The 56030-nt window shown below is 69.3% G+C and carries 55 protein-coding genes (2 of these 55 running past the window's edge); 13 read left to right on the top strand and 42 right to left on the bottom strand.

The window, feature by feature from the left end:
• From WS57_RS06080 to WS57_RS06055, 6 genes are all read left to right on the top strand, one after another.
• Positions 1-249, top strand: the final stretch of a protein-coding gene (locus WS57_RS06080; protein WP_009693015.1) for a DUF1302 domain-containing protein. It extends 1317 nt beyond the left edge of the window; the window shows 249 of its 1566 coding nt (coding positions 1318-1566); its start codon lies off the left edge, out of view; it ends in the stop codon at positions 247-249.
• A 40-nt stretch (positions 250-289) separates the two neighbouring features.
• Entirely contained in the window at positions 290-1672 is a 1383-nt protein-coding gene (locus WS57_RS06075) for a DUF1329 domain-containing protein (protein ID WP_069243887.1), read from the top strand.
• Between the two features lie 85 nt (positions 1673-1757).
• A complete protein-coding gene (gene dmpE, locus WS57_RS06070) occupies positions 1758-2540 on the top strand; it encodes a 2-oxopent-4-enoate hydratase (RefSeq protein ID WP_059517500.1) in 783 nt (260 codons plus the stop codon).
• A 16-nt stretch (positions 2541-2556) separates the two neighbouring features.
• Positions 2557-3456 (top strand): acetaldehyde dehydrogenase (acetylating), encoded by a 900-nt coding sequence (locus WS57_RS06065; protein ID WP_069243886.1) that lies wholly within the window; start codon positions 2557-2559, stop codon positions 3454-3456.
• A gap of 16 nt (positions 3457-3472) precedes the next feature.
• Positions 3473-4504 carry a 4-hydroxy-2-oxovalerate aldolase gene (gene dmpG, locus WS57_RS06060; protein ID WP_069243885.1) on the top strand — a complete coding sequence of 344 codons (1032 nt, stop codon included), beginning with the start codon at positions 3473-3475 and terminating at the stop codon, positions 4502-4504.
• Between the two features lie 205 nt (positions 4505-4709).
• Positions 4710-6101, top strand: coding sequence for an MFS transporter (locus tag WS57_RS06055; RefSeq protein WP_069243884.1), 1392 nt, complete (start codon positions 4710-4712; stop codon positions 6099-6101).
• A gap of 36 nt (positions 6102-6137) precedes the next feature.
• Here WS57_RS06055 and WS57_RS06050 read toward each other — a convergent pair whose 3' ends face one another.
• The gene (locus WS57_RS06050) at positions 6138-6380 is read right to left on the bottom strand and encodes a hypothetical protein (protein ID WP_069243883.1); all 243 of its coding nucleotides are present in this window, start codon (positions 6378-6380) and stop codon (positions 6138-6140) included.
• On the bottom strand, positions 6377-7624 hold the full coding sequence (locus WS57_RS06045; RefSeq protein ID WP_059517203.1) for an alkaline phosphatase family protein: 1248 nt from the start codon (positions 7622-7624) through the stop codon (positions 6377-6379). Before WS57_RS06045 ends, WS57_RS06050 begins: the two co-directional genes overlap by 4 nt.
• A 237-nt stretch (positions 7625-7861) precedes the next feature.
• Here WS57_RS06045 and WS57_RS06040 point away from each other — a divergent pair, with 237 nt between their 5' ends.
• Positions 7862-9886: a hypothetical protein gene (locus WS57_RS06040; RefSeq protein WP_069243882.1), complete on the top strand. Its 2025-nt coding sequence runs from the start codon at positions 7862-7864 to the stop codon at positions 9884-9886.
• A 152-nt stretch (positions 9887-10038) separates the two neighbouring features.
• Here WS57_RS06040 and WS57_RS06035 read toward each other — a convergent pair whose 3' ends face one another.
• Complete coding sequence (locus WS57_RS06035) at positions 10039-10938, bottom strand: AraC family transcriptional regulator (RefSeq protein ID WP_009688276.1); 900 nt, start codon at positions 10936-10938, stop codon at positions 10039-10041.
• Positions 10939-11105: 167 nt separating this feature from the next.
• Here WS57_RS06035 and WS57_RS06030 point away from each other — a divergent pair, with 167 nt between their 5' ends.
• Positions 11106-11885, top strand: coding sequence for an SDR family NAD(P)-dependent oxidoreductase (locus WS57_RS06030; RefSeq protein ID WP_069243881.1), 780 nt, complete (start codon positions 11106-11108; stop codon positions 11883-11885).
• Between the two features lie 53 nt (positions 11886-11938).
• Here the strand turns inward: WS57_RS06030 and WS57_RS06025 are convergent, their stop codons facing one another.
• The 20 genes from WS57_RS06025 to WS57_RS05930 form a co-directional block, all read right to left on the bottom strand.
• Entirely contained in the window at positions 11939-13015 is a 1077-nt protein-coding gene (locus WS57_RS06025) for a Rieske 2Fe-2S domain-containing protein (RefSeq protein WP_040131716.1), read from the bottom strand.
• Between the two features lie 70 nt (positions 13016-13085).
• On the bottom strand, positions 13086-15548 hold the full coding sequence (locus WS57_RS06020) for an efflux RND transporter permease subunit (protein WP_069243880.1): 2463 nt from the start codon (positions 15546-15548) through the stop codon (positions 13086-13088).
• Positions 15549-15609: 61 nt separating this feature from the next.
• Positions 15610-16569 carry a WD40/YVTN/BNR-like repeat-containing protein gene (locus WS57_RS06015; protein WP_069243879.1) on the bottom strand — a complete coding sequence of 320 codons (960 nt, stop codon included), beginning with the start codon at positions 16567-16569 and terminating at the stop codon, positions 15610-15612.
• A 160-nt stretch (positions 16570-16729) separates the two neighbouring features.
• Complete coding sequence (locus tag WS57_RS06010; RefSeq protein ID WP_069243878.1) at positions 16730-17935, bottom strand: acetyl-CoA C-acyltransferase; 1206 nt, start codon at positions 17933-17935, stop codon at positions 16730-16732.
• A gap of 13 nt (positions 17936-17948) precedes the next feature.
• On the bottom strand, positions 17949-18434 hold the full coding sequence (locus tag WS57_RS06005; RefSeq protein WP_040131712.1) for a MaoC family dehydratase: 486 nt from the start codon (positions 18432-18434) through the stop codon (positions 17949-17951).
• Complete coding sequence (locus WS57_RS06000) at positions 18434-19234, bottom strand: SDR family oxidoreductase (protein ID WP_069243877.1); 801 nt, start codon at positions 19232-19234, stop codon at positions 18434-18436. Before WS57_RS06000 ends, WS57_RS06005 begins: the two co-directional genes overlap by 1 nt.
• Entirely contained in the window at positions 19231-20424 is a 1194-nt protein-coding gene (locus WS57_RS05995; RefSeq protein ID WP_009694843.1) for an acyl-CoA dehydrogenase family protein, read from the bottom strand. The genes WS57_RS06000 and WS57_RS05995 overlap by 4 nt, the downstream gene beginning before the upstream one ends.
• Entirely contained in the window at positions 20421-21677 is a 1257-nt protein-coding gene (locus WS57_RS05990; RefSeq protein WP_069243876.1) for an acyl-CoA dehydrogenase family protein, read from the bottom strand. The genes WS57_RS05995 and WS57_RS05990 overlap by 4 nt, the downstream gene beginning before the upstream one ends.
• 3 nt (positions 21678-21680) lie before the next feature.
• Positions 21681-22571: an SDR family oxidoreductase gene (locus WS57_RS05985; RefSeq protein ID WP_059517219.1), complete on the bottom strand. Its 891-nt coding sequence runs from the start codon at positions 22569-22571 to the stop codon at positions 21681-21683.
• 34 nt (positions 22572-22605) lie between these two features.
• Complete coding sequence (locus tag WS57_RS05980; protein ID WP_069243875.1) at positions 22606-23757, bottom strand: acetyl-CoA C-acetyltransferase; 1152 nt, start codon at positions 23755-23757, stop codon at positions 22606-22608.
• Positions 23754-24824 carry an acyl-CoA dehydrogenase family protein gene (locus WS57_RS05975; protein WP_069243874.1) on the bottom strand — a complete coding sequence of 357 codons (1071 nt, stop codon included), beginning with the start codon at positions 24822-24824 and terminating at the stop codon, positions 23754-23756. Before WS57_RS05975 ends, WS57_RS05980 begins: the two co-directional genes overlap by 4 nt.
• Positions 24825-24858: 34 nt before the next feature.
• Positions 24859-26028 (bottom strand): acyl-CoA dehydrogenase family protein, encoded by a 1170-nt coding sequence (locus tag WS57_RS05970; protein WP_040131705.1) that lies wholly within the window; start codon positions 26026-26028, stop codon positions 24859-24861.
• The gene (locus WS57_RS05965) at positions 26025-26843 is read right to left on the bottom strand and encodes an enoyl-CoA hydratase family protein (RefSeq protein WP_069243873.1); all 819 of its coding nucleotides are present in this window, start codon (positions 26841-26843) and stop codon (positions 26025-26027) included. Before WS57_RS05965 ends, WS57_RS05970 begins: the two co-directional genes overlap by 4 nt.
• A 25-nt stretch (positions 26844-26868) precedes the next feature.
• Positions 26869-27957 (bottom strand): NAD(P)H-dependent flavin oxidoreductase, encoded by a 1089-nt coding sequence (locus WS57_RS05960; protein WP_009695646.1) that lies wholly within the window; start codon positions 27955-27957, stop codon positions 26869-26871.
• Positions 27954-28892 carry an enoyl-CoA hydratase gene (locus WS57_RS05955; RefSeq protein WP_060296220.1) on the bottom strand — a complete coding sequence of 313 codons (939 nt, stop codon included), beginning with the start codon at positions 28890-28892 and terminating at the stop codon, positions 27954-27956. The genes WS57_RS05960 and WS57_RS05955 overlap by 4 nt, the downstream gene beginning before the upstream one ends.
• 8 nt (positions 28893-28900) lie before the next feature.
• Positions 28901-29698: a CoA-transferase subunit beta gene (locus WS57_RS05950; RefSeq protein ID WP_069243872.1), complete on the bottom strand. Its 798-nt coding sequence runs from the start codon at positions 29696-29698 to the stop codon at positions 28901-28903.
• A 10-nt stretch (positions 29699-29708) separates the two neighbouring features.
• Positions 29709-30602 (bottom strand): CoA transferase subunit A, encoded by an 894-nt coding sequence (locus WS57_RS05945; protein WP_059480270.1) that lies wholly within the window; start codon positions 30600-30602, stop codon positions 29709-29711.
• Between the two features lie 9 nt (positions 30603-30611).
• Positions 30612-31508 (bottom strand): VOC family protein, encoded by an 897-nt coding sequence (locus tag WS57_RS05940; RefSeq protein ID WP_040131700.1) that lies wholly within the window; start codon positions 31506-31508, stop codon positions 30612-30614.
• A 210-nt stretch (positions 31509-31718) separates the two neighbouring features.
• The gene (locus WS57_RS05935; protein ID WP_059517234.1) at positions 31719-32135 is read right to left on the bottom strand and encodes a type II toxin-antitoxin system VapC family toxin; all 417 of its coding nucleotides are present in this window, start codon (positions 32133-32135) and stop codon (positions 31719-31721) included.
• Positions 32122-32358 carry a FitA-like ribbon-helix-helix domain-containing protein gene (locus WS57_RS05930; protein WP_059517236.1) on the bottom strand — a complete coding sequence of 79 codons (237 nt, stop codon included), beginning with the start codon at positions 32356-32358 and terminating at the stop codon, positions 32122-32124. Before WS57_RS05930 ends, WS57_RS05935 begins: the two co-directional genes overlap by 14 nt.
• Positions 32359-32685: 327 nt before the next feature.
• On the opposite strand from WS57_RS05930, the gene WS57_RS35470 reads away from it, so the two are divergent.
• Positions 32686-33672 (top strand): hypothetical protein, encoded by a 987-nt coding sequence (locus WS57_RS35470; RefSeq protein ID WP_059517238.1) that lies wholly within the window; start codon positions 32686-32688, stop codon positions 33670-33672.
• Positions 33673-33829: 157 nt separating this feature from the next.
• On the opposite strand, the gene WS57_RS05920 is transcribed toward WS57_RS35470, so the two are convergent.
• The 12 genes from WS57_RS05920 to WS57_RS05865 form a co-directional block, all read right to left on the bottom strand.
• Positions 33830-34477, bottom strand: coding sequence for a hypothetical protein (locus tag WS57_RS05920; protein ID WP_236871907.1), 648 nt, complete (start codon positions 34475-34477; stop codon positions 33830-33832).
• Positions 34478-35321: 844 nt separating this feature from the next.
• Complete coding sequence (locus tag WS57_RS05915) at positions 35322-35645, bottom strand: DUF1634 domain-containing protein (protein WP_059517240.1); 324 nt, start codon at positions 35643-35645, stop codon at positions 35322-35324.
• Complete coding sequence (locus WS57_RS05910) at positions 35642-36493, bottom strand: sulfite exporter TauE/SafE family protein (RefSeq protein WP_009695637.1); 852 nt, start codon at positions 36491-36493, stop codon at positions 35642-35644. Before WS57_RS05910 ends, WS57_RS05915 begins: the two co-directional genes overlap by 4 nt.
• A 13-nt stretch (positions 36494-36506) precedes the next feature.
• A complete protein-coding gene (locus tag WS57_RS05905) occupies positions 36507-37250 on the bottom strand; it encodes a GntR family transcriptional regulator (protein ID WP_009695636.1) in 744 nt (247 codons plus the stop codon).
• A 42-nt stretch (positions 37251-37292) separates the two neighbouring features.
• A complete protein-coding gene (locus tag WS57_RS05900; protein ID WP_009695635.1) occupies positions 37293-38066 on the bottom strand; it encodes an SDR family NAD(P)-dependent oxidoreductase in 774 nt (257 codons plus the stop codon).
• 31 nt (positions 38067-38097) lie between these two features.
• Positions 38098-39678, bottom strand: a complete 1581-nt coding sequence (locus WS57_RS05895) for a FadD3 family acyl-CoA ligase (RefSeq protein WP_059517242.1) — start codon at positions 39676-39678, stop codon at positions 38098-38100.
• A gap of 55 nt (positions 39679-39733) precedes the next feature.
• Positions 39734-40762 (bottom strand): ferredoxin--NADP reductase, encoded by a 1029-nt coding sequence (locus WS57_RS05890; protein ID WP_069243870.1) that lies wholly within the window; start codon positions 40760-40762, stop codon positions 39734-39736.
• Positions 40763-40772: 10 nt separating this feature from the next.
• Positions 40773-40937: a hypothetical protein gene (locus tag WS57_RS37550; RefSeq protein WP_167361717.1), complete on the bottom strand. Its 165-nt coding sequence runs from the start codon at positions 40935-40937 to the stop codon at positions 40773-40775.
• Positions 40938-41065: 128 nt separating this feature from the next.
• Positions 41066-41584 (bottom strand): flavin reductase family protein, encoded by a 519-nt coding sequence (locus WS57_RS05880; RefSeq protein ID WP_080293158.1) that lies wholly within the window; start codon positions 41582-41584, stop codon positions 41066-41068.
• Positions 41584-43341, bottom strand: a complete 1758-nt coding sequence (locus WS57_RS05875) for an FAD-dependent oxidoreductase (protein ID WP_069243869.1) — start codon at positions 43339-43341, stop codon at positions 41584-41586. Before WS57_RS05875 ends, WS57_RS05880 begins: the two co-directional genes overlap by 1 nt.
• Before the next feature lie 10 nt (positions 43342-43351).
• The gene (locus tag WS57_RS05870) at positions 43352-44545 is read right to left on the bottom strand and encodes an acyl-CoA dehydrogenase family protein (RefSeq protein ID WP_059517250.1); all 1194 of its coding nucleotides are present in this window, start codon (positions 44543-44545) and stop codon (positions 43352-43354) included.
• Between the two features lie 231 nt (positions 44546-44776).
• On the bottom strand, positions 44777-45916 hold the full coding sequence (locus WS57_RS05865) for an LLM class flavin-dependent oxidoreductase (protein WP_009688436.1): 1140 nt from the start codon (positions 45914-45916) through the stop codon (positions 44777-44779).
• Positions 45917-46175: 259 nt separating this feature from the next.
• Between WS57_RS05865 and WS57_RS05860 the strand changes: the two genes are divergently transcribed.
• Entirely contained in the window at positions 46176-46526 is a 351-nt protein-coding gene (locus WS57_RS05860; protein ID WP_009688435.1) for a VOC family protein, read from the top strand.
• 31 nt (positions 46527-46557) lie between these two features.
• Here WS57_RS05860 and WS57_RS05855 read toward each other — a convergent pair whose 3' ends face one another.
• Entirely contained in the window at positions 46558-47421 is an 864-nt protein-coding gene (locus WS57_RS05855; RefSeq protein ID WP_059480252.1) for a LysR family transcriptional regulator, read from the bottom strand.
• Between the two features lie 151 nt (positions 47422-47572).
• Between WS57_RS05855 and WS57_RS05850 the strand changes: the two genes are divergently transcribed.
• Positions 47573-48961 carry a DHA2 family efflux MFS transporter permease subunit gene (locus WS57_RS05850; RefSeq protein ID WP_059517503.1) on the top strand — a complete coding sequence of 463 codons (1389 nt, stop codon included), beginning with the start codon at positions 47573-47575 and terminating at the stop codon, positions 48959-48961.
• 13 nt (positions 48962-48974) lie between these two features.
• Here the strand turns inward: WS57_RS05850 and WS57_RS05845 are convergent, their stop codons facing one another.
• Positions 48975-49355, bottom strand: a complete 381-nt coding sequence (locus WS57_RS05845) for a DUF4377 domain-containing protein (protein WP_059517252.1) — start codon at positions 49353-49355, stop codon at positions 48975-48977.
• Positions 49356-49591: 236 nt separating this feature from the next.
• Here WS57_RS05845 and WS57_RS05840 point away from each other — a divergent pair, with 236 nt between their 5' ends.
• Together WS57_RS05840 and WS57_RS05835 are read left to right on the top strand one after the other, a co-directional pair.
• A complete protein-coding gene (locus WS57_RS05840; RefSeq protein ID WP_069243868.1) occupies positions 49592-50755 on the top strand; it encodes a helix-turn-helix transcriptional regulator in 1164 nt (387 codons plus the stop codon).
• Between the two features lie 220 nt (positions 50756-50975).
• Entirely contained in the window at positions 50976-52169 is a 1194-nt protein-coding gene (locus WS57_RS05835; protein ID WP_069243867.1) for a tyrosine-type recombinase/integrase, read from the top strand.
• 211 nt (positions 52170-52380) lie between these two features.
• Here WS57_RS05835 and WS57_RS05830 read toward each other — a convergent pair whose 3' ends face one another.
• From WS57_RS05830 to WS57_RS05810, 5 genes are all read right to left on the bottom strand, one after another.
• Positions 52381-52599, bottom strand: a complete 219-nt coding sequence (locus WS57_RS05830; RefSeq protein WP_069244344.1) for a YXWGXW repeat-containing protein — start codon at positions 52597-52599, stop codon at positions 52381-52383.
• A gap of 44 nt (positions 52600-52643) precedes the next feature.
• Complete coding sequence (locus tag WS57_RS05825) at positions 52644-53801, bottom strand: DUF1501 domain-containing protein (protein ID WP_069243866.1); 1158 nt, start codon at positions 53799-53801, stop codon at positions 52644-52646.
• Positions 53802-53803: 2 nt separating this feature from the next.
• A complete protein-coding gene (locus WS57_RS05820; protein ID WP_059517257.1) occupies positions 53804-55198 on the bottom strand; it encodes a DUF1800 domain-containing protein in 1395 nt (464 codons plus the stop codon).
• Between the two features lie 301 nt (positions 55199-55499).
• Entirely contained in the window at positions 55500-56003 is a 504-nt protein-coding gene (locus WS57_RS05815) for a periplasmic heavy metal sensor (RefSeq protein WP_059605619.1), read from the bottom strand.
• Positions 56000-56030, bottom strand: partial view of a hypothetical protein gene (locus tag WS57_RS05810; protein ID WP_040131680.1) — the 3' portion only. It continues 386 nt past the right edge of the window; 31 of the gene's 417 nt are visible here — the last part of the coding sequence; its start codon lies off the right edge, out of view; the stop codon is at positions 56000-56002. The genes WS57_RS05815 and WS57_RS05810 overlap by 4 nt, the downstream gene beginning before the upstream one ends.

Raw genomic sequence — 56030 nt, 5'->3', positions numbered from 1 at the left:
AACGGCTGGGATCTCGACGTGCCGCTGACCTACACGCACGACCTGACGGGCACGTCGCCGCTGGCCGGCGCGCTCGGCTCGCTGACGGGCCAGGGCGACCACCGCGTGACCGCGGGCCTGACCTTCACGCGCCTGAGCAACCTGCAGCTGTCGCTCGTCTACGCGAAGTTCCTCGGCTCGCCGAACCCGGCCACGCGCCCGCTCGCGGATCGCGACTACGTGCTCGCCACGGCGACCTACCACTTCTGAGCGGCGCGGCCGCTCGTTACCCAGCCAGAAGAGGATTGTCATGAAACGCATTGGTCTCCCCCTCCTGCGCGCGTCGGTGATGGCTGCCTGCGCGCTCGCCGCGACGGCGTCGTTCCCGAAGGTCACGCCGGACGAGCTGAAGGCGCTCGACGGCCCGCTCACGCCGATGGGCGCGGTGCGCGCCGCCAGCAAGGACAGCGGCGTGCCCGAGTGGTCCGGCAAGTGGCTCGGCACGCCGCCCGACGTGCAGTACAAGCGCGGCGGCCGCTATCCCGACCCGTTCGCGAACGAGAAGCCGATCGCCACGATCACCGCCGAGAACATGGCGCAGTATGCAGAGCACCTGACCGACGGCCAGAAGGCGATGTTCAAGCGCTACCCGACGACCTTCAGGCTGATCGTCTATCCGAGCCATCGCGACTTCCGCTATTCGGATGCCGTCTACAAGGACATCCGCACCTACGCGCCCGATTCGACGATGACGCCCGACGCGAACGGCCTGACGAACGCGCCGCCGCAGGTGCCGTATCCGATTCCGAAAACCGCCGCCGAGCTGCTGTGGAACCAGCGCTTCTCGTCGGCGATCGGCACCGAGCAGGCGACCTACGACCAGGCGGTGGTCTACTCCGACGGCAACATCGCGTGGGGCAAGGTGCGCTACGACATCTACTCGCCGCGCAACGTCGGCAAGTACGACGTGAAGAACGACCTCAACAATCGCACCTTCTATCGCAACGCGACGGAACTGCCGCTGTCCGACCGCGGCTCGCTGATCGTCGGCTTCACGAACTGGGACAAGGCCGGCGCGGACAACTCGTCGCGCACGTGGATGTACAACCCGGGCACGCGCCGCGTGCGGCAAGCGCCCGAATACGGCTACGACCAGCCGCAGGGCCCGGGCGGCTTCCGCACCGTCGACGACGACCGCCTGTACAACGGCCCCGGCGACCGCTACGACTGGAAGATCGTCGGCAAGCGCGAGATCTACGTGCCGTACGACAACTACAAGGTGATGGACAGCGCGGTCAAGTACAGCGACCTGCTGACCAAGGGCCACGAGAATCCGGCGTACGTGCGCTACGAACTGCATCGCGTATGGGTACTGCAGGCGACGCTGAAGAATGGTTATCGCCACCAGTACGCGAAGCGCATGCTGTATATCGACGAGGATTCGTGGATGACGCTGCTCGCCGACAACTACGATGCGCGCGGCCAGCTGTGGCGCACCAACGTCGCGACGACGCTCTACGCGTACGACGCGAAGACGTTCTACCCGAGCGCGGTGTTCTATCACGACCTGATCTCGGGCGCGTATCTGGCCGACCGCCTGACGAACGAAGGCCCGATGCCGAAGCTCGACAACAGCCCGCAGTTCTCCGAAGCATACTTCTCGCCGGACGCGATCCGCAGCTCGGGCAACTGACGCGCACCTGCGACCCGCGCGCCGGGGCAGCGCTCCGGCGCACCATGCCGCCGATCCGGCGGCCTTTTCCATCGAGGGCCCTTTGATGTCTTCCCGCTTGCATACGACGCTCGGCGACGAGCTGTACGACGCGTGGCACGCCCGCGCGCCGGTCACGCCGCTGTCGGGCCGCCCGCGCCGGCTGTCGCTCGACGATGCGTACCGGATCCAGCAGCGCTTCATCGAACGTCGCGTCGCGCACGGCGAATCGGTCGTCGGCAAGAAGATCGGCGTGACGAGCCAGGCCGTGCAGGACATGCTGAACGTGCGCCAGCCCGACTTCGGCATCCTGCTGTCCGGCATGCACCATGCATCCGGCGAGGCGATCGCCACCGACGCGCTGATCGCGCCGCGCGCGGAGGGCGAGATCGCCTTCATTCTCGCCCACGACCTGCGCGGCCCCGGCATCGACCGCACCGACGTGATCGCCGCGACCGCCGCCGTCGCGCCCTGCTTCGAGATCGTCGATTCGCGCATCCGCGACTGGGCGATCCGCATCGAGGACACCGTCGCCGACAACGCGTCGTGCGGCGTCTACGTGCTAGGCGACGCACGCGTCGATCCGCGCACGCTCGATCTCGCCGCCTGCGAGATGGCGATCGACAAGAACGGCGAACGCGTCGCGCAGGGCCGCGGCGACGCGGCGCTCGGCCATCCTGCCGACGCGGTCGCGTGGCTCGCGAACACGCTCGCCGCCTACGACGTGCCGCTGCTCGCCGGCGAGATCGTGCTGTCCGGCTCGCTTGCCAAGCTGATTCCGGTCACGGCCGGCGATGCGCTGTCGATGCATATCGCCGGCATCGGCGGCTGCGAGGTTCGTTTTACCTGAAGAAAAAGGAATCCTGATGAAGAAGATCCCCTGCGCATTGATCGGGCCCGGCAATATCGGCACCGACCTGCTGTACAAGCTGCGCCGCTCGCCGGTGCTCGAACCGGTGTGGATGGTCGGCGTCGATCCGGCGTCCGATGGCCTCGCGCGTGCGCGCGCGTTCGGCCTGAAGACCACCGACCAGGGCGTCGACGGCCTGCTGCCGCACGTCGAGGCCGACGGCATCCGCATCGCGTTCGACGCGACCTCGGCCTACGTGCATCGCGAGAACGCCGACAAGCTCACCGCGCTCGGCGTGAAGATGATCGACCTGACGCCCGCCGCGATCGGGCCGTACTGCGTGCCGCCGGTCAACCTCGACGCGCATCTCGACAGCGCGCAGAACAACGTCAACATGGTGACCTGCGGCGGCCAGGCGACGATCCCGATGGTCTATGCGGTGTCGCGCGTGCAGCCGGTCGCGTACGGCGAGATCGTCGCGACGGTGTCGTCGAAATCGGTCGGCCCCGGCACGCGCAAGAACATCGACGAATTCACGCGCACGACGGCCGGCGCGATCGAGCAGGTCGGCGGCGCGCGCAAGGGCAAGGCGATCATCGTGATCAACCCGGCCGAGCCGCCGCTGATCATGCGCGACACGATCCACTGCCTGACCGACGGGCCGCCCGACGTCGACGCGATCACCGCGTCCGTGCATGCGATGGTCAAGGAGGTGCAGCGCTATGTGCCCGGCTATACGCTGAAGAACGGCCCGGTGTTCGACGGCAATCGCGTGTCCGTGTTCATGGAGGTCGAGGGCCTCGGCGACTACCTGCCGAAGTACGCGGGCAACCTCGACATCATGACCGCCGCCGCGGCCGCCACGGCCGAGCGTTTCGCCGAACAGATGCTGGCCGCGACGGCCGCCACCGCTTGAGCCGAGGAGTCACACGATGTCACTTGCAGGCAAGAAAATCACCGTCCACGACATGTCGCTGCGCGACGGGATGCACCCGAAGCGCCATCAGATCACGCTCGACCAGATGCGCGACATCGCGCGCGGGCTCGACGCGGCCGGCGTGCCGTTGATCGAGGTCACGCACGGCGACGGGCTCGGCGGCGCGTCGGTCAACTACGGCTTTCCCGCGCACACCGACGAGGCCTACCTGAGCGCCGTGATTCCGGAGCTGAAGCAGGCGAAGGTGTCGGCGCTGCTGCTGCCCGGCATCGGCACCGTCGAGCACCTGCGGATGGCGCACGAACTCGGCGTCGGCACGATCCGCGTCGCGACGCACTGCACCGAGGCCGACGTGTCGGAACAGCATATCGGCCTTGCACGCAAGCTCGGCCTCGATACGGTCGGGTTCCTGATGATGGCGCACATGTCGTCACCCGCGCAGCTCGTCGTGCAGGCGAAGCTGATGGAATCGTACGGCGCGAACTGCATCTACATCACCGATTCGGCCGGCCACATGCTGCCCGACGACGTGACCGCGCGCATCGGCCAGGTGCGCGCCGCGCTGAAGCCGGAGACCGAACTCGGCTTCCACGGCCATCACAATCTCGCGATGGGCGTCGCGAACTCGGTGGCGGCGGTCGCCGCCGGCGCGAACCGGATCGATGCGGCCGCCGCCGGCCTCGGCGCGGGCGCGGGCAACACGCCGATGGAAGTGTTCGTCGCCGTATGCGACCGGATGGGCATCGAGACCGGCGTCGACGTGTTCGCGATCTCGGACGTCGCCGAAGATCTCGTCGTGCCGATCATGGACGCGCCGATCCGCATCGACCGCGATGCGCTGACGCTCGGCTATGCGGGCGTCTACTCGTCGTTCCTGCTGTTTGCGAAGCGCGCGGAAGCCAAGTACGGGATTCCGGCGCGCGACATTCTCGTCGAGCTGGGCCGTCAGCGGCTCGTCGGCGGGCAGGAGGACATGATCGAGGATGCGGCGCTGACGATGTCGCGCGCGCGGGCGGTCGCGGCCTGACGCAATATCGGCAAGAAATCTGACAGCAACGGGAAACGGGGCGCAAGCCTCGTTTTTCGTTTCGGGCAGCGCGCATGCGGGTCGCGCCGGGCCCGGCGAGCCTGCGGGCATGCCGTTTGCGCGCCTGCTGCCCTCGCCTGCTGACACCACGCTGGCAGCAGGCCGCGTCTACGCTCGAACGATCGCCTGTCGAGGAATGCCGCCCATGACGCATGCCGGAGAACCCGCTGCCCCCGTACGCCGCCCCGCCAGACGGCGCGGCGTGACGCTGCTGACGCTGTGCCTCGCCGTGCTCGTCGCGCAGGTCGATACCGCCGTCGTCAATCTCGCGACGCGCGCGATCGGCGCGTATTTTCATGCGGGCGTCGGCGCGCTGCAATGGGTCGTCGACAGCTACAACCTGGCCTACGCGGTATTGCTGCTGAGCGGCGGGCTGCTCGCCGACCTTTACGGCCGCCGCCGCGTGTTCCTGGCCGGCACCGCCGTGTTTACCGTCGCCTCGCTGCTGTGCGCGCTCGCGCCGTCGGTGCCGGTGCTGATCGGCGCACGCGCGCTGGCCGGCGTCGGCGCGGCGCTGCTGCTGCCGGCGTCGCTGGCGATCGTGCGCGTCGTGTGGCGCGATCCGGTCGAGCGCGGCCGGGCGCTCGGCATCTGGGCCGCGTGCAACGGCGTCGCGATGGCGATCGGGCCGACCGTCGGCGGCGTGCTGATCCGGCACTTCGGATGGCGCAGCATTTTCTTCGTGGTCGTGCCGCTCAGCGTCGCGGCGATGCTGCTCGCGATGCCGGCCGTGCCGGAATCGTCCGATCCGCGCGGCCGTCATTTCGATGCCGGCGCGCAGGTCGCCGGCGCGCTTGCGCTCGGCACGCTCGCGTATGCGGCAATCGTGTTCCGCGACTCGACGCTCGCGAGCGCGATCGCGGGCTGTGTCGCCGTGGCGTCGTTCGCCGCCTTCGTCGCGATCGAGCGCCGCCACGGCGATGCCGCGCTCGTGCCGCTCGACCTGTTCGGCATCCGCGCGTTTCGCGGCGCGATCGCCGCGACCGCCGGCATGACCTTCGGCATGTACGGCGTGCTGTTCCTGTTGCCGCTGACGTGGCAAAGCATCGGCCGGCTCGACTCGACCGGCGCGGGCCTCGCGTTGCTGCCCATGGCGCTCGTGTTCGTCGTCGTGTCGCCGTGCTCGGGGCCTTTGTCGGAGCGCGTCGGCACGCGGACGACGACGGCCGGTGGCGTCGCGTTGATCGCGAGCGGGCTCGCGGTGATCGGCGCGTCGGCGGCCTCGCGCGGCCTGTTGGGCGCCGAGATCGGGCTCGCGCTGACCGGACTCGGGATGGGAATCGCGACGGGGCCGCTGATGACCGTCGCCGTCGGCGCGGTCGACAGTGCGCGCTCGGGCACCGCGAGTGCGCTCGTCAACGTCGCGCGGATGACCGGCGCGACGCTCGGGATCGCGGTGCTCGGCACGCTGTTCGCTGCCGCGCACGGCGGCGTCGCGGGCCTGCGCGCGGCGATGTTCGCCGGCGCGGCGGTTCAGCTGACCGGCGCGGCCGTGTCCGCCGCGACGGTGCGGCGCGTGCGCGCGTCCGGGTCGTAGCCGACGAAGGGCCTGCCGCCATCGGCCCGACAGCGCTCAGTGATGGTGCTTCGCACGCCGGCGTCGGCGATGTGCATCGCGCGCCTGCAGCAACGTCGGCATCAGTTCCTCGATGTACTGGCGCGCCTGCCCGCGCGTGACGATCTCGCTGAAGCGCCGATGAGCCGTATCGTGCCCGACCAGCGCGGCATGTGCCTTCTTCAGAATGTGCAGGAACGCGACCAGGCTCGTGCCGTCGCGCACGGGCAGCGCATCGCGCGGATCCGGGTTCGTAGTCATGTTCCGATCCTTTGCGGGCAGTCGGTGCGGCAGGTGGCGGTGACGAGCGGCAACAGGTCGTTCGCGGCGCGGTCGCGATCGGTCAGCGGCGCCAGGCCGAACAGCCGCTCCAGCGTCGCGGGCACCGACGCGTGGTCGTACGGCGTGTGATCGACCTGCCCGGCGGCGACCCACGGCGAAATCACGAGCGCCGGCACGCGCACGCCGTACACGTCGAATCCGAAGCCGCTTGCGTTCAGCGTCGCGGGCGCGCCGTCGTTCGGCGGCGGCGCCGCACCGGGCCGGACCGAATCGTAGAAGCCGCCGTGCTCGTCGTAGACGATCACGAACAGGCTGCTGTCCCACACCGGCGAATTGCGGATCGCGTTGTACACCGTTGCGGCGAGCCGGTCGCCGCCGGCGAGGCCGTCCATCGGATGATGCGAACTGCCGTTTTGATAGGTGCCGTGCACGATGTCGCCGTAGCCGGGCTCGATGAACGTGTAGCGCGCCGTGTAGCCGGCGGCGAGATCGGCCTCGAAATGCGCGAGATCGTCGATGTCGAAGAAGCTGACGCCCTTCAGCGACGCCACTTGCGGCACGTGGCCGAGCGGATCGCCCGACTGGTCCTGGTAGATGCGCCAGTTGTCGTCGCCGAGCGCGGCGAAGATCGATCCGTTCGGATAGTGAAAACCGTCGAACGACTCCCAGCCGGCCATTTCCTCGCGGGTGGGCGAATGGTCGAGCCCCGCCGACGACGCGCCGTGCAGGAAGAACCGGTTCGGCCAGGTCGGCCCCGGCATCGACGCATGCCAGCCGTCGCAAACGACAAAGGCGCTCGCGAGCGCATACAGTGACGGCGCCTGCGTGCGGAGATCCGCGCCCTGCATGATCTTGCCGACGTCGGCCGCCGGCGGCGGCGTGCCTTCCGAATGCGAGGTCGCGTAGTTCGACACGAAGCCGGAATTGTCGACGGGCGGATAAGGCTGGCCTTTGACGAATGGCACGCCCGCGCCGCAAAGCTGCTCGAGCACGTCGGTGAATTCGTGGCACGGATCGGTCGGCATCCGGTCGGGCGCGCCGCCGCCGAACGGATAGGTCGTGCCGTCGTGGACGTTGCCGTTCGCGGCCGACGCGGCCACGATGCCGGGCAGGCCCGACAGCGCGAACAGATGATCGAACGAGCGGTTCTCGAGCATCAGCACGAACACGTGCCGGATGCGGTCCTGGACGGACGGGACTGCGGGGGCTGCGTCTGCACTCATGGCGCCTCCTGGCGTCGCGCGACGAAGTGTGCCGCGGCCGGCCGGCGCACTGAAAGCGATGTAAGCTGCGCAGGCCGCGGATCGTCGACGAGTTTACTGGGGCGTGCGGGCCTGCGTAAAGTCACCTGTCGCTGTATTCCGCGCAATGGAACCCGGATCGCTCAGGCCGATCACAAACACACGCATGCCGACATCGCCGTTCCGGACTCGACCAATCAGAAAACATATTGGGCCAACATGAACGACAATTTGCGCAACCTGATCCCGGACGCGCTCAAGAACGTCAAGCTGTCGCGCGTCAGCCCGCCGCCGACACGCGACACGAAGCAACTTCCGTACGGAAGCCTCGACGCCGGTCAATTCGAACTTTTCTGCTGCGAATTATTGAGCAGGACCATCGATCGGGACGGGATGAGATTCAGGATCATCCGGATCGAACCGCTTGCCGGCGATGGGAAAAAACAATACGGCGCCGACATTTTCGTCGAAAGAGCCAATTCGGAGGAATCGTGGGTCGAGCTATTCGAGGTCAAGCGCGTTGAAAGATTCGACCGCTCCGTATTCAGGACGGCGGTCGACAGATTTGCGGACAACCGCGAAAAATGGGGTTACGACATTCGGAAATTCGTCGTGATTTCGTCGGAACGACTTGACGCCGACCTGATCATCGACATGAAGTCCCACATGGATCGGCATCCCGTCCCCGGCGTGGTGATCGATATCTGGTCGGCCACGAAGCTCGATCAAATGCTGAGCGGATGCGAGTCGCTGGTTTTCAAGTATTTTCATCCGGCCTGGACCGAGATCCTGTTTGGCGAGAAAGCGCGCGAGCACTACGAGAAATACGGTATCTACGAGTTCGACGAGTCCGCGAGTTGGGTGAATTACGACGGCCCGAGCGAGGTCGAGATCGGCGACGCCGTGACGATCCAGAACGATCACGTGAAAATTCACGGGTTCCTGCCCACGCTGAGGAGTGTCAGCGCCAGTTGTCTCGTGGAATTGCGGAACGGCCGCTTCAGTCATGTTCTGATGACCTTGAATCATCGTGACCTGGTCGGACGGTATTTCGTGAACCCCGGCGCACCGCTCGACAACGACCTGCGGGATTTTCTCCTGCCGTACTACGGCGAGCCGTCGATGTGGTTCTGCGACATCGGGAACTGCCGTCTCAAGATCAGCGAAGCGGAGGCGCGCGACCTGTGCAACGCATTCGACCGCTTTGCCGCACGCTACATGAAGCGCCTCCAGGCTCATGAGGCGAGCTGGCGAAGCGAGGAATTCTCCGTATACGAAGGAATCGGCTACTCGGTCCCGCTGATGACGGTCAAACGCGGATTGTGGCGCCTTCTCCTGGCATTTGCCGACGCGCACGACGTATTTGAAACAGATACCGAATGGAGCATGTTCGAATCCAGCGGCACCGCTTATCTGAAGGTGATGACCCGGCAACAAAGCGAACGGTTCGATCCCGGATTTCACGTATTCATTCGCCCCACGAAAGCCAACCCTCTTTACCAATCGTTTGACTATCCGGATACCGACGTCCTGCTCGCCTGGTGTCCGCCACAGGATCTCGGGCTCGATCAATTCGAAGGGAAAGTCGGCCCGCGCTATTACTGGGACGTCGCGACGACATACGAATGGATGGTCGACGAACTCATCCCGGCCGCGTTGAAGTGGGATCAATCGAGGCAGCATCAGCCGGTACGCTGGCAAATTTTCAAACCCAGACGATCCAAATCACGGAATCGCCCCGAAACCTTCGATATCGACAACTACATCCGATCCTGTCGACACGGAAAGATCGAGAACACCGGTGAAATCGACACCGTGGAAAAACTGCTCGCCGCGGCGCGCCGCCTGCAATCGTTCTTCAGTTCAAGGAGGAGGACTGTCTACGTTTCCAAAGAAAACTACAAGCTTGCCTTTTCGGCACTCGGAACCATCATGAAACATTCGTCATGTGATGACTTCGGCTACCTTCACGGCAATCTCGGTTATCTGAGAGACGTCCACGACATGCCGTCCCTGACACAGGCCGTGGTCGAACATGCCGCGACCTGGAACGACTATTGCGCGAATAATTTCAAGATGGACTGCCTGTTCCGTTGCTTCAACGCGGTACTCGATTCGGGGACATGCCGCCTCAACGCCGTCGAGATCCAGGACGTTGCGAAGCAACTGGATCGGCTCCTTCAACTGATGCGGCAGGTCAAGCTACTCGATCGCCAGCAGAAACGCCTCGCGGCTCCGCACTGAGCGGCGCTACCGCACGGCAGCATCGTAGAATCGTCCGCCGTGCCCGGTCACCTGCATGCGATGTAAGCTGCGCAGGCCGCGGATCGTCGACGAGTTTACTGGGGCGTGCGGGCCTGCGTAAAGCAGCAAGATGCCCGCATCCGCGCGCCCATTCAGCCCTCAGCCGGCACGCCTTTCAACGTGACGACATCGCGTCTTGGCGGCGCACCGAACATCCGCGCATATTCGCGACTGAATTGCGACGGGCTTTCATAACCGACACGGTACGCCGCCGTTTCGGCATTCGCCGCGCCCGTCACCATCAGGTGCCGCGCTTCGAGCAGCCGCAACTGCTTCTGGTACTGCAGCGGCGTCATCGACGTCAGCGCCTTGAACTGACGGTGAAACGCGGACGGGCTCATCTGTGCGACCGCGGCCAGCTCGTCGATTCGCACGGCTTCGGCGAACTGGTCGCGCAACGCATGGATCGCCGCGACGACCCGCTGCGCGTGGCCGTTCGCGAGCACGACGCGCGAGACCTCGCCGCCATGCGGGCCCGCAAGCAGCCAGTAGCAGATCTCGCGCATCACGAGCGGCGCGACGACCGGAATCGCCGCCGGCGTCTCCAGCAGCCGCATCAAGCGCAGCACGCAGTCGGCAAGCGGGCCGTCGAAGTCGGTCACGCACACGCCATGACCGATCGGCCCGGCCGCGCGCTGCGGCGGCGCGTCGAGACGCTCCAGCACGTCGCGCATCACGGCGAGGTCGAACTCGATGACGATGCCGAGAAACGGTTCGGTCTCGCTCGCCTTCACGACCCGGCTCGTCGCCGGCATCTCGACGCTGACGACCAGCGCGCGGCCGGGCCCGTAGTCGTAGCGCCGGCCGCCGAACGTCGTCCATTTCGCGCCCTGCGCGACGACGCACAGCGCGGGATTCATGATCAGCGGCGCGGGCAGTTTTTCGCGGCTGGAACGCAGCAGGATCACGCCGTCGATCGGCGTCGCGAACGGCCCGTCGCCGCCCTGTTCGCCCGTTGCGCGGGCGACACGCTCGATCAGTTCGTTCGACATCTGGCGGCTCTCCTGGTCCCGATTCCCGGATGGTACACGCGACCACGGCCGGCTCGCGATCAACGAGCAGGATCAGGCAAGAATGCGGCCGGTTCCGGCATTCAGCCGGCCGTGCGCCGGCCGTACGCTTGCGCCTGTTCGTTACCGACTACGTTCAGGAGCCTCTGATGACAGCAGCAACACTCGACCGTTCGACCCCGAAAATCGCGATCGTCACCGGCGGCAGCCGCGGGCTTGGCCGCAATACGGTCCTTCATCTCGCCGCGCGCGGCGTGCGCTCGATCTTCACCTATCGCGCGAATCGCGCCGAGGCCGAACAGGTGCTCGCGCATACCGCCGAAGCCGGCCAACCGGCGATTGCGTTGCAGCTCGATACGGGCGACATCGAAGCCTTCGGCCCGTTCGCGGAACAGGTCCGCGAAGCGCTCGGCGCATGGGGCGTCGACCGGTTCGACTTCCTCGTCAACAACGCAGGCACGTCGCATCACGTGCCGATCGCGGAAACGACCGAAGCCGATTTCGACGCGCTGTATCGCGTGCATTTCAAGGGCGTGTTCTTTCTGACGCAGACCCTGCTGCCGCTGATCCGCGACGGCGGACGCATCGTCAACGTCTCGTCCGGGCTCACGCGCATCGCCATGCCCGGCAGCGCGGCGTACGCGTCGATGAAGGGCGCGGTCGAGGTGCTGACGCGCTATCTGGCCAAGGAACTCGGCCCGCGCCGGATCGCGGCGAACGTCGTCGCGCCGGGCGCGATCGCGACCGACTTCAGCGGCGGCATGGTGCGCGACAACCCCGAGCTCAACCGGCGCGTCGCGGAATGGACGGCGCTCGGCCGCGCCGGCGAACCCGACGACATCGGACCGATGATCGCGTCGCTGCTGTCGGACGACAATCGCTGGGTCAATGCGCAGCGCATCGAGGTGTCGGGCGGCATGGCGATCTGATCCGGGCGCACGGCGCGGCGCCGGCCGCGCCATCGCGCGACCGGCGGCCCGCCCTAGCGCTCGAACACGTGATGCAGCGGCGGCGCTTCCGCGCCGTCCCGGATCCGCATCTCGAAGGTCTTGCGCGCGACGCTCGACGGCCGCACGTCGGCGACGTCCAGATAGAACTGTCCGTACCAGTCGCGCATCTGGTACAGCGGCCCGTCGCCTTCGCACAGCAGCGGATTGTCGATCCGCGTCTTGCTGTGCCAGATATCGACGTCCTCGTAGAACGCGCGCTGCGCTTCCTTCACATACGCGTTGGCGATCTCGAGGTTCTGCTCGTCGGACAGCCCCGGCACCTTCTTTACGATCACGCCGTAACGGAGCTCGAAGCTGTTCATGTCGATCGGCACATGACAGTTCAGCAGCACCGAATGAATCGGCTGGCCGCCGCTCTGGCCGGTCATCTGCGTGATGTGCACGGCCGGCCCGAAATAGGTCGACAGCGCGGTCAGGCTGTCGCCGCCGAGCTTCTCGCTGCGGCCCACCATCAGTTGCGTCGCCTTGTGATCCTCGAACAGGTTCGCGAAATAGTCGATCGGCGCGCGGTGCACGGTCGCGAAATGCGCGACGTCGGAGATGTTGTCGACCAGCTCGCGGCAATTGGCCTGGATCACCATCCTGTCGACGACCCAGTCCGACCATTCGTCGGAAAAACACACGTCGAGGCGCGGAATCGCGACCTCCGGCGGCGGTGCATGCCCTTCCGGATCGTTCCACACGAACAGCAGCTTGTTTTCCTCGCAGGTCGGCCATGCGCCGATGCGCGCTTTCGGCGGAATCCGCTTGCAGTACGGAATCGACGCGCATTGGCCGTCGCCGTTCCAGGCCCAGCCGTGGAACGGACACACGAGATGGTCGCCTTCGACTTTGCCGAGGCTCAGGTCCGCGCCCATGTGCGGACAGTACGCATCGACGACATGGATTTTTCCGGAAGAATCGGCGAATGCGGCCAGCTTGCGGCCGAACACGTTCAGCGTGTGCGGCTTGCCGTCCTGGTAGTCGCGGGCGAGCCCGAGGCAGTGCCAGCCGCGCGCATAGCGCTGCGCGAGCGGCTGGGCTTCGATCTTGTAAGGGCGTGCGGACATGCGGGTTGACTCCTCATTTTCAGCGCGCGCGGCGGCCCGCCGCGCGCTCGGGTGATCGGGACGCGCGGCTTCAGCGCACCGGATTGCCGGGTTCGAGCGCGCGCGCCGGCTTCAGCGACGGCGCGGCCGTCTGCGCCGTCTGCTGCGGCTGCGGCGCGCGCCGTTCGGCACGCTCGACGCCGAGCCACGCGGCCAGCGCGGGCAGCAGGAACACCGCGCCGAACAGGTTCACGAGGAACATGAACGCGAGCAGCACGCCCATGTCGACCTGGAACTTCAGCGCGGAGAACGCCCAGGTGCCGACGCCGATGAACATCGTGACGGCCGTGAACAGCGCCGCGGTGCCGCGCTGGCGCATCGCGTCGGCGAATGCGTCCGGCAGCGTCGCGCCGTGACGGATGTCGTGCTGCAGCCGCTCGTACAGGTAGATCCCGTAGTCGACGCCGACCCCGACGCCAAGCGTGATCACCGGCAGCGTCGCGACCTTCAGCCCGATGCCGAGCCGCGCCATCACCGCGTTGCAGAGGATCGACACGAGCGTCAGCGGCACGATGATGCACAGCACCGCGCGCCACGAGCGGAACGTGACCGCGCACAGCAGCGCGATCGCACCGAAGATCGACAGCAGCATCGCGACTTCCGCGTCGCCGACCGCCTCGTTGGTCGCGGCCATCACGCCGACGTTGCCGCCCGCGAGCCGGAACGCGACGTTCGGCGTCGGGTTCTCGGCCGCGAAGCGCTTGATCTCGTCGACGATGTGCGCGATGGTCGTGCCTTCATGGTTCTGCGTGTAGATCAGCACCTGGATCGCCTTGCAGTTCGCGGTGTTCATCCCGTTGTCCGGGTCGAACGCGTTGGCCCCCTGCGTGAGCCCGTCGCTCGACTGCGGCAGCGCGGCCCAGCGCGGATTGCCCTCGTTGAACGCGGCGATGAACACCTTGCCCTGCGACGACACGCTCGTCACCGACTGCACGCCCGACACGCCGCGCATGAACATCTCGAACTTCTCGATCGCGCCCATCACCGGGTAATGCAGGCACGCGTCGTCGAAGCCGCTCGTCTCGACGATCACCGACAGCACGTCCACGCCGATGTTGTACTGGTGCGTGATCGCCGCGTTGTCGATGTTGTAGCGCGAGTTCGCGCGCAGTTCGGGCGCGCCGGCGCCGATGTCGCCGATCTCCAGCTTGCGCGATTCGAGCGTGCCGTACGCGAGCAGCCCGATCGCGATCGCGAACACGCCAAGCGCCGGCGCCGGCCGCGCGAACGTCGCGAAGCCCGACCACAGCCGGCTGCCGCCCGCGGCCGCCGTGCGCTGAGCGCGGGCCAGCGTGCCGCGTTCGAGGCGCGTATACGACAGCAGGATCGGCAGGAACACCTTGTTCGTGACGATCATCAGCAGCACGCCGAGGCACGCAGTAATGCCGAGTTCGCGCACGATGTCGATCCTGATCCGCATGATCACCATGAAGCCGAGCGCGTTGGTCAGCAGCGCGACGGTGCCCGGCACGAACAGCTTGCGGAACGCGTCGCGCGCGGCATCGACCGACGACGCGCCGCGCACCAGCGCCTGCTTCCACGCATTGGTCATCTGCACCGCGTGAGATACGCCGATCGAGAAGATCAGGAACGGCACGAGGATCGACATCGGATCGATGCCGAGCCCGAGCAGCGGCAGCGCGCCGAGCAGCCACACGACCGGCAGCAGCGCGACCAGCAGCGCGAGCGCGGTGGTCTTCAGCGAACGCGTATAGATGAACAGCAGCGCGGCCGTGACGAGGAACGCCAGTGCGAAAAACGCCATCACGCCGGCGATGCCCGACTCGACGTCGCCGACCAGCTTCGCGAAGCCGATGATGTTCACGTCGATGCCCTGCTTCGCGTATCGCGCGCGAATCTCCTCGAGCTGGCGCGCGACCGCGCCGTAGTCGAGCCGCTTGCCGGTCGCGGGATCGGTCTCGCGCAGCTCCGCGCGGATCAGCGCCGACTTCAGGTCGTTGCCGACCAGCCGTCCGATCTGCCCGGAACGCGCGACGTTGCGGCGCACCTTGGCGAGATCGTCGGGATTCGCGCTGGAGAACTGGCCCGGCACGACCACGTCGCCGCGAAAGCCGGCCTCGGTCACCTCGGTGTAATGGACGTTCGGCGTAAACAGCGAGAACACGCGCGAGCGGTTCACGCCGGGGATGAAGAACACGTCGTCGGTCGCATGGCGCAGCGCGTCCATGAAGGCCTGGTTGTAGATGTCGCCGTCGCCTTTCCAGCGCAGGCTCACGAGGATCGTGTTCGCGCCGGGAAACGCACCCGCGTAGCGCTCGAGCACCTGCATGTACGGGTGCTGCATCGGGATCATCTTGTTGAAGCCCGGATCGAGCTTCAGGCGCGTCGCGGACAGGCCGAGCGCGAGCGTGACGGCGATGCAGAACACCATCAGCGGCCGGCGCCGGCGGATGATCGTGTCGGCGCAGCGCTCGACGAACGCGGCGAGGCGCGACGCGGGAACGGCTTCGGTGGGGCGTGACAGGTCGTTCATGGATTTCTCGGTCGATACGGACGGGCGAAGCGAAGCGAACGGAAACGGCTGCGGGCGCGCGTCAGGACGGCGACGCCGCGAGCGGCGCAATGCCGGCCTCGCCGCCGAGCAGCAGCGTGCCGTGCCCCATGTCGAGCACGGCCGCGAGGCTCTGCACGCCGCCGAGCTTGCGCACGTCGAAGCTCAGGCCGCCGTCGCGCGACGCGACGATCGCGCCGCCCTGGCCGACCAGCACGAGCTCGCCGTCGCTGAGCTGGGTCGCACCGAAATACGACACGGGCACGTGGCTGTCGACATGCGTCCAGGTCGTGCCGCGATCGGTGCTGCGCAGCACGTTGCCACGCATCCCGTACGCGACCCAGTCGCCGTTCGCGAGCATCAGCGCGCCGAACAGCGAGCCTTCGTACGGCGACGGCAGCTTGTCCCAGCTGACGCCGTTGTCGGTCGAGCGCAGCAGCGTGCCGCTTTCGCCGACGATCAGCAGCGTGCCGCGGCCGTCGCCGACGATCGCGTTCAGGTGACGGTCGCCGGCCGGCGTCCCGATCTTCTGCCAGGTGAGGCCTGCGTCGTCCGAGCGCAGCAGCTGGCCGAAGCTGCCGGCCGCGAACAGCGGGCCGCCGGCCGTGCCCCAGATCGACAGCAGCGGATCGGAATGCTCGCGATCGACATGCACCTCCCTCCAGTGCAGGCCCGCATCGTCGCTGCGCACGATCCGGCCGTCGTGACCGACCGCGATCCCGAGCGTCGGCGTGACGAAGCGCACCTGCGTGAGCGTCGATGCCTGCTCGGGCGTGACCGAGGCCGGCCGCCAGCGGCGTCCCGCGTCGTCGCTCAGCAGGATCACGCCGCGCTCGCCGACCGCGACGATGCGGCTTCCGGCCTTCGCTAGGCCGTTGATCTGCAGGCGGTCCGCGTGGATCGCGGTGACCGGGAACGCCGGCAGCGGGCGCGGCGAAAACGCGAACAGTGCGGCGCCGAGCACGAGCGCCGACATCGCGAGTCCGGGCAAAGTTCGTTTCATCGCTTGTCTCCTGTCGGCACGAGTTAGCGCTTTAGCGCTTACTCGTGCCCCATGCAAGGCTGTCGACCCGACCGGGCGCTTCAGCGCTTGTCCGGGTCCCATGCCAGTCTCCGGGCCGTCGGTCGTCGCCGCAGCCTCGAATCGTTCTGCACCGCTACCGCTACTCGCCTACTTCAAACAACGCAGCAGCGCCCATCCCGCCGCCGATGCACATCGTGACGACCGCATGCCGGACGCCGCGGCGCGCGCCTTCGAGCAGCGCGTGCATCGTCATGCGCGTGCCCGACATCCCGAACGGATGGCCGAGCGCGATCGCGCCGCCGTCGACGTTCAGCCGGTCGTCGGGAATGCCCAGGGTGTCGCGGCAATACAGCGCCTGGCACGCGAACGCCTCGTTCAGCTCCCACAGCCCGACGTCGGCCACCGTCATCCCGAAACGCGCCAACAGCTTCGGGATCGCGAACACGGGGCCGATGCCCATCTCGTCCGGCTCGCAGCCTGCGACCGCGAGCCCGCGAAACGCGCCGAGCGGCGTCAGCCCGCGACGCTTCGCCTCGGTGCGCGACATCACGACCACGGCCGCCGCGCCGTCCGACAGTTGCGACGCATTGCCGGCCGTCACGAACTCGCCCTGCTCGACGAAGCTGCCGCCGCTCCACGACGGCTTCAGCCCCGCCAGCCGCTCGGCGGTCGTATCCGCACGCACGCCTTCGTCGCGCGCGGCGCGCAGCTCCTCGTGACCGGTCGCGTTGCCTTCCTTGTCGAACAGCGCGCGCCGCACGTCGAGCGGCGCGATCTCCGCGTCGAAGCGGCCGGCTGCCTGGGCGTCGGCCGTGCGCCGATGGCTCTGCAGCGCGAATGCGTCCTGCGCCGCGCGCGAGATCCCGTAACGGCGCGACACGATCTCGGCCGTTTCCATCATCGCGATGTACGCGGCCGGCTGATGGTCGAGCACCGCCTGCGAACGCGCGCGGTACGCGTTCTTGTGCTTGTTCTGCGTCAGCGAGATCGACTCGACGCCGCCCGCCACGACGATCCGCGCATCGCCTGCGCCGACGCTGCGCGCGGCGCTCGCGATCGACATCAGCCCCGACGAGCACATCCGGTCGATCGCCATGCCCGGCACCGACGCCGGCAGGCCGGCCGCCGCGGCCGACAGGCGGCCGATGTTGTAGCCCTGCGTGCCCTGCTGCGCGGCGCAGCCGATCAGCACGTCGTCGACCTCGGCCGGCGCGACGCCCGCGCGTTCGAGCGCGGCGCGCACCACGTGGCCGCCGAGCGCGGGCGCCTCGGTGTCGTTGAACAGGCCGCGAAACGCCTTGCCGATCGGCGTGCGCGCGACGGAAACGATGACTGCGTCTTCCATATGTATGCAGACCCTAGAAGTAGTAACGGCTGATCGTGTCGGCGACGCAGCCGGGCTTGGCTTCACCTTCGATCTCGACGCTCACGCGAACCCACGCCTGCACGCCGCCGTCGAGCGGCTCGACGCGCAGCAGCGCGCCGACGCCGCGCACGCGCGCGCCGACCTTCACGGGCGCTGGGAAGCGGATCCGGTCGCAGCCGTAGTTGAGGCCGAGCCGCGCGCCGTCGATGCGCACGATCTGCGGCAGGAAATGGTTGACGAGCGCCAGCGTCAGGTAGCCGTGCGCGATGCACGCGCCGAACGGGCCGTCCTTTGCGCGAACCGGATCGACGTGCACCCACTGGTGGTCGCCGGTCGCATCGGCGAAGCCGTCGATGCGGAGCTGGTCGATCGCGAGCCACGCGCTCGCGCCGAGCGTTTCGCCGACGGCCGCGGCCAGTTCGCCGGGATGCGCGAACACGCGGGGCGTGGCCCGCACGGGGTCGAGTGTCGTCTCCATCATGCGTGCTGGCTGCTGACCGACAGCACTTCGCCAGTCATGTACGACGCGTAATCGCTGGCAAGAAACATCATCACGTTCGCGACCTCCCAGACTTCGGCGGCGCGCCCGAAGGCTTCGCGCGACGCCAGTTGATTCAGCAAGTCGGCCGGCGCCGACTTCTTCAGAAAATCGTGCATTGCGATGCTCGGCGCGACCGCGTTGATGCGCACGCCATACGGCGACGCCTCGAGCGCCGCGCAGCGCGTGAGCGCCATCACGCCCGCCTTCGCGGCCGCGTAGTGCGCCTGTTCCGCCTGCGCGCGCCAGCCGAGCACCGATGCGTTGTTGACGATCGCGCCGCGGCCGCGGGCCTGCATGTGCGGCAGCATCGCGCGCGTCATCCGGAACGTCCCGGTGAGGCTAATGTCGATCACCCGCGACCATTCGGCATCGTCCATTTCGACGATGCGTTTCGATCCGCCGAGCCCGGCGTTGTTGATCAGCACGTCGACGCCGTCGAGCCGGTCCTGCGCGTCGGCGACGAGCGCCTGCACCTCGTCCTCGACCGCGACGTTGCACAGCCGCCCGTAGATCCGCTGCAGGCCCGTTTCGGCGCGCAGCGTATCGACCGCCTGTTCGAGGCGTTTCTCGTGGATGTCGGAGATGAACAGCGCACGGCAGCCTTCCTCGACGCTGCGGCGCGCGGCCGCGAAGCCGATGCCGGCGCCGGCGGCAGCCGTGATCAGCACCGACTTGCCGGCGAGCAGCTGATGGCCCGGCACATAGGCGGGCGCTTTGTGGATCTGGGGTTCGGTCATGCGTTGCCTCGCGGTTCCCTGGGCATGCCGAGCCCGCGCTCGGCCATGATGTTGAGCTGGATTTCGTTGGTGCCGGCGTAGATCGTGTCCGCACGGGAGAACAGGAATACGCGCTGCAGATGGGTGAGCTTCTCGTCGGCCGGATCGATCACGTTCGCGCGCGGCCCGAGCACGTCCATCGCGAGCTGGCCGAGGTCGCGGTGCCAGTTCGACCAGTAGTACTTGTAGATCAGCGCCTCGCGGCGCAGCGGCGCGCCGGCCGCGTCGTCGGCGCCGGACAGCATCCGCAGCGCGTTGTAGCGCATCACGCGCAGCCCGGCCCAGGCCCGGCCGATCCGCTGGCGCAGCACCGGGTCGCGGTCCGCGCCCGATTCGCGCGCGACGTCGATCACCCATTCGAGTTCGCGCACGAACTGCATCTGCTGGCCGAGCGTCGACATGCCGCGCTCGAAACCGAGCAGCGTCATCGCGATCCGCCAGCCGTCGCCCGGCGCGCCGACGAGGTCGCGCGCGTCCGCGCGCGCACCGTCGAAGAACACTTCGTTGAATTCGGCGCCGCCGTTGAGCTGCCGGATCGGCCGGATCTCGACGCCCGGCTGGGCGAGCGGCATCAGCAGGAACGACAGCCCCTTGTTGCCGCTCGACGTCGGGTCGGTGCGCGCCAGCACGAAGATCCAGTCGGAGTCGTGCGCGAGCGACGTCCATACCTTCTGGCCGTACACGCGCCACGTGCCGTCCGCGCCCTGCTCGGCGCGCGTGCGCACATTGGCGAGATCGGAGCCGGCGCCCGGCTCCGAATAGCCCTGGCACCAGAACTGCGTGCCGGCGAGGATGCCGGGCAGGAAGCGCGCGCGCTGGTCGTCGGTGCCGCAGGCGACGAGCGTCGGCCCGAGCAGCCCTTCGCCGATGTGGCCCATCCGCCCCGGCCCGCCGGCGCGCGCGTATTCCTCGTGGAAGATCACCTGCTCGGCGACCGTCAAGCCGCGTCCGCCCGCTTCGACCGGCCAGCCGAGGCCGGTCCAGCCGCCCTGCGCCATCTCCCGCTCCCACGCCTTGCGCAGTTCGGGCCACGCTTCCTCGTCGCCGGGGCCGCCGCGGTATTTCAGGCACGCGAATTCGCCGCTCAGGTGCGAGCGCACCCAGTCCGCGACTTCGTGCCGCAATTGCTGCTCGCGCGTTGCGCTGTTCATTGAAGTGCTCCTGCGCGCGCGGCGGACGGGCGCGCTGCCGTCGCGGGAATCGCTGCCGCAACCGGCAATGCGTCCGCGTCGCGCGCCGATGCGCCGCCGTCGATCGCGTAATGCGCGATCCATTCGAGCAGTCGCGGCGTGCTGCCGAACTGCGCGCCCGACGCCTGCGCACGCTTGAAATAGAGATGCGGGTCGTATTCCCACGTGAAGCCGACGCCGCCGTGCAGCTGGATCGCTTCCTGCGCACAGAACGCATACGCGTCGTTCGCGGCGGCCTTCGCGGCCGCAATGTCGGCGCGCAACGCGGCGCCCGGCATCGCGCCGCCGCGCTCCGCGTCCCACGCATGCGCGGCGCCGAGCACGGCCGAGCGCGCCGATTCGATCAGCACCATCATCTGCGCGCAGCGATGCTTGACGGCCTGGAACGATGCGATCGCGCGGCCGAACTGCACGCGCTGGCCCGTATAGTCGAGCGTCAGGTCGAGGCATTGCTGCGCGCCGCCGAGCTGCTCGGCGGCCAGCGCGAGCGCCGCGAACCAGGCGGCACGATCGAGCACGCGGGCCGCGTCGCCGCTCGCGAGCAATGCGTCGCGGCCCACGCGCGTCTCGTCGAGCACGATGCGCGCGATCGGTCGCGTCGCGTCGAGCGTGTCGAGCGGCGTGACGGTCAGCCCCGGCGCCGTCGCGGCGTCGAGCGCGAACAGGCCGATCGACTGCCCTTCGTTCGCGATCCGCGCCGGCACCAGCAGCAGGTCGGCGCGGGCGCCGTCGATCACCTGCGGCATCGCGCCGCACAGCGCATAGCCGCCGGCCGTTTCGTCGGCGACGATCGACAGCGGCCATTCGGCGGGCGCGGCGTCGAACCGCAGGTCGAGCGGCAGCGCGAGCGTCGCGCTGCACGCGCCGGCGGCGATCTTCGCGAGCCAGCCGTGCGCCGCCGGTGTCGTGCAGCCCGCCAGCGCGGTCGCCGCGACGCATGCGGTCGAAAAATACGGCACGCACGCAATGCGCCGGCCGAGCTGTTCCATCAGCACGACCTGCTCGACCGCGCCGAGCCCCATCCCGCCCGCCGTCTCCGGCAGCGCGAGCGCGTTCCAGCCGAGTTCGCCGGACAGCGCGGCCCACAGCGCGTCGTCGCGGCCGGCCGACTGCCCGATCGCGCGGCGCACGTCGGCGGACGCGCTGCGTTCGGCGAGCACGTCCGCCGCCGCATCGCGGATCATCGCCTGTTCGTCGGTGAGCGCCAGATCCATCCGTCAGCTCCCGTACACGCGCTGCGCGGGACGCGCCTCGCCCAGCAGGCGCGCGACCGCCGGGCCGATCTCGGCAGGCGCCCAGCGCGCGCCGCGATCGACGCTCGGGCCGGTGCGCCAGCCTTCCGCGACCGCGATCATGCCGCCCGCGACCTCGAACACCTGGCCCGTCACATCCGCCGACAACGGGCTGCCGAGCCAGACGACCAGCGGCGCGACATTGGCCGGATCGAAATAGTCGAAGCCGCCGTCCTCGGGCTTCTTCATCATGTCGGCGAACACGCCCTCGGTCATCGACGTGCGTGCGGCCGGCGCGAGCGCATTCACGCGCACGCCGTAGCGCTGCAGCTCGACCGCCTGCATCAGCGTCAGCGCCGCGATGCCGGCCTTCGCCGCGCCGTAGTTCGACTGGCCGATCGAGCCTTGCAGGCCTGCGCCCGAGCTCGTGTTGACGATCCGCGCATCGACCGGCGCGCCGGCCTTCGCGGCGTCGCGCCACGCGCGCGCCAGCACGTTCGACAGGCAGAAGTGACCGCGCAGATGCACGCGCATCACGTCGTCCCAGTCCGCTTCGGTCATGCTGGCGAACATCCTGTCGCGGCAGATGCCCGCGTTGTTGACGAGCACGTGCACGTCGCCGAACGCTTCGCGCGCGGCGTCGACGATCCGCTGCGCGGTGTCGATACGCGTGATGTCGTCGGCATTGGCGAGCGCGCGAGCGCCGCCGCTTCCACTTCTTTCGGCGATCTCGTCGCAGACGGCCTGTGCCGCGTCGTGCCGGATGTCGTTGACGACCACCGCGGCGCCTTCGGCCGCGAACGCGAGCGCGTATTCGCGCCCGAGCCCGCCGCCCGCGCCGGTGATGATGACGGTGCGTCCGTTGCAGATTCCCATGCTGATGCCTCGTGGATCGTGAAAAAGGTCGCGCTCACAGGCGCTCGATGATCGTGACGTTCGCGAGGCCGCCGCCTTCGCACATCGTCTGCAATCCGTAGCGGCCGCCGCTGCGCTCCAGTTCGTGCAGCAGCGTCGTCATCAGCCGCGAGCCGGTCGCGCCGAGCGGATGGCCGAGTGCGATGGCGCCGCCGTTCGGGTTGGTCCTTTCATGCGGAAAGCGCGTGTCGGCGAGCCACGCGAGCGCGACCGACGCGAACGCCTCGTTCATCTCGACGACGTCGATCCGCGACCAGTCGAGCCCGCTCTTCTTCAATGCGGCCGCCGTCGCCGGGATCGGCGCGGTCAGCATCCACAGCGGATCGTCGCCGAGCACGCTCAGGTGATGGATGCGCGCGCGCGGCGTCAGGTCGTAGCGCTTCAGCGCCGCCTCGGACACGATCAGCAGCGCCGCGGCCGCATCGCAGGTCTGGCTTGCGACGGCGGCCGTCAGCGAGCCGCCCGGCGCGAGCGGTTCGAGCGTCGCCATCTTGTCGAGCGACGTGTCGGGGCGCGGCGTCTCGTCGTGCACGACGCCTTCGAACGGCACGATCTCGCGCCGGAAATGGCCGGCTTCGGTCGCGGCGATCACGCGGCGATGGCTTTCGAGCGCATAGCGCTCCATCGTTTCGCGCGACAGGTTCCAGTGATCGGCGATCCGCTGCGCGGCGACGAACTGCGACACCGGTGCGTCGCCGAAGCGCGCGCGCCAGCCGCTGCTGCCCGAGAACGGGTCGTTGAAGCCGAGCGGCGCCGCGCAGGTCATCGCGGACGAGATCGGGATCTGCGTCATGGTCTGCACGCCGCCCGCGACGACCACGTCCTGCACGCCGCTCATCACCGCCTGCGCGGCAAAGTGCACGGCCTGCTGCGACGAGCCGCACTGGCGGTCGACCGTCACGCCCGGCACCTGCAGCGGCAGCCCGGCCGCGAGCCAGCAGGTGCGCGCGATATTGCCGGCGAGCGGGCCGATCGTGTCGACGCAGCCGAACACGACGTCGTCGTACTCGTCGGCCGGAATCGCGTTGCGCCCGACCAGCGTCTTCAGCACGAAGCCGCCGAGGTCCGCCGCATGCACGTGGGCGAGCCCGCCCTTGCGGCGGCCGGTCGGCGTGCGCAGCGCGTCGACGATATAGGCTTGTTTCATCGCGTGGGTTCCTCGAGGTCGAAAGTCTGCGCAGGGCCGATCGGCAACGCGTCGTCGAGGATCGCGCCGGCCACGCGGGCCTTGTGGAACGCGCTGTCGCCCCAGCTTGCGGCGAGCGCCCAGATGCGTTTCATGAAGATCTGCAGGTCGAGCTCCCACGTGTAGCCGATCGCGCCGTGCACCTGCATCGTGTGGCGTGCGGCGAGCTGCGCGGTGGCGGTGGCCGCGAGCTTCGCGTGCGACACGAACAGCGCGCGCTGCGGATGATCGTCGGCGATCGCCTGCGCCGCACGCGCGACGACCGGCCGCGCGAACTCGTAGCGGATCGCGACGTCGGCGAGCAGGTGCTTCAGCGCCTGGTACGAGCCGATCGCCTTGCCGAACTGCTTGCGCTGCGCGCTGTAGTCGATCGCGACGTCGAGCACGCGCTGCGTGAGGCCGAGCAGCTGCGCGGCGACCGCGAACGCGCCGTGATCGAGCGCGCGCGCCAGCAGCGGCGCCGCTTCCTCGGCGCCCGCGATGCGCGTCGCCGGCGACGCTTCCCAGTCCAGCGTGAACAGCCGCCGCGACGGGTCGACGCTGTCGACCGCGCGCCACGCGCACTGCGCGGGATCGACGCGATGCAGCTCGCCGCGGTGCTCGCACAGCAGCGTATGGGCGACATGCACGTCGGCCGCATACGGGTTCACCGGATGCACGAGCGCGACGCGCGCGCCGCCTTGCGCGATGTCGCGCAGCAGCGCGTCGCGCCAGTCGCTTGCGGGCAGCCGCGCGAGCACGCCGGCCGATACCAGCGCGGTGTCGAGCAGCGGCTCGGGGCTGCCGAAGTAGCCGTAGGTCTGCGCGAGCAGCGCCCACTCGACTTCGGTGAGGCCCAGTCCGCCGAACGCGTCGGGCACCGACACGGCGGTCAGCCCCTGCGATGCGAACAGCGACCACAACGCGTCCGAGCGTCCGGTCGGCGTGGCCCACAGCTCGCGGATCAGCTCGGGCGTCATCTCGGTCATCAGCAGGCGCTTCACGCTGTCCGCGAGCGCTTCCTGGTCTTCATCGAATACGAAATCCATACGATGTCCGTTCAGTAGGGTGTCGCCGGCGCGCTCACGCGCGCGGCATGCCGAGCATCCGTTCGGCGACGATGTTGCGCTGGATCTCGTTGGTGCCCGCGTAGATCGGACCGGCCTGCGCGAACAGGAAGCCGTCGAGCCAGTGGCCGAGCGTCGCGTGCTGCGCGGCCGTCTGCGGGACGACCTCGCCGTGCGCGCCGAGGATGTCGAGCGCGGTCTGGTGCATCCGCAGGTCCAGCTCGGACCAGAACACCTTGTTGGTGCTCGACTCCGCGCCGATGTGGCCGCCCTTCAGCAGCCGGCTCGCGGTCGCGTAGGTCGACAGCGCATACGCCTGCGCATCCATCCACGCCGACACCACGCGCTCGCGCAGCGTCGGGTCGCGATCCGCGCTGTCGCGATGCGCGAGATACAGGTCGCGCAGCGCCTGCGCGGTGCGCTGGAAGCGCGCGGGCGAACGCAGCATCAGCCCGCGCTCGAAGCCGGCCGTCGCCATCGCGACCTGCCAGCCCGCGCCCTCGGCCGCCAGCCGGTTCTCGGCCGGCACGCGCACGTCGTCGAAAAAGATCTCCGCGAAGCCCGTCTGCCCGTTGAGCTGCCGGATCGGCCGCACCGTGATGCCGGGCGTCGACAGCGGCACCATCAGGAACGTGAGCCCGTGATGGCGCGACGATTCCGGATCGCTGCGGAACAGCCCGAACAGCCAGTCGGCCCACACCGCGCGCGTCGACCAGATCTTCTGGCCGTTCAGCACGTATTCGTCGCCGATGCGGATCGCCGTCGAGCGGATCGCGGCCATGTCCGAGCCCGCGTTCGGCTCCGACCAGCCCTGCGCCCACACGTGCTCGCCGGCCGCCATCGCCGGCAGGAAACGGGCCTTCTGCTCGGCGGTGCCGAAGTCCATCAGCGTCGGGCCGAGCAGGAAGATGCCGTTCTGGTTCACGCGCATCGGTGCGTCGGCACGCCAGTATTCCTCCTCGAAGATCAGCCATTCGATCAGGTCGCAGCCGCGCCCGCCCAGTTCGCGCGGCCAGGTGACCATGCTCCAGCGGCCCGAGTGCAGCGTGCGCTCCCAGTCGCGGTGCGCAGCAAAGCCTGCCTCGGTATCGAAGCTCGGCAGCCGCTCGCGCGGCACGTGCGCGGCGAGCCAGTCGCGGATCTCCGCGCGGAACGCCTGCTGTTGCGGCGTATAGCTCAGGTTCATGCGCGTACCTCCTGCGCGGTGGCCGGCGCGGCCGATGCATCGAAGCGCGCGTCGCGCTTCTCGACGAACGCGGCGCGCGCTTCCGTCGAGTCGTTCGTCATGTACGCCTGCAGCGTGAAGCCCTGCTCCCAGCGGTACTTGTCCTCGAGGTCGCCGTCCTCGACGCCGTTCAACGCCTCCTTCGCGAGCCGCACCATCGCGGGGCTCTTGGCCGCGATCCGGCGCGCGATCGCGAGCGCCGCGTCGCGCAGCGCCTCGCGTGCGACGACCCGCTCGAGCGCGCCGAGCCGGTACGCCTCGGCCGCGTCGATCATCTCGCCGGTGAAATACATCGTGCGCACCTTCTGCACCCCGAACAGCCGCTGCAGATGCGCGCCGCCGCCCATCGCGCCGCGATCGATCTCGGGCACGCCGAAGCGCGCGCAGTCGGCCGCGACGACGATGTCCGCCGCGCCGCAGATGCCGATCCCGCCGCCGAGCACGAAACCGTGCACGGCCGCGATCACCGGTTTCGGGTTGCGGTGCACCGCGCGGAACGTCTCGTAGTTGCCCGCGTTGACCGCCACGATCCGCTCCGGATGCGCGGCCAGTTCCTTGATGTCGACGCCCGCGCAGAAGCCGCGCCCTTCGCCGCGCACGACGATCACGCGCACCGCGTCGTCGGCGCCGAGCGCATCGAGTGCGCGGGCGAGCGCATGCCAGCCCTGCGCGTCGAGCGCGTTGACCGGCGGATGCGCGATCACCAGTTCGGCGATGCCGTCGGCGCGGTCGATCCGGAACGGCATCGCGCCGGCCGGTTGATTGGATGGGTTCATCTTCTCTGCCTCCCTGTGATGTCGTTCATGCAGGCTGCGCCGCAGGCGCGCCGCGCAGCGCGGCCAGCGCGTCGAGCCGCGCGCCCGCTTCCGCGACGATCCGCGCGATCAGCGCGTCGCACGATTCGATCGCGCCGATCATCGCGGCCGCCTGACCGCTCGGCAGCACGCCCTCGTCCGGACGCCCGTCGACGATCGCGCGCTGGATCAGGAACGGCGCGTTCGCGGCCATCAGCGTCTGACTGGCGGTGTAGTCGTGCGAGCGCAGCGCCTTGAGCGCGAGGCCCAGCATGTCGCCGGTGCGCAGCCCGCTGCGGCGCCGCCACGCCTCGGCCGTCTTCAGTGCGAACAGCGTGCGGCGCAGCGGGCCGAAGCGTTCGAGCTTCAGCAGATACGGGTTGTCGATCATGCGCTGCGGCAGCCCGTCGAGCGCGTCCGACACGCGGATGCGCGCCGGATCGGCGACCGCGACGTAGCGTTCGAGCGTGTCGCGCGGCACCGGCGATTCGGCGCTCATCAGGAAGCGCGTGCCCATCGCGATGCCGGCCGCGCCGTACGCGAGTGCGGCCGCGAGCCCGCGCCCGTCGAAGAAGCCGCCCGCCGCGACGACCGGCACCTGCACCGCATCGAGCACCTTCGGCAGCAGCAGCGTGGTCGGCACCGCGCCCGTGTGGCCGCCGCCTTCCGCGCCCTGCACCGTGACGATGTCCGCGCCGAGCTCGACGGCCTTTGCCGCATGCTTCGGCGCACCGACCGTCGGCATGCAGACGATGCCGGCGTCCTTGAAGCGGCGGATCGTCTTCGCGTCGGGCCCGCGGCCGTAGCTGACGGCACGCAGACGGTGCTTGATGGCCAGCTCGACGACCTGCTGCGCGTTCTTCTGGAACATGTGGAAGTTGATGCCGAACGGCTGGTCGGTCAGCGACTTCACTTTCAGGATCTCGGCCTCGACCTGGTCGGGTTCGAGCGTCGCGCCGGCCAGGAAGCCGAAGCCGCCCGCGTTGCCGGTCGCCGCGACCAGGCGCGCGTCGGCCACCCAGCCCATCGCGGTCTGCACGACCGGATAGCGGCAGCCGAGCAGGTCGCACAGCGGCGTATGAAGCGTCGTGCTCATGCCGCGGCTCCGTTGACGGCGGCGGGCGCGGACGGCACTGCCGGTGCGGCCGGGTCGCCGCGCTCCGCGCCGTTCGGCTGGCGCTGCGAGCTGGCCATGCTGCGCGCGTCGTAGCCGCCGAGACGATCGCCGCTGACCAGTTCGTTATGCGCATGCGCGAAGTGGTGCCACGCGAACGCGGCGTCCATCGCCGCGCGCTTGCCCTGCAGCTCTTCGACGTGATTCAGCGCCTGCTTCGTCAGCGTCAGCCCGAGTCGCGGCATCGTCGCGATCTTCGCGGCGATCGCATAGGTCGCGTCGCGCAGCCGCTCGCGCGGCACCACGCGGTTGACCATCCCCATCTGGTACGCGCGCTCGGCCGGCATCCGCTCGCCGAGAAACAGGAATTCCTTCGCGATGCGCGGGTTCAGCTCGTACGCATGCGCGAAATACTCGACGCCCGGTATCCCCATCCGCACGACCGGATCCGCGAAGAACGCATCCTCCGACGCGACGATCAGGTCGCACACCCACGCGAGCATCAGGCCGCCCGCGATGCATGCGCCCTGCACCATCGCGATCGTCGGCTTCGGCAGGTCGCGCCAGCGGCGGCACATGCCGAGGTACACCTCCTGCTCGCGCGCATACAGGAACTCGCCGCCTTCCTTGTCGACGTGGTCGTACCACAGCGACGCGCGCTCGAACGACTCGTGGATGTCGCGACCCGGCGTGCCGATATCGTGCCCCGCCGAGAAATGCTTGCCCGCGCCCGCGAGCACGATCGCCTTCACCGCGTCGTCGTGCGCTGCGCGCCGGAACGCCGCGTCGAGCGCATAGGTCATCTTCGAGTTCTGCGCGTTGTGGTATTCGGGGCGGTTCATCGTGATCGTCGCGATGCCGTCCTCGACCGCGTAGTCGACGACACCGTCGCCGAACGTCATCGGGGTCGCTTCCATGTCGGACCTCATCCCCGGCGCGGCGCCGGATTGTCGCGCACGATCGCCGCGCGCAGGTTGTGCGGATCGAGTGCGCGCACGATGCGCAGCTCTGCCGCGCTCGGCGCGGGCGTCGTGCCGAGCGCCGGATGCGCGACGAGCGGGAAGCCGGTCGCGTCCTGCACCTCGTCGAAGCCGACGCCCGGGTGCAGCGAGCGCACGCGGATCGCGTGGTCGGGCCCGCCGAAATCCATCACGCACAGATCGGTGACGATGCCGCGCAGGTCGACGAAGGTCTTCATCCCCGGCACGCGTCGCGCCGGGTTGTAGCCGACCGTGCACACCATGTCGACTTCGCCGGCGACGAAGGTGCGCTTGCCGTGGCCGCTGACGAAGAACGAGTTCGCATGGTTCGTCGAGTTGCCGGGGAAGCCGCGCGCGCCGAGCAGCTGCGTCTTCGGACGCGCGTAGTCGTCGCCGAGCCAGGAGATGTTCGCCTGGCCGAAGCGGTCGATCTGCGTGGGCATCACGAGCGCATGGCGGCGGCCGTGCCACAGGCAGTCGAACACGCGTTCGTAGGTCATCCAGCCGCTCGCCTTCACACGATAGCCGTCGGGGCGCGGGCCGAGCGGCACCGGCTCCTCGACGAGATACGCCTCGCCGTCGGTCAGCATCAGCCCGTCGTTGTACGCGAGCCGCGCGAGGCCGGCCGCGAGCCGCGGGCCCGTGCCGATGCCGGTCGCCAGCACTTCGCCGTCGTCGCGCCAGAGTCGCGCGGCCGCGACGATCATCAGTTCCGCGAGGGAATGGTCGAGAGATTCGCTCACAGGCGCTCCTTTACAGAATCGGCAACGGCAGCGTCGTCACGTGCGACAGCCCGCCGACGCCTTCGAGGTACTGACGTTCGTCGCGGCCGACCACGTCGCGCAGGTACGCCGCGGTTTTCGCATCGTCTTCCGCGCTCGCGCAGTACGCGCGCAGGTGCGGCAGGTCCCAGCCGTAGGCCGGCGCGCACGAGGTCGGGTGCGCGCCGCCCGGTGCGTGCACGACGCCCGTGACGAGCGAGCGCTCGAACGGATTGCGTTTCGCGGCGTCGAGGTCTTCGCTCGCGAGCGACGCGTCGAGCGTTTCCGCCGACACGTAGCAGCGTTGCGCGGCGCGCGCCATCCATGCGTCGAAGAACGGATCGGGGCCATCGATGCGCGTGTTGCCCTTCCGGTCGGCCGCGTTCACGTGCAGCAGCGCGACGTCGAGTTCGAGCGCCGGCATTGCGAGCAGCGTCTCGCCGTCGTCGTACGGCGATTTCACCGTGCGCAGCCCGGGCGCGTGATCGAGCAGCGCGGTGCCGAGCCCGGCGCGCGTCGGCAGGAACGGCAGGCGCGCGGCGGCCGCGCGCAGGCCGAGCTGCAGCATTCCTTCGTCGAGTTCGAGCACGTCGACGCGGCCCTGCTCGCGGGCACGGCGGAAATGCGGCTCGAGCGGAATCACGTCGAGCGACACGAAGCCGAACACCACCTTGCGCACCTTGCCCGCCGCACAGAGCAGGCCGACATCGGCGCCGCCGTACGCGACGATCGTCAGGTCCTTCAGGTTCGAGCGCGCGATCTCGCGCACCAGTGCCATCGGCTTGCGCCGCGGCCCCCATCCGCCGATGCCGATCGTCATGCCGTCGGCGAGCTGCGCGACCACGTCGCGCGCGGACATCGTCTTGTCGAGAGGTTTCATCGTCATCGTGCTGGCTTACCGGTATCCGATGCTGAAGTCGTGGCCCCACTGGCTCACTTGGGTGGCCTCGAACACCGCGTGCTTCGACCAGTCGACGGTCAGCCCGCCGAAGCCGTATTCGAGATCGAAGCCGCCGGGGGTCTTCATGTAGAACGAAATCATCTGGTCGTTGCAGTGCCGGCCGAGCGTCGCGGACAGCTTCACGTCGTGCGCGGCGACGCGATCGAGCGCGCGCCCCACTTCGTCCATCGAGTCGACCTCGGCCATCACGTGCACGCAGCCGGACGGCACCGCCATCTCGAACAGCGCGAGGCTGTGATGGCGCGCGTTGCGGCAGTGCATGAAATGGATGCGCTTCTCCGGTTCGGCCGGATCGGGCGTGAACTTCACGCGGTAGATGTCGGACAGCTCGAAGCCGAGCACGCCGCGCACGAACGCGTCGGTCGCGTCGAACTGCGGTGCGGGCAGCACCGCGTGGCCGAGCCCCATGTCGCCGGTGACGAAACGCGGCACGCCCAGCGGCGACGCGAAGCGGCGGAAGTCGCAGCGCGCGCCCCAGTAAAGCTCGTGGCGGTTGCCGGACGGGTCGGTGCACCACGCCATCGCCTGCACGCGGCGCAGCGCGGCCTCGTCGCGCGTGGCGCGCACGGCCTCGACGCCGGCCTGTTGCAGCGCAGCCAGCGCGGCGTCGAACGCGGCGCCGTCGGGCAGTTCCCAGCCCGACGCGAAATAGCGGTCGGTCGTGCCGGGGACGATCAGATAGCGAAAATCGCGCTCGTCCATCTTCAGGTACAGCGCGCCGTCGGGCGCGTCGAGCGCCTGCATGCCCAGCACGTCCTGTGCGTAGCGGCGCCACGCATCGACGCGGGTCGCCTCGACGACCACATAGCCGAGTGCACGGACATCGATCATGTCGGCCTCCTCCTGGTTCAGAATCCGTTGTTCGTGAAAGGATTCTGGCCGCTCGGGGATGGCGTCACATCGTCTGTTGGGACGAGAGGCGGCAGGGAACCGGGAAAGCGCGCCGGCGCACGAAAGCGCGGCGGGACGGGATTCGCGGGTGGGGACGGACGAGTAACGGGCGCAGCTTGCCGCCGCCGGGTTGCGGCGCGGCAGACGACATCAGTCGAACGGGTTCAGGAGTTTCACGCCGGTTCGCGCGAAATCGCCGGCGTTGCGGGTGACGACCGTCAGGTCGTGGATCAGCGCGGTGGCGGCGATCAGCTTGTCGAGTGCGTGGTCGGGCTGCGGCACGCGCAGGCGGCCCCAGAGCTGCGCGATTTCGGCGTCGACGGTCAGTACATGGCGCGCATGGTCCTGCACGATCGTCGCGAGCCATGCATCGAGCCGGGCCGCCTGTTTCGCGTCGCCGCGAAAGCGCACGAGATCGACGCCGCGCTGCAGCTCGGAAATCGTCACGATCGACAGGTACAGCGGGTCGTTGTTGTCGCGCGCCTGTCGGAAGAACGAGAGCACGCCGGCATTGGCGCGCGTTTTCTTGCGTGTTTCGCTGATGACGTTCGTGTCAACCAAATACATGAGACCCCTCGCCGGAATCGTCCCGGCGCTCGAAATCGGCGTCTTCGCCCACGTTCGGCATGCTTGCCAGCACCTCGGCCAGGCTTCGGCGTTTCGGGCGGTGCAGCGCGTCGGCCAGAATGGCCCGATGCTCCGCTTCGGCGCTGCGGCCATGCGCCGCGGCCTGCTCGCGCAGACTCTGGATGACGGCCTTGTCTACATTTCGCACCAGAAGATCAGGCATGTTTCACCTCCACTCGAATTGATAGCAATGATATCGAGGGGTGTAAGAAATGCAAGCATTGCCATCATCTGGCGGCCATCCAGCGTCGCAACCGGACGCAGACCAACGCCGGCGTTCGAGGCGCCGGACAGGTTGAACTGCTGCCTGTTGCAATGCAGACGTGCGCCTGCCGCGGCGTAAGCTGGCCGTCCGGCAGCGCGGCACCTTCGCATCGGCGCGGGCAGCCCCGGCCCCCTCCCCGAAGTCGGCCTTTGCGCCGCGACGCATCGACAGCCGCCCCATCGCCTTCCCGGCATAGAATATCCGCGCCCGTCCTCCGGAGAGCCCATGACAGAAACCGCCGATACCGCTTTCGCGTTCGTCCTGAACGCGCTCGACCCGGATCTCCTCAGCCCTTGTCTCGCCACGCGTTTCGTCACGAGTGACCTCGACACGCTGCGGCAAAACCTGTCGATCGACGCAGCCGACGATCCGTTGATCGACAACGTCTACACGCTCGCGCCACCCGATGCCGCAGCGCTCTGCGCGGCGATGCAGATCGACTTCGACAGTGGCCCGGCGATCGTCACGCTGCACAAGGACAATGGCTCACGCGGCGGCCCGCCCTACCTCGTTCATACCGGCTGGGAGTTGCCGCTGCTGCTGCAAGGCAGGAAGAAGTTCGCCGTCATGCATTTCACGACCCGCGCCGACCACGTCGCGCTGAAACGTCGCTTCGACCATTTCGTCGCCATGGGACAGTTGCATGCCGAAGAGCACGTATCGGGCGAAGGAACGCGGCATCAAACGATCCACGCCGTCTATACGCCGCCGGGCGACGCATGGCGGATCGAAGCCGACAAGCTGATCCATCGATGCGCGGGCCTGTCGGGCGGATGGAACGAGCACTACGAACGGCTGCTCGGCATGCTGATGGGCTACGAGGACTGGCAGAACGACTGGTGGCTCGAAGAACTGGCGAAACATGACAAAGGATGGTTCGGCATCTCGCTGACCGCCGCTGTCACGCGGGCCGGCCTCGAATGGATTGCGCACGCGGGAAATCGCGCGCTGCCGCCGATCGAAGGCGATATCTTCATCGTCGCGTCGACGCATATGCTGCAGGACGAAACGATGCAGTTCGCGCTACGGGACAACCCGCATATCGACGCGTTCGTGCAATTCAACATCGACGGCCGACATCTGATTCCGCACGCCGACATGCGCGTCGGCGGCACGTACGCGCTGCCCGCGTCGGCCATCCCCGAACTCAACCGCCACTTGCGGCGCCCGGTACGGATCGTCGCGCAACGATCGTCGAGCGCGTTCGAGTAAACCGCCGACCGCCAACGCGCGGCGTCCCACAACGCTCGCCAGCCATTCCCGACAGGCTGTGCGCCGACAACCGATATCGATCGTCGCGCAGCCGTACCATTGAACGGCCGCCGGCGCATGACTCGCGCCGCGTGCAAACCACGCTCCCCCGTTCCCCTCAGAACCGATACGAAATCCCGATCTGCAAAACCGGATACCACCGATAGCGCGACATCACCTTGTTCAGTTCATCGAGGCCGCTCGCCACCAGGATCTGGCTCTTGACCGGGCCGGCTGCGGCCGCCAGTTCCGGCGACAGCGTATACGAGCATCTCGGCATCCCGTATGCGACGCCGAGGTCGGCGACGAACCCGAGGCCTTTCGACGCAGGCCGATGCCCGTAGCCGATCCCGACATACGGCATCACGGTCGGATAGCGCGCCTGCGCGGTCGCGTACATTCCCGGCAGCGCCGGATAACGCTTGCCGCCGAACGTGTAGGTGCCGTTGGTCGGCACCGATACGCCGGTGACCTCGTCGTCGTTGAAGCGCAGTCCGACGGTGGCGCGAAAGCCGCTGCCGCGCCACGGAAAGATGTCCGCATACAGGCCGCCCTGCCGCAGTTTCACGTCGTCCTGATAGCGATTGCCGGCCACCGAGAAGTCGTGCGACAGATCGATCGCATTGAAGTCCGCGTGCGCGCCCAGCATCGAATTGAAGCTGATCGCCGCACCGATGCCGGCGCCCTGCGTGCCGCCTTGCAGGAAAACCTCCTGCGCATGCGCGCTGACCACGAACATCGCCCCCAGCACTGCCCATTGGTTCATTGTGATTTTCACGGGCGTTTCCCCCGATAGGCGCCGGGCGCGCATGAATGCCGCACGCGATCGCTGTCGCGATGCATCGCACGTCCCCGACATGGCACTTCGCAAGCACGCTTGCTATTCGACGGATCGATCGCGTGTTGCCTGATCGCGTTGCCGATACGGCACGCTTCGCACGTGCCTCGCGACAGGCTGCCGACCGCGCTGAACCCGGTCCCCGTTTGTTTCGTTTTCCGCTGCGTTGACGGCCGCCCATGCATCGCCGCGCAGGCCTGACATGGTTTGCATGGACGCATCGCCTTCATCGCAAGCGATGTGCCATCGGGCGCAATGCGAATGGGGGCAAGCGTTGCCGCGATCCGGCACACGGAATGCGGACCGGAATCGGCGGAAATGTTTCAGGAACGTATCGATATTCGATGTGCGTCGACGAAAGCGCGGGGTCGAGCGGATCGGAGGCGCGCGATGCGATAGCCGTGCGGGCCAGGCCAGGCGGCATTCAAAGCGCGCAAGCGCGTCTCGACGACGCATCGCGCGCGCCGACGTTCATCGTCGAAAATGTTGCAGCGACGTGACCTCGGGCCGATCAAAGGAAGTGCGGATGGACGCTCGCCGCCGCGAAGGCATCAAGATGGCCGATGTGTGCGCATCCATATGTCGCGACCGAAGCCGGATGATGCGCGTCAAGCCGAGCGTCGCGGCTCCATGTTTTCCGGAATGTTTGTGCGAAGTGTTCCGGGAAATGCAGCAGTCGCCGCGAGCCGAAGGAGCGCAGGCATGTCGCATGCGCTACCGGTGATGTTCCAGCGCAATGCCGCCCTTCTGCACGAGCGGCTTTCGCCGAACCTTATCCCCGCATCCCGACCACCACCCCCGCCGCGATAATCACCAGCACGAGCAGCGAAAGCAGCGCATACGTCCGATCGCGCTCGCACACGAACCAGCCGAGCAGCAATACGACGCGCGCAACCGGCAGGAGAATGAACAGCCCGACGCCGGCCTTCGCGAATGCCGCGCCGCTCCGCGCGAATTCGCTCGCGCCCGCCGCCGGCTGCCATGCGCCGAGCAGCATCCCGACGGCGATCAGCACGCACGCGCATACCGTACCGCCCCGGAGCAGCACGGCGACGGCCCGCTCGCGACGTTCAATGCCGCCGGCCGCGCGCGTCATGCTGCGGCTCCCGGTGCGTGCAGGCCCAGCGCGGTCGCGAGCATGTCGATCGCGAGCAGCAGCAGCACGACGACGAAAAAGACCCGCAGCCTGTCGGCCGGCACGCGCATCAGCAGACGCGCACCGACGATCGCACCGATCACCGAGCCGAGCGCGATCGGGCCGGCCACGCGCATGTCGATGTCGCCGCGCACGAAATAGGCGCCTGCGCTCGCCGCGGCCGTCACGCCGATCATGAAGTTCGACGTGGCCGACGACACCTTGATCGGCAGCCGCAGCGCCGTATCCATCGCTGGGATCTTCAGCACGCCCGAGCCGATGCCGAGCAGCGCGGAAATCAGGCCCGCGCCGTACATCAGCGCCATCCCGAACGGCACGCGCCCGACCTGGTAGCGAACTTCCCGGCCCGACGCCGGATCGGGAAAGCTCGCATGCAGGCGCAGCACGCTTGCCCAGCTCGCGGCATCGGTCGGGCCGTCGGCGCTCGCGTCGCGACGCCGCGCCAGCATCTGTTTCGCGGACACCGCGAGCACGCCCGCAAACAACGCATACAGGAACGCCACCGGCACGCGGCCGATCAGCAGCACGCCGGTGAGCGCGCCGAGCGTCGTCGCCGTTTCGAGCACGATGGCGAGCCGGACGTTGATCAGACGCCCCTTCAGGAACGACGCCGCGCTGCTGCAGGAGCACGCGATCACCGACACGATGCTCGCGCCGATCGACGTCTGGATGCCGACGCCGAACAGCAGCGTCAGCAGCGGCACGACGAAAATCCCGCTCGCCATTCCGAGCACGCCGCCGAGCGCGCTGGCGCCGAATGCGGCGACGAACAGCCACAGCGCTTCCATGCCGGCGCGCCCGCTACGAACGCTCGCCGGCGCGCCGGCTCAGTCGCGTGACGAAGCGAATCAGGTCGCCGCGGTAGTAGAGCTTCTCGAAGTCGATCGGCCGATGCGCGTGCGTGTGCGACGTACGCTCGATCAGGAAGACCGGACTGCCGGGCGCGATCGCGAGCGCCTGCGCAACCTCCGGCGGCGCCGCGACGGCCTCGAGGCGGTATTCGGCATCGACGAGCGGCACGTCGTAGCGCTCCTCGAGCAACGAGAAGATCGGCTCGACCTCCAGATCGTGCGCGACGATCTGCTCGCCGAGTTCGCGCGGCAGGTAGGTTTCGTCGAACGACACCGCGACGCCGTCGGCCAGGCGCACGCGCCGGATCCGCATCACGTCGGTGCCGGGCGGCAGCGCCAGTTGCCGCGCGACCGCGGCATCGGCCGTGACGATCCGCTGGTCGACGAGCCGCGCGGTCGGGGTACGCCCGAGCGCGTGCATGTCCTCGACGAAGCCGGTCAGCTCCGTCAATTCCTGCGTGATCTTCGGCTCCGCGACGAAGGTGCCCTTGCCGCGCCGGATCTCGACGAGACCGCGCGCAACGAGATTTTCGACCGCCTTGCGCACGGTCGTCCGGCTGACGCCGAAGCGCTCGATCAGGCGCTCCTCGGCCGGAAGCTGGCTGCCCGGCGGCAGCGCGGAGCTGGAGATTTCGGCGGCCAGCGCGGCCTCGACTTTCGTATAGAGCGGCGCGGTGTCGGATTCAGGTTTCATGGGAGACATCATGACGTCACGACGTCATGATGTCAACCGTCGCTACAGCCCGTAGCCGCCCGACACATTCAACTGCTGCCCCGTGATGTAACCGGCCCGGTCCGACGCCAGAAACACCGCCGCGCGGCCGACGTCATGCGCCTTCCCCCAGCGCTTGAGCGCGAGCATCTTCTGCGTTTCGTCGATCCATGCCTGGTCGAACTGCCCCTGTTCGAGCAGCACCGGGAACATCCCCGCCTCGATCACGCCCACCAGGACCGAGTTCGCGCGAATGTTGTAGCGGCCTTCCTCGCGCGCGAGCCCCTTGACCAGCGCCTCGTTCGCCGCCTTCGGCGCGACCGACAAGCCGTCGCGATCGGGCCAGCGCAGATGGCCGGCCGAGCCGAGCGTCACGAACGAGCCGCCGCCCGACGCGCGGAAATGCGGCAGCACCGCCTTCGCCGCGCCGAAGAAGCCGATCGTCTCGACCTCGATCGCGCGGCGCCAGTCGTCGCGCGTCATGTCGCCGATATGGCGCTGGTTCGCGAGCGGGCCGGCCGCCCACACGACCGTATGCACGCGGCCGTGTGCATCGATCGCGGCCGCGAGCGCCGCGTCGAGCTGGGCGGGGTCGGTCACGTCGACGCGATGCGTGCTCGCCGCGACGCCTTCGCCGCGGATATCGCGCGCCACACGCTCGGCCACGTCAGCCTTGCTCCGATAGCCAAGCGCGACCGGCACGCCGGCGCGCGCGAATTCGAGCGCGACGCCCTGCCCGATCCCGCCGCTGCCGCCGAACACCAGCACCGCGCCCTGCGGAAATCCGTTGTCGTTCATGCGTTCATCCGTTGAAGTGGCGCGGCAACGCTCAGGCCGCCGCTTCGGTATCGGCGCGCAGCCGGTACTTCAGCACCTTGCCGGCCGCGCTCGTCGGCAATTGCTCGACGAAGGTGAAGTGCCGCGGCACCTTGTAGTTCGCCATGTTGCGGCGCGCCCAGTCGTTCAGTTCGTCGGCGTCCGCGTGTGCGCCCGACCGCAGCACGACGTATGCGTGCCCGACTTCGCCGAGCCGCGCATCGGGCACGCCGACCAGCGCGACCTGCGCGATCGCCGGATGCGCGGCGAGCAGCCGCTCGATCTCGGCCGGATAGCAGTTGAAGCCGCCGACGATGAACATGTCCTTGATCCGGTCGGTGATCTTCAGGTTGCCGTTCGCGTCGACGCAGCCGAGATCGCCGGTATGCAACCAGCCGTCCGCGTCGACGGTTTCGCGCGTCGCGTCCGGCTGGCCGAAATAGCCGCGCATCACGTTGTAGCCGCGCACCCAGATCTCGCCGGTCTGGTCCGGCCCGAGCGCCGCGCCGTCCGGTCCCGCGATGCGCAGCTCGACGCCCGGCATCGGGCGGCCCGACGTCAGCGCGACCGTCTGCGCGTCGTCGCCCTGACGGCACAGGGTCGCGAAGCCGCACGACTCCGTCAGCCCGTAGCCGGTCAGCACCGTCTCGAAGCCGAGCTCCGCACGCATCCGCTCGATCAGGCTCGGCGCGATCGCGGCTGCGCCCGTCACCGCGATCCGCAGTGACGACAGGTCGCGCGTCGCGCGATCGGGCGCGTCGAGCAGCGCGTAGTACAGCGTCGGCGGGCCGGGCAGCACCGACACGCGGTCGTCCGCGACGCGTCGCAGCACGTCGGCCGGCTGGAACACGAGGTGCGGCAGCACGGTCGCGCCGCTCGACAGCGCGGCCAGCCAGCCGGCCTTGTAGCCGAACGTGTGAAAGAACGGATTGACGATCAGGTAGCGATCGTCCTGGCGTACGCCGGCGATTTCCGCCCACGCCTGTGCGGCGCGCAGGTTCTGGCCGTGCGCGGTCATCACGCCCTTCGGGCGGCCGGTCGTGCCCGACGTGAACATCAGGTCCATCACGCTATCGGGCGTCACCTGCGCTTCGCGCGCACGCACCGCGTCGAGCGGAATCGCCGCGCCGCGCGCGAGAAACGTGTTCCAGGTGGCGTCGTGTGCGCCGGCCGGCGGCTCGCCGTCGAATACGATCACGCGTTCGAGCGTGGCCGGCCGATGCGGCGCGAGCATCGCCGGATAGGATTCGCCGAGGAAGGTGCCGCAGCAGAACAGCAGCCGTGCGCCGCTGTCCTGCAGGATGCCGCCGACCTCGATCCCCTTCATGCGCGTATTGATCGGTACGAGGATCGCGCCGACGGTGTGGATCGCGAGCGTCGCGACGATCCACTGCGGCAGGTTCGGCGCCCAGATCGCGACCCGGTCGCCGGCGTCGATGCCGCTCGCGAGCAGCGCGCGCGCCGCGTCGAGCCGCGCAGCATCGAGTTCCGCGTAGGTCAGCCGGCCGTGCTCCGACTCGATCGCCGGATGCGCGCCGTGGCGCGCGGCGGCCCGCGCGATCAGCGCGGGCGTGGTCAGGATTTCGTTGTCCATCGTCGTATGCATCGTCGAAACAGGAAGGTCGTACGCGCCGCCGGCGCGGCACGGCTCAATCGGGAAACACCACGCGCAGCGCAGCGCTCGCGGGTCGCGCACAACAGGCCAGCGTCCAGCCGGCGGCGATCTCGTCGTCGTCGAGCACGTGATTGCCGTCGAGCGCGACCTCGCCGCGCTCGACCCGGCACATGCACGCGCCGCACTGCCCCATCCGGCAGGAATTCGGCGCCGGCAGCCCCGCGCGCAGCATCGCGTCGAGCAGCGTCTCGCCGGGCGCGCTGTCGAACGCGAACGCCGCGCCGTCGAGCACCGTCTCGATCGCCGCGCCGTCGCCGGACGCGGCCGCCGCGGGCCCGGCCTGCGCGGGCGCATCGGGCAGCGATGCGAAGCGCTCGACATGCACGCGCGCACGCGGCAGGCCGAGGCCGAGCATCGCGGCGAGCGCGTTTTCCATGAACAGCGCCGGCCCGCAGATGAACGTCTCCTGCTGGCTGAACGGCCGCGCGAGTTCTTCGAGATGCCGCTGCTGCGGGATGCCCTGCACGCTGTCGAGCCAGTGGATCACGCGCAGCCGGCCCGGATGACGCTGGGTGAGCTGCTGCAGTTCGTCGCGAAAGATCACCGAGCGCTCGTCGCGGTTCGCGTAGATCAGCGTCAGCATCCCGCGCCCGTGCACCAGCGCCGACTTGAGGATCGACAGCACCGGCGTGATGCCGCTGCCGCCCGCGAACAGCAGCAGGTCGCCGTCGAGCGTGTGAGGCGTGAACACGCCGGCCGGCGCGAGCACGTCGAGCGCATCGCCCGCCCGCACGCGGTCGCATAGCCAGTTCGACGCGCGGCCGTCGCGCACGCGCTTGACGGTGATCTTCGGCGCGGCGTCGATGCCGGGCGCGCTCGACAGCGAATAGCAGCGCGCGACGGCCGCCTCGGCGCACGGCACGTTCACGGTCAGGAACTGCCCGGGGCGGTACGCGAACGCGTCGCGCAACGCGGCCGGCACGTCGAAGACGAACGAGCACGCGTCGTCGCTTTCGGCGATCACTTCGGCGACGGTCAGGCGGTGAAAGCGCGAATCGCTCATGGCCGGCTCCTCATGCAATGCCGACCACGCGCCGGTCGCCGTCGGTCCCGCCGGCCGCGCCGCATGCGAAGTGCGCCCGGTTCGATGCCAGCGCCGGCGCAACGCATGCGAATGCGTTCAGCACGTTCGCGGCTGCGCCGCCGAGCGCGCGCACGACGTCGCGCACGCTCGGCATGCGGGCATCGTGCGTTACGCGGCACACGGGCGGCGGCATGGACGCGATGCACGCGCCGGCGACGGGCGCGGTTTTACCGTTCGGTTTGCAGATCATGATCGTCTCTTGCTGATGCAGGAAAACGCGCGTCATGCGGCCGCACGATTCGCGGGCGCGCCGGGCGTCGTATACGCGCCGTCGAGATAGACGAGCGGATCGACGTCGCCGCTCATCAGCACCTCGCGGATGCGCCCGATGAACACCGTGTGCGTGCCGTATTCGAAGCGACCGTCCTGCTCGCAGACGAAGCTCGCCTGCGCATCGCGCAGATACGGCACGCCGAGCGACGAGGCCTGCCAGTCGCCGGTCGTGAAGCGCGCTTCGCCCTTCAGGCGACCGCTGCAGTCGATCGCGATGCCTTCGTGGCGGGCCGACAGCACGTTCACGCAGAAGCCGGCGCCCGCATCGAGCGGCGGGTGCAGCGACGCGCTGCGGTTGATGCAGATCAGCAACGAAGGCGGATCGGTCGACAGCGAGTCGACCGCCGTCGCGGACATCGAGTAGCGGCGACCGTCGTGCGCGCTGCTGATGACCGTGACGGAGCGCGCGAGGCGGCGCATCGCGAGCAGCATGTCGGTGCGCAGCGGATGGGTGGTGAGATCGCTCATCATTGGACTCCGTCAAGTTCAGTCGTGGATGGCCGGCGCGGCCGGCCGCCGGCGTCGTCCGCCGGTGCGGCCAGGTGGTCGGCGGCGATGAACCCGAAGGTCATCGCCGGACCGAGCGTCGAGCCCGCACCGGGGTAGCTCGCGCCCATCATCGACGCGCTCGTGTTGCCGATCGCGTAAAGACCGTCGATCGGCACGCCGTCCGCGCGCAGCACGCGGGCCTGCGCGTCGGTGACGAGCCCGCCCTTCGTGCCGATGTCGCCCGCGTCGATCCGCACCGCGTAGAACGGCGCCTCGTCGATCGGCCCGAGGCACGGGTTCGGCTGGTTGCGCGGATCGCCGTAGTACGTGTCGAATGCGTTGTCGCCCTTGCCGAAGGCTTCGTCGATGCCGGTCGCCGCGTAGCGCGCCATGTCGCGCAGCGTGTCGTGCAAGCCGGCCGCGTCGACGCCGATCCGCGCGGCGAGCGCATCGATCGTGTCGGCCTTCACGAGCACGTCGCGAAACGCCGCGGGGATTCGTGCGTCCGGCATCATCGAGGCGGGCATGATCGGCCCGCACGGATAGCTGCGGCGAAAACGCGCGTCGAACACCATCCACGCGGGCACGCTCGCCCCGGTGCGTGCATGGTCGCGATACATCGCCGGCACAAATTCGGAATACGGCGCCGCCTCGTTGACGAAGCGCCGGCCCTGGCCGTTGACGATCACGCAGCCCGGCAGGTTGCGCTCGACGAACAGCGCGCGCTGCTTTTCCTCGCCCGCGACGCCGACCGTCGGTGCGCCCCACACGTGTTCCATCAGCGCGAGCGCCCCGCCGAGCCGGTGCCCTTCGGCGATCGCGTCGCCGGTGTTGGCCGGCGGCGTCGCGCTCCATTCCGTGCGCGTCGGCTGCGGCAGGTAGCGCTCGCGCATCGGCTGGTTGCGCTCGAAGCCGCCCGCCGCGAGGATCACACCGCGCCGCGCGACGAGCGTCACGAGCTGGCCGAGACGCTGCGCGCGCACGCCCGTCACGCGACCGTCGGTCTCGATCAGTTCGCGCATCGGCGCATCGAGCCAGACCGGCACGTTGCGATCGAGCAGCGCGCGGCGCAGGCCGCCGACCAGCGCGTTGCCGAGCGTCAGGCGCCGGTCGCGGCGCGTGCGGCGGCGCATCCGGACATCGAGCCAGTAGCGGCCGAACTGGCCGAGCGCGAGCTTCATGAAGCCCGGCCCGCGCGAGAACAGCGTGTGCGCTTCCTTCGACGTCACCGCGACGCGTCCGCCGATCAGCGTGCCGGGCGACGGCGGCCGCAGCCGCTCGAATTCGTCGCCGAGCCGCGCGCCGTCGAACGGCAGCGGATCGAGTGCGCGATAGCCCGGCATCGCGCCCGGCAGCTTCTGGAAGTAGTCCGCGTACTTCGGCAGCGCCTGGTAGCGCACCGGCGTGTTCGCTTCGAGCCAGCGCAGCATCTGCGGCGCGTGGTCGAGATAGGCATCGAGCTTGTCGGCCGACGATGCGCCGGCCGTGCACGCATCGAGATAGCGGCGCGCCGCCTCGCGCGAGTCGGTCGCGCCGAGCTCGGCGATATGGTGGTTGCACGGCACCCAGATGCCGCCGCCCGAGATGGCCGACGTGCCGCCGTACAGCCCGGTCTTCTCGATCACGACGACGGACAGGCCGCGATCGGCCGCGCGGCACGCGGCGAGCAGCGCGCCCGCGCCCGAGCCGACGACCACGACGTCGAACACGTATTGCCGTGCTTGCGTGTCGTTCATCGCGGCCTCGTCAGATGAAGTAGTCGGTGTTTTCGCGGCCGAGCATCACGGCGCCGAGGTTCTGGCCGAAGCGGTCGACGTTGTTCGCGTAGTGCGCGCGCGCCGCGTGCAGGTCGAGGAAGCGGCGCACGAGCGGATTGCGGTGATAGATGCCGTTGCCGCCCGCATAGCGCAGCAGCGCGTTCGCGGCCTGCGCGCAGCGCTCGGCGACCTGCGCGGACTGGTAGCGGAAATGCACGCGGCGCTCGATCGACACGGCCGGGCCGCCGGTCACCGACGCCATCAGTTCCGCGAAATTGCGCCTGAGCAGCAGCTTCATCTCGTCGATCGCGACCGCCGCGTTCGCGCACGCGTTCTGCGCGCCCGGATCGTCGCTCGTCTTCGCGCCGCTGTTCGCGGACACGCGCGTCGCCGCATACGACGTGAAATCGTCGAGCGCGCCCTGCAGCGCGCCGATGCACGACGTGCAGACCGCGCGCACGAAGATCTGCGCGAACGGCAGCTTGAACAGCGGTGCGTCGTTGACCGCGAGGCCGGGGCTGGTGCCCATCATCCCGTCGATCGCCTTGTGGGTGCGGTACGCGGGCACGAACGCGTCGTCGACGACGATGTCGTGGCTGCCGGTCGCGCGCAGGCCGAGCACGTCCCAGTCCTGCTCGATCCGGTAATCGGATTTCGGCAGCAGGAAGGTGCGGTATTCGGGCGGCTGGCCGGCCTCGGCGGGCGGCACCAGCGCGCCGAGGAACACCCATTCGCACAGTTCGCTGCCGCTCGAGAACTTCCAGTGCCCGGACAGCCGGAAGCCGCCGTCGACCGGCGTCACGCGGCCGACCGGCATGTAGGTCGACGCGATCAGCGTCGCCGGGTCCTTGCCCCATACATCCTGTTGCGCGCGCTCGTCGAACAGCGCGAGCTGCCAGTTATGCACGCCGACGACGCCATACACCCACGCGGTCGACATGCAGCCGAGCGCGAGCGCCATCTGGATGTCGAAGAACGTCTGCGGATCGAGTTCGTGGCCGCCGTAGCGTTTCGGCTGCAGCACCTTGAAGAAGCCGGCGGCCTGCATGTCGGCGATCGTTTCGGCCGGAATGCGGCCCTGCGCTTCGGCCTGCGCGGCGCGGCCGGCGAGTGTCGGCGCGAGCGCCTCGGCGCGGGCGATCAGCGTGGCGGCGAGTGCGTTGGAATCGTTGTCGCGATGCACGTGTGTCTCCTGTCGATCCGGAGTTGGCGCTTTAGCGCCTACTCCGGTCCCACACAAGGTGGTCGATCCGGAGTTGGCGCTTCAGCGCCTACTCCGGTCCCATACAAGGTTGTCGATCCGGAGTTGGCGCTTTAGCGCCTACTCCGGTCCCACACAAAGTGGTCGATCCGGCGTCGGCGCTTCAGCACCCACCCCGGCCTTTTTCAATTGATCGGGCCAGCCCGCGCCGCGTCACGCGCAGGCGCGCTCCTTCACCTTGTTGAAGAACGGAATCACGTGCTCGCCGATGTTGCGGATCGTCTCCATCTGCGCGTCGTGCGGCACCGTGCCCATCTGGCACAGGAACAGCACTTCGTCGACGCCTGCTTCCTGCAGGCGGCCGACATAGCCGATGCAGTCGTCGACCGTGCCGTACGCGTGGTTAGGGTTCATCATCGCGAGCGCCGGATCGGCGAAGTTCACGACCACCTCCTCCGACGCGAAGCGCGAGCGGATCACCATCTCGCCGGTGTCGGCCTGCACGAGGTCGTCGCCCCACTTGTCCGGGTCCGGACGCTCGCCGCCCGTGTACCAGTAGGCAAGCGACTCCATGAAGTAGCGCTGGCCGCGGATGCCGATCTTGCGGGCCTTCTGGCCGTCGGCCATCACGACCGTCGGGCACAGTGCCGCCAGGTGCTGCGTCGGGCGGAAGCCGACCTGGTCTTCCGGCTTGCGGTTCGCCCACGCCTCGCGATAAACCGCGTTCTTCTTCGCGACTTCGTCCGGGCCGCCGAAGCCGAGCACCAGCGCGCCCAGCCCGCGCTGGCCCGCGCGCAGCAGCGCGTCGGTGTTCGTGCACGCGAGATACATCGGCGGATGCGGATCCTGCAGCGGCTTCGGATGGATCGGGCGCTTCGGAATCTTGATGTAGGTGCCGTCGTGCTCGATCTCGTCCTGCACGAACATCTTCGGCACGAGGTACATCGATTCGTCGATCATCGGCTGCAGTTCGTTGAGGTCGTAGCCGAACGCGCCCGCTTCCTGCTGGCTGCCGCCCTTGCCGACTCCGAAATGCACGCGGCCGCCCGACAGGATGTCGAGCAGCGCGACGCGCTCGGCGACCTTGATCGGATGGTTCATCGCCGGCGGCAGGCACACGACGCCGTGGCCCAGCCCGATGCGCGTGGTGCGGCCGGCCAGGTACGCGAGGAAGGTTTCCGGCGCGCTCATGTGCGCATAGTTGGTCAGCGACGTGTGCTCGACGCACCAGATCGTGTCGAACCCGACCTGCTCGGCGAGCAGCGCCTGCTCGACCGTTTCCTTGAACACCCGATGGTCGCCCTCGCGCGACGCGTCGGTGGTCTGGGCTTCGTAGATGAGGGAAAACTTCATTGCGTGCGTCTCCATGTATGTTGGACGAGTCGGGGTCGCGCAGGCCGTCCGCACGATACGGACGAGCAGCGACGGTCCACGGATGGAAGTGTCGGCGTGCGGGCCGGCGCGGGCATCGTCTGTTTGGAGTAACGGCGTGCGCGCGGGGACAGAGGGCTTTCACCGTCATCCGATCGGACTGCGTGGCACCGCACCCGCCGCGCTAGCATCGAACGGCGGCGCGTTGCGTGTCGCGCACCACGACAAGGGAGAGACGCAAATGAAGGTATCGATGCTGCTGTATCCGGTCGACGACATCGACACGGCATTGCCGCTGTTCGTCGACGGCCTGGGCCTCGGCGTGAAGTTTCGCGACGGCGACCGCTACTGCGCGCTCGACGGCGGCCCGCTGACGATCGCGCTGGTCGCGGGCGACGAGCAGATCGTCGAGCGCGCGGCGCTGACGCTGCGCGTCGACGAGGACGACGACCTCTACGCGGCGATGGAGCGGGTCGTGAAGGCCGGCGCGTCGGTGCGCGTGCCGGTGCAGGCCGGCCCGCACGAATACCGCGCGGTGCTGGAGGACAGGAACGGCGCGCTGCTCGTGATTTCGCAGAAGCGCGCCGCGTGACGCAGGCCGGCCGCGCGCGCGGCGGTACGCGTCACGCGGCGGCCGTGCCCGGCGCGCGCAGGTCGCTTGCCTCGAGCAGTTCGAGCAGCGTGCCGGCCGGCTGGCTGAGCCGCTTCGCGGCCAGCGCGATGAATTCGATATCGGGCAGCGCCGGCAGCGCGTCGCCATTCACGAGCGGTGCCAGGCCGCGCGTCGACAGGGCGTGCGACGTCGCGGTAAGCCCGAGCCCCGCGCGCGCCGCCGCGATGCAGCCGGGCTGGCTGCTGCTCGAACAGACGACCTCCCAGCCGATGCCTTTTTCCGCGAGCGCGTTCAGCACGACCGCACGCGTGACGCTCGGCTCGGCCACCAGCACCAGCGGCAGCGGCCGCTCCAGGTCGACCACGGTGCCGGGCCGCGCGACCCATTCGAGCCGTGCGCGCAGCAGCGGCGTGCCGCGCCGCTCGCCGAGCCGCCGCTTGCCGATCATCAGGTCGAGCGCGCCCGCGTCCAGCAGTTCATAGAGCCGGCTCGTCATGCCGGTCGTGATTTCCAGCGCGACGTCGGGGTGCGCGGCGCGGAACCCGGCGAGCACGTCCGGCAGCGCGACGAGCGCGAGGTCGTCCGGCGCGCCGAGCCTGACGCGCCCTTTCAGGCGCGGCTTGCGGAACTGCGATTCGGCGCGGTTCAGCGCCTGCAGGATCACGTTCGCATGCACGAGCAGCGCCTCGCCGTCGGCCGTCATCGCGATCGAATGCGTGTCGCGGACGAACAGCCGCCGGCCGACGCTCTCCTCGAGACGACGGATGTGTTCGCTGACGCTCGACTGGTTGAGCCCGAGCTGCCGCCCCGCTTCGGTGAAGCTGCGGCAGTTGGTGACGGTCGCGAACGTCCTGAGCCAGACGGGATTGAGCATCCCGCATTGTCATCGGCATTACCGATGACAGTCAACGTCTTAAGGCAGCTTCCCGATGACCGGCGGAATCGGTACCATCGAGCGCTTGAAGGATCGGCCGGCCGCCGCAAGCGCCTCGCCGCCGGTCCGGCCGTCGCACCACGAATTCGTCATGTCCCGGGAATCCTCACACTCCGCGCTGCTCTGGATCGTCGCCGCTGCGTTCTTCATGCAGTCGCTCGACACGACGATCGTCAACACTGCGCTGCCATCCATCGCGCAAGCGCTGCATGCGTCGCCGCTCGCGATGCAGCCTGTCGTGGTGGTCTATACGCTGACGATGGCGATGCTCACGCCGGCTTCGGGCTGGCTCGCCGACCGCTTCGGCACGCGCCGCGTGTTCTCGCTCGCGATCCTCGTGTTCGTGCTCGCGTCGGTGGGCTGCGCGGCGTCGCATACGCTCGGCCAGCTGGTGGCCGCGCGCGCGATACAGGGCATCGGCGGCTCGATGCTGCTGCCGATCGGGCGGCTCGCCGTGCTGCGCCGCGTGCCGGGCGAACAGTACGTGTCGGCGCTCGCGTTCGTGTCGATCGCCGCGCAGCTCGGGCCGATCGTCGGGCCGACGCTCGGCGGCTGGCTTACGCAGGCGATCTCGTGGCATTGGGTATTCATCGTCAACGTGCCGGTCGGCGCGATCGGCCTCGTCGCGGTGCAGCGCTACCTGCCGCACGACCAGGCGACGCAGCCGCCGCGCTTCGACTTCGTCGGCTGTGCGCTGCTGTCGGTCGCGATGGCCGCGCTGTCGCTCGCGATCGACCCGCCGATGCCCGCGCATCGCGGCGCGTGGTCGGCCGGGCTGGCCGCCGTCGGGCTGGCGAGCGCGCTCGCCTACCTGCCGCACGCGCGGCGCCGCGCGCAGCCGCTGTTCCGGCTCGGGCTGTTCCGCGAGCCGAACTTCGGTTCGGGGCTGCTCGGCAACCTGCTGTGCCGGATCGGCACGAGCGCGCTGCCGTTCATGCTGCCGCTGCTGATGCAGGTGCAGCTCGGCTATACGCCGCTGCAATCGGGGCTGATGATGCTGCCGGCCGCGATCGCGGGCGTGATCGCGAAGCGCTGGATCGCGCCGCTCGTGAAGCGCTTCGGCTATGCGGCGTTTCTGGTCGTGAATACGGGGATCGTCGGCGGCGCGATCGCGGGGTTCGCGCTGGTGTCGGCGCGGCCCGCGCCGGCGCTGGAAATCGCGTTGCTGGTGGTGTTCGGCGCGGCCAATTCGATGCAGTTCGCCGCGATGAACAGCGTGACGCTCAAGGGCCTGTCGCATGCCGATGCCGCGAGCGGCAACAGCCTGTTCACGATGATGCAGATGCTCGCGATGGGCCTCGGCGTGTCGATCGGCGGCGGCCTGATCAACCTGTTCGCCGCGCTGTGCGGATCGACGGCGAGCGGCTTCATGCTGTCGTTCGTCTGCATGGGCGCGGTCACGCTGCTGTCGTCGCTGGTGTTCCGGCGCATCGATACGGCGGCGCCGGCGCACCCGGCGGTGTCGCAACCGTCCGCGTAGCCGCGCCCGCCCGTCAGTTCGCCGGGCGGCGCTCGACGACGCGCTTGAGCACCCAGCGGATCGACGAACCGTCGGCCGGCGGCTGCGCAACGCGGTATTCGTCGATTTCGAGCGTGTACTGGTAGCCCGGCTGGTACGCGAAACCTTCGATGCCCGCGTACCAGAGGCTCCACGGTTCGTTCGGGCTGCTGCGCACCTGCATGCACGCCATCGGCGCGACGCCCGTGCAGCGCACCGGCTGCGGCGCGACGTAGACGGTCTTCGTCACGGGCCCGGCATCGGACGGACGAGCCGCGTGCGCGTCGGTCGCGGCCGCGTCGGTCTGGCATCCTGCCAGCAGCGCACCGCCGGCAATGGCGGCGGCGCCGAGCAGCGTTCGGGTCTTGCGAATCATCTGGGGTTCCTTCGGAAGCGTGGGCGGGGCGATTAGACGGACTGCTCGCCGCGAAAGTTCACAAACAGCTTACAGAAAACGCGCCGCCACCCTCATTCGCAGGATGTCCGGCGCGCGTCGGCACGCTACCGTACGCCGGTGCGGGTGCGCGCACCGCCGCCGGCGGTCCGGACGCGCATGCGCATCCGCATGCCCGGCGCACCGCGACCCGGCAGCGGCAACAGGAGACAACCCGAATGACCACGGCGCCCCCGCACCTTGCCCACTCGATGCTGACGCTCGAGCAGTTCGACGCGCTGCTCGCGAAAATCTACGAAGGCCCGCTGGAAGACGTGCCGTGGGGCGGCGCGCTGGAGCAGATCCGCGTGCACATGGAAGCCAACTACGTGACGATGATCCTGCGCTGGCCGGCCAGCGGCCACGCGGGGCTGATGATCAACGCGTCCGCGCACGGCGAGCCGCTGCCGGGCGTCGCGTCGTACAACAGCTACTATTACGCGCTCGATCCGTTCGTGAACCTGCCAAGCGATCGCGTCGTCACCGTCGACGAACTGCTCGGCATCGGCGTCTGGCGCAGCAGCGCGATGTATCGCGAATTTCTCGAACCGTTCGACGTCGGCTTCCTGATGGGCGCCGACCTGCGCACGCCGGACGGCATCGAATGCCGCTTCCGCGTGTGCCGCTCGCATCAGGCGCGGCCGTTCTCGACGCGCGACAAGGCCGTGTGCAACGCGCTGCTGCCGCACCTGAAGCGCGCGGTGCGGCTGCATGCGAAGTTCGGGATGGTCGAATCGGAGCGCACGCTGTATGCGAGCACGATCGATCGCATGCTCGTCGCCACCGCCATTCTCGACGAGCGCGGCGCGATCATGAAGACCAACACCGTCGCGGACGAGATCTTCGCCGAATGCGACGGCCTGCGCGTGCGCGCCGGCACGCTCGAAGCATCGTATCCGCTCGAGGACCGCAAGCTGCAGAAGCTGATCCGGCAGGTGCTGGCGGAGCATGCGGGCGACACGGCGTCTGTCGCGCAGGCGATCGCGGTGCCGCGCCCGTCCGGCAAGCCGCCGCTCGGCGTGCTGATCCGCACGGTCCCGCTCAGCGAATGGTCCGAGGACAATCCGCGCCGGCCGGCGTGCGCGATCTTCATCCGCGACCCCGAACGCAAGTCGCAGGCGTCGCACGACATCGTGCGCAAGCTGTTCGATCTCACGCCGGCCGAAACCACGCTGGCCCTCGCGCTCGTCAACGGGCAGACGCTCGAGGAAGCGGCCGACGCGCTCGCGATCAGCAAGAACACCGCGCGCTCGCACCTGCGCGCGATCTTTTCGAAGACCGGCGTCACGCGGCAGGCGACGCTGGTGCGCACGCTGCTGAACAGCGTGCTGTCGCTCGGATAGCGAATCGCAGGCGGCCGCTTCGACGCGCGCGCGACATCCGGCGCGCCCGTCGATCGCCGCGGCACGCATCGCCGCGCCGCCGGCGCATCGCGGGTCGCCAGCCCCGGACCCATCGTGTACCATCGGCGCTTCCGTCCCGATACGTTTCATCGCGCGACGCCGCCGGCCCGGCGGTCGACGACCTCGACCGGCCGCGACGCCCGCCGCGTCCCTGTCCCGCATGCTGCCACCCGCTCCATCCGACGCCGTGCTGCGCCCGCTGCCGATCGATACGCTGATCGTGCCGGCCGCGCTCGACGGGCGCGCCGGCACGAACCGCGCAACAGGCGCGCACGCGCAGATCGCCGCGCGCAACGATCTCGACGCGGTGCGCGCGTGGCTCGCGCGCTTCGTCGATACGCCGACCACGTTCCAGAACTATCGCAAGGAAGCCGAGCGCCTGCTGTTATGGGCGCTGATCGGATGCGGCAAGCCGCTGTCGTCGCTCACGCACGAGGATCTCCTCGTCTACCGGCAGTTCCTGCTCGCGCCTGCGCCCGCCGAGCTGTGGTGCGCGAACGGCGGCCGCAAGCATCCGCGCGGCGATCCGCGCTGGCGGCCGTTCTACGGACCGCTGTCGGCGGCCAGCCAGCGGCAGGCGATGGTGATCCTGAACGTGATGTTCTCGTGGCTCGTGCAGGCCGGCTATCTGGCCGGCAATCCGCTCGCGCTGTCGCGGCAGCGACAGCGCCGACCCGCGCCGCGCGTCACGCGCCATCTCGGCGCGCCGCTGTGGCAGTCGGTGAAGGACGCGATCGCCGCGATGCCGCGCGACGATGCGCGCGCGTGCATGCACGCGGACCGCGCGCGCTGGCTGTTCACGCTGCTGTATCTCGGCGGCTTGCGCATCAGCGAAGCGGCCGACACGACGATGGGCCGGTTCTTCTGCCGGCGCGACGTGACCGGGCGCGAACGCTGGTGGCTCGACGTGACGGGCAAAGGCGGCCGGCAGCGCCTCGTGCCGGCCACCGACGAGATGATGGCCGAACTCGCGCGCTACCGCCGCGCGCACGGTCTCGCCGCGCTGCCGACCGACGGCGAGGACACGCCGCTCGTGCTGCCGGTCGGCCGCACGCGCAGGCCGCTCACGCGCGCGGCGCTGCACCGGATCGTCAAGCAGGTGTTCGCGCTCGCTGCGCAGCGGCTGCGCGCGCAAGGCGAAGCCGGCGCGCAACAGGCGTGCGTGCTCGAACAGGCGTCCGCGCACTGGCTGCGCCACAGCGCGGGTTCGCATATGGCCGACGGGCGCGTCGATTTGCGGCTCGTGCGCGACAACCTCGGGCACGCATCGCTCACGACGACGAGCCAGTATCTGCACGCGGACGACGACTGGCGCCATCGCGAAACCGAGGAGAAGCACCGGATCGGGTGGTAAGCGCTCGGGGCGCGGGCGCCGACGCCTCGCGCCGGGATTCATCGGCGCCCGACTTCAAGCCCGCCGAAGCCGCCGTTGCCGCGGCACGCGCCCGCGGTCGCGCTCGCTTGGCACGGACCCACGCGCCGGCACGCCCGTCCGCGGAATCCGCAAGCTTTGGCAAACGCGCATTCCGGTTCGATACGCGCTCCACGACGTGCGCCCCGCCGGGTCAATACACGGCCACCCAGTGCCCGGGCACCCAGGCCCAGTGATTGCCGGCCCATCGGTAATGCCCTTTCGCCCAGCGATAGCCGGGCGCGGGCGGCGGGGGCGGCACTTCGGCAACCGGCGCCGGCTGCGGCGGCCGCACGGGCTCGACCACGCACGCGGACATCAGCGCGGCGCTCGCCACCACCAGTACGGCAAGCGAAACGGTTCGGATCGTCATCATGGGTTCTCCCTGTCGTGAAAGCGGCGGACCAACGCGCGAGCTCATGCGGCGTCGCGAATCAGTCCCGTCATCGGCCGCGGCGCGCCGCTGTCGGCAAACAGCACGGACGCGGTGCGGCCGGGATCGAGCCGCAGGCTTTCGGCGGCGGCGCCCGCGATCAGCGCGTCGAGCGACGCGGTCGGCTTCAGGTCGCGCCCCTCGTACAGATCGCCCGGGCGCAGCCCCGGCCAGTCGGCGACGACGCGCCCGCCCGCGACGGCGCCGCCCGCCAGCATCGCGACCGACGCCTGCCCGTGATCGGTGCCGTCCGTGCCGTTCGCGGCGGCGGTGCGGCCGAACTCGGTGGCGACCAGCACCGTGGTCTGCCGCCACGCGGGCCCGAGGCCGTCGCGCAGCGCGGCGAGCATCGTGTCGAGCGCCTTCAGCTGGTTGCCGAGCCGCGCGTTCTGCGCGCTGTGCGTATCCCAGCCGCCGGTCTCGATCATCGCGATGCGCGGGCCGTCGTCGCGCGCGAGAAACGTCGCGGCGAGCTTGCCGACGCCGGCCGGATCCTGCCGCGCATGCGCGTCTCCGGCAAGGCCGCGCGCGGCCATCGCGGCCTGCCACAGCGGCGCGAGCTGCGCATCGGCGGCATACAGCGACGACACGCGCGTCAGCAGGTCGTCCGGTGCGGCGGGCAGGCCCGACGGCGCATACGACGCAGCCTGCACGCCGCCGCGCAGCGCGAGCGGCACGGTCGGCGCGAACGCGATCGCGCTGTCGCGCGTCGCCGGCAGCATCCCCGCGAGCCGGTTCAGCCAGCCGTCCTTGACCTGGTACGGCGCGCGGCCGCCGGTCTCGAGCACGTTCTGGCCGTCGAAATGCGAGCGGTCGCGATACGGCGACGCGATCGCATGAACGAACAGCGCCTGCCCGTCGCGATACAGCTGCGCGGTGTGCGCGAGCGACGGATGCAGCGCGAACGTGCCGTCGAGCCGCGTGGCCGTCGACGCGCCGATCGCCAGCGCGCCGCGCAGCCCCGCATAAGCCGGCTCCGCATACGGGACGACGATGTTCAGGCCGTCGGCCGCGCCGCGCTGGATCACGAACACGAAGCGCCGCTCGGTCGCGACGTTCGCGAACACGACGCGCGGCGCGACGAGCATCGCGCCTGCGCCGGCGGCCGCGACGCGCAGGAAGTGTCGGCGGGACAAGGTCATGGTCATCTCCGTTGAAAATCGGGCGACACGAGCAGCAGCGCGAGCGACGTGGTCGCGCTTTCCGCATGCGCCAGCGCGGCCGCGGTCGGCGCGCTCATTGAGCCGGCGAGCAGCGTATTGCCGAGCGCGCGCGGGTCGAGCCGGTCGCCGGTGCGCGCGGCGAGCCGCTGCGCAATCTCGACACGGCGCACCAGCGCGTCGGGCGCGGCCCAGCTCGCCGCGACATCGTCGTAGCCGGCCGGCGAGCCGGGCCGCCATACGGGCTGGCCGAGCTGCGTCAGCAGCGGCGCGGCCTTCAGGTCGCCCGCATCGCGCCAGCCGAGCCCGCGCAGCGACGACACGGCCCATTCCCACGGCGTCTTGAACTTGCGGCTGACGGGCGACCATGCGTCCGGCGCATCGACGAGTGCGCGATACACGGTCGGCAGATCGCCGCCGCTCGCATCGAACGCGCGGGCGAGCCGCTCGGTGAGCGCGGGCGGCGGATTGTCGGCGACGAAATGACGGGCGAGCCGGAACGCGACGTGCCGCCCCGTGGCGCTCGAACGCGCAAGGTCGTGCAGGACCGCGCGCGCCTGCGCTTCGCCGGGCTGGTCATAGCTGCGGCCCATCACGGTGCGGACGCCCGGCTCGTGCAACTGCGGGCGGAACACGAACGCGCCGGGCGCCGCATCGCCGGGCTGCGGCCCGCGTCCGCCCGCGATGCTCCAGCCCGTCAGCGCACGCGCGAATTCGGTCACGTCGCTCTGCGTATAGCCGGTGCGGACGCCGAGCGTGTGCAGCTCCATGATCTCGCGCGCGAGGTTCTCGTTGAGCCCGCGCTTCGCCGACGGATTGCGGGCTTCGGCGCGCAATGCGGCGGGACTGTCGGGACCGGCCGAGCGCGCCTGGTCGAGAAACAGCTGCATCGCCGGATGCTGCTCGACCGCGACGAGCAGGTCCTCGAAGCGGCCGAGCACGTGTGGACGAATCGCGTCGCGCTCGAACGCGCCCGCATACGCGGCCACCTGCCCCTTGTCGACCGACACCGCGAAATGATTCGCCCAGAAATGCACGAGCCGCTCGACGAACGGCGCGGGCGTGTCGAGCGCGCTGTTCAGCCGCGCGGCGACCGCGCTGCGATACGTGTCGTAGCCGTCGCGGCGAATCGATTGCTCGGTCGCGCGCTTCGCGGCCGCGTCGTTGCCCGCGAGCGCATTGCGCGCATTCGCGAAGCGCGTGGCCAGCGTCACCGCGTCCGGCTCGGCGGCCCACGCGGCCGGCCGGGGCTCGAAACGGTCGAATTGCGCGACGAGCGACGCCTTCGGGTCGGCGGGCGGCACGTCGTCCGCGCGCGCGCCGAGACCGAAGCGGTTCAGCGCGATGGCGGCCGGCGTGGTGTCGTTCGGTTGCTCCATGACAGGCTCTCTCGCGATGCGTACCCTCGTTTAACGCGGGCCGCCGGGAAATCCGTCGCCGGGCAGGCAAATATTTTTGGGCGCGATGGCGGCAGTGACATGGCGGCGCCCGAATCCGCACGAAGGCGTGGCGCGCTGCAAGGATGGGCTGGCGTCGACGACGGACGGCGAGGGGCGGCAAGCCATGCTCGCGCGCGGCGGACTTCCGTCATCGACGCCCGCGCATGCTGTAACGCCGGCGACGCGCCATCGAACGCTCGACGCCCGTCCGTTCCAGCGTTGCGCCGCTACGCGGCGGCGCTCACGGATTCGCCTGCGCGTCCTGCCGCTTCTGCAGTTTCGGCGGCAGTCGCCAGTTGCCGCTGCGGCGCAGTCCGTCGACGAACTTCGTCCGTTCGTCCGGCGTCAGCGTCGTCGCGAAATCGACGACGCTGCGCTCGACCTGCGCGCGCAGCGCGCTGTCGGCCGCGCGCGTGCGTTCGAGCGCCGCGTCGATCGCCGGGCGATCGAGCTGCGGCGCCGCCAGCAGGTCCAGCACGGTGATCCGGCCGTCGCGCCCTTCCCGCGCGAAATCGCGACCGTCCTTGCGCGCCGCCTTCAGCGCGTCGGTGAACTGGCGCCGGCGCGCATCGGGCAGTTCGTCCGCGGCGAACCGCAGCGCCGCGCGTTGCGCGGGCGCGCCGGCCGCGCGCAGGTCGCGATGCGTGCTGAACCACTGATAGGCGCCGCCGCCGATCGCGCCGAGCATGAACACGTTCAGCACGACCGAGCCGACGAGCACGATTTTCCAGCCGCGTGCGGTCATTCGTCGCTCCCGTCGATGCCCGGTCCG

The sequence above is a fragment of the Burkholderia pseudomultivorans genome, from assembly GCF_001718415.1.
Lineage (GTDB): Bacteria > Pseudomonadota > Gammaproteobacteria > Burkholderiales > Burkholderiaceae > Burkholderia > Burkholderia pseudomultivorans_A.
The sequence above is the reverse complement of the archived record's forward strand: the minus strand, read 5'-3'. Positions and strand labels throughout refer to the sequence as shown.

Bases quoted from the DNA above. Each gene is read 5' to 3' on its own strand.
- WS57_RS06075 (WP_069243887.1), top strand. From the start codon at position 290: ATGAAACGCATTGGTCTCCCCCTCCTGCGCGCGTCGGTGATGGCTGCC.
- dmpE (WP_059517500.1), top strand. From the start codon at position 1,758: ATGTCTTCCCGCTTGCATACGACGCTCGGCGACGAGCTGTACGACGCG.
- WS57_RS06065 (WP_069243886.1), top strand. From the start codon at position 2,557: ATGAAGAAGATCCCCTGCGCATTGATCGGGCCCGGCAATATCGGCACC.
- dmpG (WP_069243885.1), top strand. From the start codon at position 3,473: ATGTCACTTGCAGGCAAGAAAATCACCGTCCACGACATGTCGCTGCGC.
- WS57_RS06055 (WP_069243884.1), top strand. From the start codon at position 4,710: ATGACGCATGCCGGAGAACCCGCTGCCCCCGTACGCCGCCCCGCCAGA.
- WS57_RS06050 (WP_069243883.1), bottom strand. From the start codon at position 6,380: ATGACTACGAACCCGGATCCGCGCGATGCGCTGCCCGTGCGCGACGGC.
- WS57_RS06045 (WP_059517203.1), bottom strand. From the start codon at position 7,624: ATGAGTGCAGACGCAGCCCCCGCAGTCCCGTCCGTCCAGGACCGCATC.
- WS57_RS06040 (WP_069243882.1), top strand. From the start codon at position 7,862: ATGAACGACAATTTGCGCAACCTGATCCCGGACGCGCTCAAGAACGTC.
- WS57_RS06035 (WP_009688276.1), bottom strand. From the start codon at position 10,938: ATGTCGAACGAACTGATCGAGCGTGTCGCCCGCGCAACGGGCGAACAG.
- WS57_RS06030 (WP_069243881.1), top strand. From the start codon at position 11,106: ATGACAGCAGCAACACTCGACCGTTCGACCCCGAAAATCGCGATCGTC.
- WS57_RS06025 (WP_040131716.1), bottom strand. From the start codon at position 13,015: ATGTCCGCACGCCCTTACAAGATCGAAGCCCAGCCGCTCGCGCAGCGC.
- WS57_RS06020 (WP_069243880.1), bottom strand. From the start codon at position 15,548: ATGAACGACCTGTCACGCCCCACCGAAGCCGTTCCCGCGTCGCGCCTC.
- WS57_RS06015 (WP_069243879.1), bottom strand. From the start codon at position 16,569: ATGAAACGAACTTTGCCCGGACTCGCGATGTCGGCGCTCGTGCTCGGC.
- WS57_RS06010 (WP_069243878.1), bottom strand. From the start codon at position 17,935: ATGGAAGACGCAGTCATCGTTTCCGTCGCGCGCACGCCGATCGGCAAG.
- WS57_RS06005 (WP_040131712.1), bottom strand. From the start codon at position 18,434: ATGGAGACGACACTCGACCCCGTGCGGGCCACGCCCCGCGTGTTCGCG.
- WS57_RS06000 (WP_069243877.1), bottom strand. From the start codon at position 19,234: ATGACCGAACCCCAGATCCACAAAGCGCCCGCCTATGTGCCGGGCCAT.
- WS57_RS05995 (WP_009694843.1), bottom strand. From the start codon at position 20,424: ATGAACAGCGCAACGCGCGAGCAGCAATTGCGGCACGAAGTCGCGGAC.
- WS57_RS05990 (WP_069243876.1), bottom strand. From the start codon at position 21,677: ATGGATCTGGCGCTCACCGACGAACAGGCGATGATCCGCGATGCGGCG.
- WS57_RS05985 (WP_059517219.1), bottom strand. From the start codon at position 22,571: ATGGGAATCTGCAACGGACGCACCGTCATCATCACCGGCGCGGGCGGC.
- WS57_RS05980 (WP_069243875.1), bottom strand. From the start codon at position 23,757: ATGAAACAAGCCTATATCGTCGACGCGCTGCGCACGCCGACCGGCCGC.
- WS57_RS05975 (WP_069243874.1), bottom strand. From the start codon at position 24,824: ATGGATTTCGTATTCGATGAAGACCAGGAAGCGCTCGCGGACAGCGTG.
- WS57_RS05970 (WP_040131705.1), bottom strand. From the start codon at position 26,028: ATGAACCTGAGCTATACGCCGCAACAGCAGGCGTTCCGCGCGGAGATC.
- WS57_RS05965 (WP_069243873.1), bottom strand. From the start codon at position 26,843: ATGAACCCATCCAATCAACCGGCCGGCGCGATGCCGTTCCGGATCGAC.
- WS57_RS05960 (WP_009695646.1), bottom strand. From the start codon at position 27,957: ATGAGCACGACGCTTCATACGCCGCTGTGCGACCTGCTCGGCTGCCGC.
- WS57_RS05955 (WP_060296220.1), bottom strand. From the start codon at position 28,892: ATGGAAGCGACCCCGATGACGTTCGGCGACGGTGTCGTCGACTACGCG.
- WS57_RS05945 (WP_059480270.1), bottom strand. From the start codon at position 30,602: ATGACGATGAAACCTCTCGACAAGACGATGTCCGCGCGCGACGTGGTC.
- WS57_RS05940 (WP_040131700.1), bottom strand. From the start codon at position 31,508: ATGATCGATGTCCGTGCACTCGGCTATGTGGTCGTCGAGGCGACCCGC.
- WS57_RS05935 (WP_059517234.1), bottom strand. From the start codon at position 32,135: ATGTATTTGGTTGACACGAACGTCATCAGCGAAACACGCAAGAAAACG.
- WS57_RS05930 (WP_059517236.1), bottom strand. From the start codon at position 32,358: ATGCCTGATCTTCTGGTGCGAAATGTAGACAAGGCCGTCATCCAGAGT.
- WS57_RS35470 (WP_059517238.1), top strand. From the start codon at position 32,686: ATGACAGAAACCGCCGATACCGCTTTCGCGTTCGTCCTGAACGCGCTC.
- WS57_RS05920 (WP_236871907.1), bottom strand. From the start codon at position 34,477: ATGAACCAATGGGCAGTGCTGGGGGCGATGTTCGTGGTCAGCGCGCAT.
- WS57_RS05915 (WP_059517240.1), bottom strand. From the start codon at position 35,645: ATGACGCGCGCGGCCGGCGGCATTGAACGTCGCGAGCGGGCCGTCGCC.
- WS57_RS05910 (WP_009695637.1), bottom strand. From the start codon at position 36,493: ATGGAAGCGCTGTGGCTGTTCGTCGCCGCATTCGGCGCCAGCGCGCTC.
- WS57_RS05905 (WP_009695636.1), bottom strand. From the start codon at position 37,250: ATGAAACCTGAATCCGACACCGCGCCGCTCTATACGAAAGTCGAGGCC.
- WS57_RS05900 (WP_009695635.1), bottom strand. From the start codon at position 38,066: ATGAACGACAACGGATTTCCGCAGGGCGCGGTGCTGGTGTTCGGCGGC.
- WS57_RS05895 (WP_059517242.1), bottom strand. From the start codon at position 39,678: ATGGACAACGAAATCCTGACCACGCCCGCGCTGATCGCGCGGGCCGCC.
- WS57_RS05890 (WP_069243870.1), bottom strand. From the start codon at position 40,762: ATGAGCGATTCGCGCTTTCACCGCCTGACCGTCGCCGAAGTGATCGCC.
- WS57_RS37550 (WP_167361717.1), bottom strand. From the start codon at position 40,937: ATGCCGAGCGTGCGCGACGTCGTGCGCGCGCTCGGCGGCGCAGCCGCG.
- WS57_RS05880 (WP_080293158.1), bottom strand. From the start codon at position 41,584: ATGAGCGATCTCACCACCCATCCGCTGCGCACCGACATGCTGCTCGCG.
- WS57_RS05875 (WP_069243869.1), bottom strand. From the start codon at position 43,341: ATGAACGACACGCAAGCACGGCAATACGTGTTCGACGTCGTGGTCGTC.
- WS57_RS05865 (WP_009688436.1), bottom strand. From the start codon at position 45,916: ATGAAGTTTTCCCTCATCTACGAAGCCCAGACCACCGACGCGTCGCGC.
- WS57_RS05860 (WP_009688435.1), top strand. From the start codon at position 46,176: ATGAAGGTATCGATGCTGCTGTATCCGGTCGACGACATCGACACGGCA.
- WS57_RS05855 (WP_059480252.1), bottom strand. From the start codon at position 47,421: ATGCTCAATCCCGTCTGGCTCAGGACGTTCGCGACCGTCACCAACTGC.
- WS57_RS05850 (WP_059517503.1), top strand. From the start codon at position 47,573: ATGTCCCGGGAATCCTCACACTCCGCGCTGCTCTGGATCGTCGCCGCT.
- WS57_RS05845 (WP_059517252.1), bottom strand. From the start codon at position 49,355: ATGATTCGCAAGACCCGAACGCTGCTCGGCGCCGCCGCCATTGCCGGC.
- WS57_RS05840 (WP_069243868.1), top strand. From the start codon at position 49,592: ATGACCACGGCGCCCCCGCACCTTGCCCACTCGATGCTGACGCTCGAG.
- WS57_RS05835 (WP_069243867.1), top strand. From the start codon at position 50,976: ATGCTGCCACCCGCTCCATCCGACGCCGTGCTGCGCCCGCTGCCGATC.
- WS57_RS05830 (WP_069244344.1), bottom strand. From the start codon at position 52,599: ATGACGATCCGAACCGTTTCGCTTGCCGTACTGGTGGTGGCGAGCGCC.
- WS57_RS05825 (WP_069243866.1), bottom strand. From the start codon at position 53,801: ATGACCTTGTCCCGCCGACACTTCCTGCGCGTCGCGGCCGCCGGCGCA.
- WS57_RS05820 (WP_059517257.1), bottom strand. From the start codon at position 55,198: ATGGAGCAACCGAACGACACCACGCCGGCCGCCATCGCGCTGAACCGC.
- WS57_RS05815 (WP_059605619.1), bottom strand. From the start codon at position 56,003: ATGACCGCACGCGGCTGGAAAATCGTGCTCGTCGGCTCGGTCGTGCTG.